At 50.6% G+C, this 57,671-nt stretch carries 47 protein-coding genes and 1 riboswitch (2 of these 48 running past the window's edge); of the genes, 19 read left to right on the top strand and 28 right to left on the bottom strand.

The annotated features are described in order from the left end of the window. The 8 genes from alaS to QUF18_RS12280 all read right to left on the bottom strand — a co-directional run. Window positions 1–187 carry the start of an alanine--tRNA ligase gene (gene alaS, locus QUF18_RS12315; RefSeq protein ID WP_289387408.1) on the bottom strand. It extends 2,474 nt beyond the left edge of the window, so 187 of the gene's 2,661 nt are visible here — the first part of the coding sequence; the start codon lies at window positions 185–187; the stop codon falls past the left edge of the window. 387 nt (window positions 188–574) lie between these two features. Then, a complete protein-coding gene (recA, locus tag QUF18_RS12310; protein ID WP_289387406.1) occupies window positions 575–1,660 on the bottom strand; it encodes a recombinase RecA in 1,086 nt (361 codons plus the stop codon). A gap of 321 nt (window positions 1,661–1,981) precedes the next feature. Next, the gene (locus QUF18_RS12305; RefSeq protein ID WP_289387404.1) at window positions 1,982–2,644 is read right to left on the bottom strand and encodes a YiaD family glycine zipper/OmpA-like lipoprotein; all 663 of its coding nucleotides are present in this window, start codon (window positions 2,642–2,644) and stop codon (window positions 1,982–1,984) included. 241 nt (window positions 2,645–2,885) lie between these two features. Continuing rightward, entirely contained in the window at window positions 2,886–3,887 is a 1,002-nt protein-coding gene (locus tag QUF18_RS12300; protein WP_289387402.1) for an ABC transporter ATP-binding protein, read from the bottom strand. Between the two features lie 56 nt (window positions 3,888–3,943). Next, window positions 3,944–5,011: a Gfo/Idh/MocA family protein gene (locus QUF18_RS12295; protein WP_289387400.1), complete on the bottom strand. Its 1,068-nt coding sequence runs from the start codon at window positions 5,009–5,011 to the stop codon at window positions 3,944–3,946. Next, complete coding sequence (locus QUF18_RS12290) at window positions 5,008–5,847, bottom strand: carbohydrate ABC transporter permease (RefSeq protein ID WP_289387399.1); 840 nt, start codon at window positions 5,845–5,847, stop codon at window positions 5,008–5,010. Before QUF18_RS12290 ends, QUF18_RS12295 begins: the two co-directional genes overlap by 4 nt. Before the next feature lie 10 nt (window positions 5,848–5,857). Beyond that, the gene (locus QUF18_RS12285) at window positions 5,858–6,787 is read right to left on the bottom strand and encodes a carbohydrate ABC transporter permease (RefSeq protein ID WP_289387398.1); all 930 of its coding nucleotides are present in this window, start codon (window positions 6,785–6,787) and stop codon (window positions 5,858–5,860) included. A gap of 160 nt (window positions 6,788–6,947) precedes the next feature. Then, window positions 6,948–8,222, bottom strand: a complete 1,275-nt coding sequence (locus tag QUF18_RS12280; protein WP_289387397.1) for an ABC transporter substrate-binding protein — start codon at window positions 8,220–8,222, stop codon at window positions 6,948–6,950. A gap of 629 nt (window positions 8,223–8,851) precedes the next feature. On the opposite strand from QUF18_RS12280, the gene QUF18_RS12275 reads away from it, so the two are divergent. Both QUF18_RS12275 and QUF18_RS12270 read left to right on the top strand, forming a co-directional pair. Then, on the top strand, window positions 8,852–9,730 hold the full coding sequence (locus QUF18_RS12275; RefSeq protein ID WP_289387396.1) for a glucosamine kinase nucleotide-binding domain-containing protein: 879 nt from the start codon (window positions 8,852–8,854) through the stop codon (window positions 9,728–9,730). Then, a complete protein-coding gene (locus QUF18_RS12270) occupies window positions 9,730–10,122 on the top strand; it encodes a pyrimidine dimer DNA glycosylase/endonuclease V (protein WP_289387395.1) in 393 nt (130 codons plus the stop codon). The genes QUF18_RS12275 and QUF18_RS12270 overlap by 1 nt, the downstream gene beginning before the upstream one ends. 81 nt (window positions 10,123–10,203) lie before the next feature. On the opposite strand, the gene QUF18_RS12265 is transcribed toward QUF18_RS12270, so the two are convergent. Next, window positions 10,204–11,607 carry an L-serine ammonia-lyase gene (locus tag QUF18_RS12265; RefSeq protein WP_289387394.1) on the bottom strand — a complete coding sequence of 468 codons (1,404 nt, stop codon included), beginning with the start codon at window positions 11,605–11,607 and terminating at the stop codon, window positions 10,204–10,206. 965 nt (window positions 11,608–12,572) lie between these two features. On the opposite strand from QUF18_RS12265, the gene QUF18_RS12260 reads away from it, so the two are divergent. Beyond that, complete coding sequence (locus tag QUF18_RS12260) at window positions 12,573–13,580, top strand: heparan-alpha-glucosaminide N-acetyltransferase (protein WP_374806676.1); 1,008 nt, start codon at window positions 12,573–12,575, stop codon at window positions 13,578–13,580. Between the two features lie 80 nt (window positions 13,581–13,660). On the opposite strand, the gene QUF18_RS12255 is transcribed toward QUF18_RS12260, so the two are convergent. Both QUF18_RS12255 and mgtE read right to left on the bottom strand, forming a co-directional pair. Next, the gene (locus tag QUF18_RS12255; RefSeq protein WP_289387393.1) at window positions 13,661–14,047 is read right to left on the bottom strand and encodes a MerR family transcriptional regulator; all 387 of its coding nucleotides are present in this window, start codon (window positions 14,045–14,047) and stop codon (window positions 13,661–13,663) included. A 261-nt stretch (window positions 14,048–14,308) separates the two neighbouring features. Then, complete coding sequence (gene mgtE / locus QUF18_RS12250) at window positions 14,309–15,640, bottom strand: magnesium transporter (RefSeq protein ID WP_434547421.1); 1,332 nt, start codon at window positions 15,638–15,640, stop codon at window positions 14,309–14,311. A 441-nt stretch (window positions 15,641–16,081) separates the two neighbouring features. Between mgtE and QUF18_RS12245 the strand changes: the two genes are divergently transcribed. Continuing rightward, window positions 16,082–16,432: a hypothetical protein gene (locus QUF18_RS12245; RefSeq protein WP_289387391.1), complete on the top strand. Its 351-nt coding sequence runs from the start codon at window positions 16,082–16,084 to the stop codon at window positions 16,430–16,432. Beyond that, on the top strand, window positions 16,433–16,780 hold the full coding sequence (locus QUF18_RS12240) for a VanZ family protein (protein ID WP_289387390.1): 348 nt from the start codon (window positions 16,433–16,435) through the stop codon (window positions 16,778–16,780). 143 nt (window positions 16,781–16,923) lie between these two features. Here QUF18_RS12240 and QUF18_RS12235 read toward each other — a convergent pair whose 3' ends face one another. Continuing rightward, window positions 16,924–18,189, bottom strand: coding sequence for a Glu/Leu/Phe/Val family dehydrogenase (locus QUF18_RS12235; protein WP_289387389.1), 1,266 nt, complete (start codon window positions 18,187–18,189; stop codon window positions 16,924–16,926). A gap of 380 nt (window positions 18,190–18,569) precedes the next feature. Next, window positions 18,570–18,885, top strand: a riboswitch (cobalamin riboswitch). Window positions 18,886–18,940: 55 nt separating this feature from the next. Between QUF18_RS12235 and metE the strand changes: the two genes are divergently transcribed. The 3 genes from metE to QUF18_RS12220 all read left to right on the top strand — a co-directional run bounded on the left by metE (window position 18,941) and on the right by QUF18_RS12220 (window position 23,294). Next, window positions 18,941–21,289 carry a 5-methyltetrahydropteroyltriglutamate--homocysteine S-methyltransferase gene (gene metE, locus QUF18_RS12230; RefSeq protein ID WP_289387388.1) on the top strand — a complete coding sequence of 783 codons (2,349 nt, stop codon included), beginning with the start codon at window positions 18,941–18,943 and terminating at the stop codon, window positions 21,287–21,289. Window positions 21,290–21,619: 330 nt separating this feature from the next. Beyond that, a complete protein-coding gene (locus QUF18_RS12225) occupies window positions 21,620–22,477 on the top strand; it encodes an acyl-CoA thioesterase (protein ID WP_289387387.1) in 858 nt (285 codons plus the stop codon). Between the two features lie 397 nt (window positions 22,478–22,874). Next, on the top strand, window positions 22,875–23,294 hold the full coding sequence (locus QUF18_RS12220; RefSeq protein WP_289387386.1) for a Dabb family protein: 420 nt from the start codon (window positions 22,875–22,877) through the stop codon (window positions 23,292–23,294). Window positions 23,295–23,340: 46 nt separating this feature from the next. Here QUF18_RS12220 and QUF18_RS12215 read toward each other — a convergent pair whose 3' ends face one another. From QUF18_RS12215 to QUF18_RS12185, 7 genes are all read right to left on the bottom strand, one after another. After that, the gene (locus QUF18_RS12215) at window positions 23,341–24,513 is read right to left on the bottom strand and encodes an iron-containing alcohol dehydrogenase (protein ID WP_289387385.1); all 1,173 of its coding nucleotides are present in this window, start codon (window positions 24,511–24,513) and stop codon (window positions 23,341–23,343) included. 33 nt (window positions 24,514–24,546) lie between these two features. Then, the gene (locus QUF18_RS12210) at window positions 24,547–25,932 is read right to left on the bottom strand and encodes an aldehyde dehydrogenase family protein (RefSeq protein ID WP_289387383.1); all 1,386 of its coding nucleotides are present in this window, start codon (window positions 25,930–25,932) and stop codon (window positions 24,547–24,549) included. Between the two features lie 27 nt (window positions 25,933–25,959). After that, window positions 25,960–27,330 (bottom strand): glutamine synthetase family protein, encoded by a 1,371-nt coding sequence (locus QUF18_RS12205; RefSeq protein WP_289387382.1) that lies wholly within the window; start codon window positions 27,328–27,330, stop codon window positions 25,960–25,962. A gap of 165 nt (window positions 27,331–27,495) precedes the next feature. After that, the gene (locus QUF18_RS12200) at window positions 27,496–28,563 is read right to left on the bottom strand and encodes a TRAP transporter substrate-binding protein (RefSeq protein WP_289387381.1); all 1,068 of its coding nucleotides are present in this window, start codon (window positions 28,561–28,563) and stop codon (window positions 27,496–27,498) included. A 182-nt stretch (window positions 28,564–28,745) separates the two neighbouring features. Then, window positions 28,746–30,071, bottom strand: a complete 1,326-nt coding sequence (locus tag QUF18_RS12195; RefSeq protein WP_289387380.1) for a TRAP transporter large permease — start codon at window positions 30,069–30,071, stop codon at window positions 28,746–28,748. Then, entirely contained in the window at window positions 30,068–30,628 is a 561-nt protein-coding gene (locus QUF18_RS12190; RefSeq protein WP_289387378.1) for a TRAP transporter small permease subunit, read from the bottom strand. Before QUF18_RS12190 ends, QUF18_RS12195 begins: the two co-directional genes overlap by 4 nt. Before the next feature lie 218 nt (window positions 30,629–30,846). Beyond that, a complete protein-coding gene (locus tag QUF18_RS12185) occupies window positions 30,847–31,674 on the bottom strand; it encodes an N-formylglutamate amidohydrolase (RefSeq protein WP_289387377.1) in 828 nt (275 codons plus the stop codon). Window positions 31,675–31,860: 186 nt separating this feature from the next. Here QUF18_RS12185 and QUF18_RS12180 point away from each other — a divergent pair, with 186 nt between their 5' ends. After that, window positions 31,861–32,700: a MurR/RpiR family transcriptional regulator gene (locus QUF18_RS12180; protein WP_289387376.1), complete on the top strand. Its 840-nt coding sequence runs from the start codon at window positions 31,861–31,863 to the stop codon at window positions 32,698–32,700. Between the two features lie 393 nt (window positions 32,701–33,093). Continuing rightward, the gene (locus tag QUF18_RS12175; protein ID WP_289387375.1) at window positions 33,094–34,320 is read left to right on the top strand and encodes an MFS transporter; all 1,227 of its coding nucleotides are present in this window, start codon (window positions 33,094–33,096) and stop codon (window positions 34,318–34,320) included. A 75-nt stretch (window positions 34,321–34,395) separates the two neighbouring features. Here the strand turns inward: QUF18_RS12175 and QUF18_RS12170 are convergent, their stop codons facing one another. Then, window positions 34,396–35,499: a branched-chain amino acid ABC transporter substrate-binding protein gene (locus QUF18_RS12170; protein WP_289387374.1), complete on the bottom strand. Its 1,104-nt coding sequence runs from the start codon at window positions 35,497–35,499 to the stop codon at window positions 34,396–34,398. 117 nt (window positions 35,500–35,616) lie between these two features. Further along, on the bottom strand, window positions 35,617–38,226 hold the full coding sequence (gene cckA, locus QUF18_RS12165) for a cell cycle histidine kinase CckA (RefSeq protein WP_289387373.1): 2,610 nt from the start codon (window positions 38,224–38,226) through the stop codon (window positions 35,617–35,619). A gap of 620 nt (window positions 38,227–38,846) precedes the next feature. On the opposite strand from cckA, the gene QUF18_RS12160 reads away from it, so the two are divergent. Continuing rightward, window positions 38,847–39,980, top strand: a complete 1,134-nt coding sequence (locus QUF18_RS12160; RefSeq protein ID WP_289387372.1) for a flagellar biosynthetic protein FliO — start codon at window positions 38,847–38,849, stop codon at window positions 39,978–39,980. 227 nt (window positions 39,981–40,207) lie between these two features. Here the strand turns inward: QUF18_RS12160 and dksA are convergent, their stop codons facing one another. Further along, window positions 40,208–40,624, bottom strand: a complete 417-nt coding sequence (gene dksA, locus QUF18_RS12155) for an RNA polymerase-binding protein DksA (RefSeq protein WP_289387371.1) — start codon at window positions 40,622–40,624, stop codon at window positions 40,208–40,210. Window positions 40,625–41,096: 472 nt separating this feature from the next. Between dksA and QUF18_RS12150 the strand changes: the two genes are divergently transcribed. The 4 genes from QUF18_RS12150 (at window position 41,097) to QUF18_RS12135 (ending at window position 45,006) form a co-directional block, all read left to right on the top strand. Continuing rightward, window positions 41,097–41,621: a SixA phosphatase family protein gene (locus tag QUF18_RS12150; protein WP_289387370.1), complete on the top strand. Its 525-nt coding sequence runs from the start codon at window positions 41,097–41,099 to the stop codon at window positions 41,619–41,621. 118 nt (window positions 41,622–41,739) lie between these two features. Beyond that, window positions 41,740–43,215: a YcjX family GTP-binding protein gene (locus QUF18_RS12145; protein ID WP_289387369.1), complete on the top strand. Its 1,476-nt coding sequence runs from the start codon at window positions 41,740–41,742 to the stop codon at window positions 43,213–43,215. A 20-nt stretch (window positions 43,216–43,235) separates the two neighbouring features. Next, on the top strand, window positions 43,236–44,294 hold the full coding sequence (locus QUF18_RS12140; RefSeq protein ID WP_374806744.1) for a YcjF family protein: 1,059 nt from the start codon (window positions 43,236–43,238) through the stop codon (window positions 44,292–44,294). A gap of 175 nt (window positions 44,295–44,469) precedes the next feature. After that, window positions 44,470–45,006, top strand: coding sequence for a hypothetical protein (locus QUF18_RS12135; protein WP_289387367.1), 537 nt, complete (start codon window positions 44,470–44,472; stop codon window positions 45,004–45,006). Window positions 45,007–45,072: 66 nt separating this feature from the next. Here QUF18_RS12135 and QUF18_RS12130 read toward each other — a convergent pair whose 3' ends face one another. The 4 genes from QUF18_RS12130 to folP form a co-directional block, all read right to left on the bottom strand. Then, complete coding sequence (locus QUF18_RS12130; protein WP_289387366.1) at window positions 45,073–45,738, bottom strand: O-methyltransferase; 666 nt, start codon at window positions 45,736–45,738, stop codon at window positions 45,073–45,075. A gap of 64 nt (window positions 45,739–45,802) precedes the next feature. Next, window positions 45,803–46,330, bottom strand: coding sequence for a 2-amino-4-hydroxy-6-hydroxymethyldihydropteridine diphosphokinase (folK, locus tag QUF18_RS12125; RefSeq protein WP_289387365.1), 528 nt, complete (start codon window positions 46,328–46,330; stop codon window positions 45,803–45,805). After that, on the bottom strand, window positions 46,327–46,689 hold the full coding sequence (folB, locus tag QUF18_RS12120) for a dihydroneopterin aldolase (protein ID WP_289387542.1): 363 nt from the start codon (window positions 46,687–46,689) through the stop codon (window positions 46,327–46,329). Before folB ends, folK begins: the two co-directional genes overlap by 4 nt. Window positions 46,690–46,790: 101 nt before the next feature. Further along, window positions 46,791–47,576 (bottom strand): dihydropteroate synthase, encoded by a 786-nt coding sequence (gene folP / locus QUF18_RS12115; protein WP_452612653.1) that lies wholly within the window; start codon window positions 47,574–47,576, stop codon window positions 46,791–46,793. A 332-nt stretch (window positions 47,577–47,908) separates the two neighbouring features. Here folP and QUF18_RS12110 point away from each other — a divergent pair, with 332 nt between their 5' ends. Further along, window positions 47,909–48,550, top strand: coding sequence for a DUF922 domain-containing Zn-dependent protease (locus QUF18_RS12110; protein WP_289387363.1), 642 nt, complete (start codon window positions 47,909–47,911; stop codon window positions 48,548–48,550). Window positions 48,551–48,681: 131 nt separating this feature from the next. Here QUF18_RS12110 and QUF18_RS12105 read toward each other — a convergent pair whose 3' ends face one another. Beyond that, complete coding sequence (locus QUF18_RS12105) at window positions 48,682–49,707, bottom strand: NAD(P)/FAD-dependent oxidoreductase (protein WP_289387362.1); 1,026 nt, start codon at window positions 49,705–49,707, stop codon at window positions 48,682–48,684. Between the two features lie 482 nt (window positions 49,708–50,189). After that, window positions 50,190–50,513 carry a 2Fe-2S iron-sulfur cluster-binding protein gene (locus tag QUF18_RS12100; protein WP_289387361.1) on the bottom strand — a complete coding sequence of 108 codons (324 nt, stop codon included), beginning with the start codon at window positions 50,511–50,513 and terminating at the stop codon, window positions 50,190–50,192. Window positions 50,514–51,099: 586 nt separating this feature from the next. On the opposite strand from QUF18_RS12100, the gene QUF18_RS12095 reads away from it, so the two are divergent. The 3 genes from QUF18_RS12095 to QUF18_RS12085 all read left to right on the top strand — a co-directional run. Beyond that, window positions 51,100–55,842 (top strand): apolipoprotein A-IV repeat region-like domain-containing protein, encoded by a 4,743-nt coding sequence (locus tag QUF18_RS12095; protein WP_289387360.1) that lies wholly within the window; start codon window positions 51,100–51,102, stop codon window positions 55,840–55,842. 196 nt (window positions 55,843–56,038) lie between these two features. Next, window positions 56,039–57,490 carry an NAD-dependent succinate-semialdehyde dehydrogenase gene (locus tag QUF18_RS12090; protein WP_289387359.1) on the top strand — a complete coding sequence of 484 codons (1,452 nt, stop codon included), beginning with the start codon at window positions 56,039–56,041 and terminating at the stop codon, window positions 57,488–57,490. Between the two features lie 178 nt (window positions 57,491–57,668). Further along, window positions 57,669–57,671: the 5' portion of an ABC transporter substrate-binding protein gene (locus tag QUF18_RS12085; protein WP_289387358.1), read on the top strand. Its footprint extends 1,650 nt past the window's final position; 3 of the gene's 1,653 nt are visible here — the first part of the coding sequence; its start codon is at window positions 57,669–57,671; its stop codon lies beyond the right edge, outside the window.

Raw genomic sequence — 57,671 nt, 5'->3', positions numbered from 1 at the left:
ACGCAGCACGGCTGTAAGGTCGTGTTTCAAGACCCGTAAAAACGTTTTTGAACTGCACCATACCGGCATTGGTGAACATCAAAGTCGGGTCATTACGTGGAACAAGCGGACTCGACGCCACCGCCTCATGGCCATTCTTACGAAAATAATCGAGGAATGTTGACCTGATCTCGTTAACGCCGCTCATTGTTCACCTTTGGGTTCTGCCCGATTTTAAGTCGTAATCATACGACCTTTAACATCTTAAATAAGCAGTGGCTTCAATCTGCACAACCACCCGTCAGGTCTCACCAAAGCGCAACCTCACAGACAGAGAATAGCAGTCACCATTGCAACTGCCCTGCTTTTAAACAGATGATGATGGACTGTCCAGATATCAGCACAAATTGAAGTGCCGTAGCAACAAAATGCCCCGCATCACGGTATGCAATGCGGGGCATGAAATTTAATCAATATGCTACAGCATAATTCCTTAAACTTGAATCAGTTCAAGGTAAAATTATGCTGTAAATATAAAGTGCTAGAGCGACCTTGTGTAGCACCCAAAAGGGCGCACGGCGCTCTATCCGTCAGCTTACGCTTCAGCAGCATCCTGCGCATCATCTTCGTCGCCGCCATTATCGAGCATCTGCTCAGCGATCAGACCGGCATTCTGGCGCAAGGTCAGTTCAATCTCATTTGCAACTTCCGGATTTTCTTTCAGGAAGTTTTTCGCATTATCGCGACCCTGACCGAGGCGCTGTGAGTTATACGAGAACCATGAACCCGATTTCTCAACAATACCTGCCTTAACGCCAAGATCAACCAGTTCACCGGTCTTGGATACGCCCTGACCATACATAATGTCGAACTCAACCTGCTTGAACGGAGGAGCAAGTTTGTTTTTAACAACCTTGATGCGGGTCTGATTGCCCACGACTTCATCACGCTCCTTGATCGCACCGATACGACGGATATCCAAACGCACAGAAGCATAGAATTTCAGCGCATTACCGCCGGTCGTGGTTTCAGGCGAACCAAACATCACACCGATTTTCATACGAATTTGGTTGATGAAAATAACCATCGTATTCGATTTGGAAATCGAAGCCGTCAGCTTACGCAGTGCCTGACTCATCAGACGTGCCTGAAGACCCGGGAGAGAGTCGCCCATCTCGCCTTCAATTTCCGCACGTGGTGTCAAAGCTGCAACGGAGTCAACAACCAGAACATCAATCGCACCGGAACGCACCAGTGTATCAGTAATTTCCAGCGCCTGCTCACCGGTATCCGGCTGCGAGATCAGCAGATTTTCCAGATCAACGCCGAGCTTGCGGGCATAGACAGGATCAAGCGCATGTTCCGCATCAACGAATGCGCAAATACCGCCTTTTTTCTGTGCTTCTGCAATTGTATGCAGCGCCATTGTTGTTTTACCCGAGCTTTCAGGCCCGTAGATTTCAACAATACGTCCTTTTGGCAAACCGCCGACACCAAGCGCAATATCCAGAGACAGTGAACCGGTCGAAACAGTTTCAATTTCCACTACCTTGTCATTCTGGCCAAGGCGCATGATTGAGCCCTTACCGAATGAGCGCTCAATCTGTGACAGTGCCGCGTCCAGAGCCTTTGATTTGTCCACTGATTTATCCTCAACAAGTCGTAATGAATTCTGAGACATTTTAACTATCCCTTTGCGTCACTTGAAGTCCGCAGATTGAAACTTTATGAATAATATGTATCCTATTTGTTCTCACTTCGCAAGTAGGTTAATGGATTGATATCGCTATGAAATTATATTTTGTTCTTCTGTTGTTCTAAATTATAAATAATGCAGCACTAAAAAAGATATTTCAAATTAAAACAAGACGGGAACGAATTTTATGAAAAGTCGATTCGACCAGAGTCACGAACAGCACCTGCCATACGGATCATCGCCACGTAATAAAAAACCGCTCCGGCAAAGCCGAAGCGGTCATTATACAAAGCGTTTTTAAAGCGCTTATACGCCTTTAAGCGGGGAGATTTCGATTTCCACGCGACGGTTCTGTGCGCGGCCATCCGGCGTTGCATTGGATGCAACCGGCTGGGTAGCACCAAAGCCCATGATCGCAAAACGACGACCATCAATGCCCTGACCGCTCAGGTAGTTACCGACAGAAGCGGCACGACGCTGCGACAGCTGCTGGTTATGCGAAGCTGAACCGGTCGAATCTGTGTGACCTTTAATATCAACCAGAGTCTTGTCGAACTTACGCAGAACGATCGCCACTGAGGTCAGAGTCGAGTAGAATTGCGGCATTACAACATCCTGATCGGTGTTGAATGTAATGCTGGAAGGCATATTCAGGATAATACGGTCGCCATTACGGGTAACCGATACGCCGGTGCCCTGCAGCTGCGAGCGCAGTTCACTTTCCTGACGATCCATATAGTTACCGATTGCACCGCCGCCCAGCGCGCCAAGACCGGCACCAATCAGCACGGCATTACGCTGTGCATTTTTTGAACCGCCAACCATCATACCGCCAAGCGCACCAACCGCAGCACCAATACCTGCGCCGCCGGCAGTATTGGAGATTTTCTGCTCGCCTGTGTAAGGGTCTGTTGTACAACCGGCCAGAAATGTAGTGACGGTTGCAGCAATGGCAATCTTTTTCAACATGGTTCAAATTTCCTGATTCAAGATGTGCCGCAGGATAACGGCAAATACGGCGGCATGTTGGTTAATTTTTGGCATAAGGTCAAATTCATATCTTTAAAATCGCGTTTTTATGCTGATCACAATATAAAACATCCTTCAAACCCCATGAGGATACTTATAATTGCCCGCAATCCCATTTGATACGGATTAACCTACGCCAATATTATGCGACTTCCGCTCTTCGTTTTAAGAATCGCAATCCTTAGCGGATCGCCCGTCCCTCACCGTCAAAGCGATGAATTTTTCCGCTGTCTGGTGTGGCATAAATCTGAGCGCCGGCTTCAATGCGATACTGGCCGAAGATACGCACGGTCAGCAAGCCTGCAGCCTCTGTATCGAGATACACATTGGTATCAGCGCCAAGCTGTTCAACATGAATGACAGAGCCTTTCCACTGGCCTGAATTTGTATCGAGCGTAATATGTTCAGGCCGGATACCGATGCGCTTAGCCTGACCATCATTCAGTGCGGAAGCATCGAAAAAATTCATTTTCGGAGAGCCTATAAAACCTGCAACAAACTCATTATCCGGCGCATTATACAAATCCATCGGTGCGCCGACCTGCTCGATTTTGCCAGCATTCAGCACAACAATCCGGTCAGCCAGCGTCATCGCTTCCACCTGATCGTGGGTTACATAAATCATGGTAGCGGAAAGCTGGCGATGCAGTTTGGCGATCTCAAGACGTGTATTCACACGTAACGCCGCATCAAGGTTGGACAAAGGCTCATCAAACAGAAACAGCTTCGGCTCGCGCACCAGCGCACGACCGATAGCCACGCGCTGACGCTGACCACCCGAAAGCTCCGCAGGACGGCGCTGCAAATAGCTTTCCAGCGACAACATACCGGAAGCCTGCTTCACCCGCTCATTAATTTCAGCGGTTGGTTTACCGGCCTGTTTGAGGCCAAGCCCCATATTGGCCTCAACAGTCAAATGCGGATAGAGCGCATAGCTCTGAAACACCATGGCAATGCCGCGCTTGGCAGGCGGCGTCTGATTGACAATCTCATCATCAATACGCACCTCACCGGAATTGGCATCTTCCAGCCCTGCAATGATGCGCAGCAATGTAGATTTTCCGCAACCGGACGGCCCGACGAAAACGACCAGTTCACCGTCTCGTACATCCAGATCGATACCCTTGATAATATCGACCTGACCATATGATTTACGGATATTATTGAGTTTCAGAGTTCCCAAAATCGTCTTCCCGTCAGAGTAATTTCAAAGCCATGCATTTATTGAGGCAGGCAATATTATAGTTTCACAGCCAGACCACTGCGCACGCTCTCATCCGCTGCAAGGCAGATACGCAGAGACTGTATCGCATCATCCATGTGGCGGGTCAGATCAATATTCTCTGTAATCGCCTTCAGCATGAAAGCCTGCTCGCGATCACACAAATCCTGATGATCCGGTTCACCCTGCATGGAGAGCAACTCATCTTGTCTTTTGAATTTGCCCTCTGCATCGGTTTCAGCCTGATGCACACGGATCACAGATGTTTTGGTATGGGTGTTAATGTCAGCAGAGCTTGCGCCCTCTTCCATAACGATGGAAACGCAGCCCTTCGGCGAGATCACATCTTTCACGAAGAAAGCAGTTTCCGACATCATCGGCCCCCAGCCTGCTTCATACCAGCCAACCGAACCATCCGCGAACAGCACTTGCAGATGCCCGTAATTATACATGCCTTCCGCAACTTCATCGGAGAGCCGCACGCCCATGCCACGCACTTCCACGGCTTTTGCATCGGTGATCTGGCACATCACATCCAGATAATGCACACCGCAATCGACAATCGGTGACGTGGTTTTCATCAACTGCTTATGCGTTTGCCAATGAGCGCCGCTGGACTGCTGGTTCAAATTCATACGGAAAACATAAGGCCCGCCGAGATTGCGCGCTTCTTCAATCAAACGCACCCAGGATGGATGATGGCGCAGAATATAGCCGATCACCAGCTGTCGGCCTGTCTCTTTGGCTTTTGCCACCACACGTTCGGCATCAGCCACCGTTGTCGCCAATGGCTTCTCAACGAAAACGTCGCTGCCAGCTTCCATTGCCATAATCGCATAGTCAGCATGGCTGTCCGAATAGGTCGCCACACAGACCAGATCAGGCTTAAGCTGCTGCAATGCCTCTTCATAAGATGTCATCAGCGGATAAGAGCGCAGTTCCTCCGGCAGGTTAACGATTGAGCGATTGACCAGACCGACAATCTCAAAGCCCGGATTTTTATGATAGGCCAGCGCATGGCTCAGCCCCATATTCCCCAGACCAGCGACCATCACACGCAGCTTTTTTGCCCCATTATTACTCATTTGACTGCTCCTGCGGTAATGCCGCGAATTAACTGACGGGAGAATATGAAATAGAGGATCAGCACCGGCAGAATTGCCAGCGACAGCGCGGCCAGCACCGCATTCCAGTTGGTTACATATTGCCCGATAAACATCTGTGCGCCGAGTGTTACGGTTTTGGTTTCCTCAGACGGCGCAAGGATCAGCGGGAACCAGAGATCATTCCAGATCGGGATCATCGTAAACACCGCAACCGTTGCCATTGCCGGACGTATCAGCGGTAGCACAAGGCGGAAGAAAATACGATATTCGCTCAGACCATCCATACGGCCGGCATCTTTGAGGTCTTTCGACACCTGCCCCATAAATTCAGACAGGATGAAAATGGCGAGTGGCAATCCCTGTGCGGTATAGACAAGGATTAGCGAGGTCAGCGTATTCACCAGACCGCTGGCCACCATCAGTTCGAGAATGGAAACTGTGCCAAGACGGATCGGGATCATAATCCCCAGCGCCAGATAAAGCCCCATCAGCGTATTGCCGCGAAAGCGATATTCCGACAGCGCGAAAGCGGCCATGGCTCCGAAAATCAGCACCAGCGCAATCGCTACAACGGTAACGATCATGCTGTTCTGGAAATAGAGAAAGAAATTACCCTGTGTCATCACAGTCTGATAGCCGACCAGACTGAATGTTTCTGAATTTGGCAGGGACAAAGGCGAACGAAAGATTGCCGCCTTGGTCTTGAAGGAATTGATGATGATGATCACAACCGGAAACAGGGCGATCAGCGTATAGAGAATAAGGATCGCATGGGCGGCGATACTGCGGACCGGAGATTGGGATGCGCGGCTCATATCATTATCCTCAGAACTGGTAGCGGCGCAGACGCCGCTGAATGCCGAACAAATAGACACAGACGCCGATCAGAATGATGAAAAACATCAGTGAGGCAATCGTTGCGCCCATATTCTTATCTCCAACCTGCAGCTGGAAGCCAAAGAAGGTGCGGAACATGAACGTGCCGAGAATATCGGTGGAGTAATTCGGCCCTGCCAGCGCGCCCTGCGCCGAATAGATCAGATCGAACGCGTTGAAATTGCCGACAAAGGTCAGAATGGAGATAATCCCGATGGAAGGCAGGATCAGCGGCAGCTTGATCTTCCAGAACTGCGATGCGCCGGTAATCCCGTCGCATTCGGCAGCCTCAATAATTTCATCAGGAATAGACAGTAATGCAGCATAAATCAGCATCATCGGAATACCGATAAACTGCCAGACAGAGATCAGACCAAGCGTCGTCAGAGCATATTCTTTTTGGCCGAGCCATGGTGCAAACAGGCTTTTCAGCCCCACCAGATCAAGCATATTGGGTGCAACACCCCAAAGCGGCGACAAGATCAGCTTCCAGACGAAACCGACAATCACAAAAGACAGAATGGTCGGAATAAAAATCGCCGAGCGGTAGAAAGCGGCAAAACGCAATTTCGGATGGCTAAGCAGTGCAGCAAGCAAAATACCGATCGGGTTCTGCACCACCATATGGATGACAAAGAACCACATATTATTGCCCAGCGCATTCCAGAAACTGGTAGACCAGCGCTCATCGCCGAGCAGAGTGCGGAAATTATCCAGTCCGACAAAAAAACTCTGCTGATTTTCCACGCGGAACAGCGACAATTGCATCGTTCCGAAAAGCGGCAGGATCATAATTGCCGTATAGACCAGCACTGCTGGTGCCAGAAATACCGCAATATGCCAGCGGAAAGGCGGTTTGCTTGTCGAATTTCGCGCCATACCGGTCTAACGCTTTCAAAACGGGCACTTCCGGCAAAGCAGCAATAATTGCACCGGAATATGCATCAAAAACAATTGGATAAAAAAGCCACCCGCCTGCTCCCGTGTCACGTCTTCATCAGACAGCGGCACAGGAGGCGGCGAATGGCTTCAATTCATGTTACTTCGCAGGCTTGTACCAGCTGTCGAGGCCTTTTTGCAGCTTTTCGCCAGCCTGTTCAGGTGTCACTGTGCCATTGATAACATTGGCGGATTCAATCCAGGTTTCATTTTCCAGATTTGGTGTACCGCGTGACAGGATCTGGTAGGTCGAACGAATTGTCGACTTACAATCCTTACGCCAGCCAACCATTTCCGCTGCCAGCGGGTCTTCCAGTTTGATTTCATTGGAAGACAGGCTGAAGAAGCCCGGCAGAGCATTCGCATAAATGGTTGCGAACTCATCCGATGCCACCCAATTCAGGAACTTGGCAGCAGCTTCCGGATTTTTGGTCTTGGCATTCATGCCGATACCCAGATCGTTGTGATCGGAGATATAGCAAGTGTCGCCGTCTTTACGAACCGGAGGCGGGAAAGCGCCCATTTTGAAATCAACCTGCGGGTTGAAAACGCTGATTTCCCATGAGCCGGTTGGATAAACGGCTGCACGACCAAGTGTGAACAGGTTCTGGCTGTCCGGATAGGTCTGCGCTTCGAAACCGTCGCCGAGATAATCTTTCCATTTTGCAAGGGTTTTGAACGGGCCAACCCAATCTGCATCGGTCAGCTTCTGTGTACCGGCGATCAGAGCTTTACGGCCTTCTTCACCCTTCCAATAGGTCGGGCCGATATTCTGGTAGCCCATCGTTGCAGCTTCCCAGAGATCCTTGGTGCCCATAGCCATCGGAATGTAATTGCCATCAGCTTTGATTTTTTCCATAACGGCGAAGAATTCTTCTTCGGTCTTAGGAACGCTCACGCCAACTTTTTCAAAGGCGTCTTTGTTATAGATGAAGCCGTGAATAACTGAGGCAACCGGCACGCAGAATGCAGTTTTGCCATCATCGGTCTGCCATGCGGATTTCGCCACATCGCTGAAATTTTTCATGCCTTCGAGATCATTCAGCGAAGACAGCTGGCCTTTTTCATACAGTGCCAGCGATTTATCGAACGGACGGCAGGTGATGATGTCACCGGCAGTGCCGGCATCAAGCTTCGCACCCAGCGCCGCATCATATTCAGTCGGCGTTGAAGGGTTGAAGGTGATCTTAATGCCCGGATTGGCTGCTTCAAAAGCCGGAATGAGCTTTTCCTGCCAGATTGGCAGATCGTCATTACGCCAGCTTTCAATAGTCAGCGCAACATCTGCAGCCGAAGCGGCAGATACAGCACCCAGTACCGAGGCACCAAGAACGCTTGATGCCAGCAATGCGGAACTGAAATTCTTAAAATTCATTTTTCTCTCCCCGCGGCGCGCTCAATTTGGCGCGTCATGAAACGTGTTTGTTTCTGTTCTTAAAGCTCCGGTTTTCCGGATCGTCATTCTTAGACCTGCACCGTTGCAATATCTGCCTCGGATTTCATATTCAGGCATAAGGACAGAAAATTATGTCCGGCAGCCTGTGAACAGAACCACTTATTGCGGTAAGAATAATTCTCTGAAGTTCCCTCACAACCGGACTGGTTCTATATTTGAAAATAAACCAACCGGTCTCAGTTCCCCTTTAAGACCTCTTCTCCCGTCTGTCCTCCGATAGAGTAATGCGTAAATATCGTTTGCTGTCCAGTAAAAGCAAAGATTTTATCACCATTAGTTGCATTCGCTGGTAGTCGTCTTATTCAAACAGCAATATTGGTTCTATTTTTTTCGACCATATGGATCATCATAAAAGACCATTCTTGAATACCAATTCCCCGATTGCAATTTAACCGGCACACTGCGACTCGAAAAAACATCTTGCTGGCAATTCATTGACCGTAAGGACAAATTAAAACGATTTAAAAGATGATATTCTTTGAATTGGCAATTTGCGTTTCCTGCAATAAAACCTGCATCACAAACGTATAAAGAATCGGGAGCATAATGTGGCGGATTATATTCTTGGCGTAGACGGTGGCGGCACCGGCTGCCGCGCAACAATCGCAGATACCTCCGGCAAAGTTCTGGGTACAGGTCAGGCCGGCCCTGCAAACATCATGACCGATATGGACACCTCTGTTGTCAATATTTTGTCCGCAACAGATGCCGCGCTACTGGCTGCCAATTTGCCGGTTCATAGCTATAGCCGTATCACCGCCTGTCTTGGTCTGGCTGGCGCCAATGTCTCCGGTGTTGCCGCCCAATTGCAACAAGCCCTACCCTTTGCCAACAGCAGCGTTGTGTCTGACGGCATTATCGCTTTGCAAGGAGCAATCGGCGATGCAGATGGCGTGGTGGTTATTCTCGGTACCGGGTCTGTCTATATCTCTCGCCGCAACAACAGCGTTACGATGAAGGGCGGCTGGGGCTTTAAAGTCAGCGATCTTGGCGGGGGCGCCCGCCTCGGCCAGAAACTGATTGAAGAATCCCTGCTCGTTCATGATGGTATTTATAAACGCACCCCGCTCAGCTCAGCCCTGCTAAAACATTTTGATAATGAGCCTCATGCCATTGTGCGCTTTGCCCATGATGCCCGTCCGAATGATTTTGGTCAGTTTGCTCCGCTGGTATTTGAATATGCAGCACAGAATGATCCGCTGGCTGATAAAATCCTCAAACAATCGGTCGAGACCATTGAAGCAGCACTCGATGCCTCAATGCATGACGACCAGCCGGTTCTGTCGCTGATCGGTGGTCTCGGCGCACTCTATGGCCCGCGTCTGTCTGTCCGCTATCAGCCACGTCTGCGCACGCCGCAAGCCGATGCATTGACCGGCGCGGTGGCACTCGCTGCAAAACTCTACACCCAAACGGCACAATCCTGATGACCCGTATCAATTGCATACCGCCACAAGAATTAACCGGCCCGCATCTGGTGGCAGAATATCGCGAACTGCCACGCATCTTTACGCTCGCCCGTGCCGCTATCGAGCGCGGCGAGAAACCGGATGATCCGCGCAATCCGCGCAGCTATACACTTGGCAAAGGTCATGTGCGGTTTTTCTATCCGCGTCTGGGTTTTCTGGTTAAGCGTCAGCAGGCACTGATTGATGAAATGCTGCGACGTGAATATCAGCCGTCCTACCGCACCACCGAGCATCTGATTGAAAATATTCCGGCGCTTTGGTGTGCCGACTGGCAGCCGGATGAAGCAGCAATTGCACTCAACAAAGCACGTATTGCCGAGCGCCTGAACAAAGCTCCCTCAAAAGATTAAAAAGTTTACGTAAAATATTGTTTAAAAACAAAAAACTCCACATTCATCATGCGGAGTTTTCTGTATTTTATAAAGATGAAATCAGCACTCAACCACATTCACAGCAAGCCCGCCGAGACTGGTTTCTTTATAGCGCTCATTCATATCCACGCCGGTTTGACGCATGGTTTCGATACAGGCATCAAGCGGCACAAAATGCGTACCATCGCCCTTCACGGCCAGTGACGCACCAGTTACGGCCTTCACCGCACCAAGCGCATTACGCTCAATACACGGCACCTGAACCAATCCGGCGATCGGATCACAGGTCATGCCCAAATGATGTTCCAGCGCGATCTCGGCCGCATTCTCGATCTGCTCGGATGTTCCGCCCAGAACAGCAGCAAGCCCTGCTGCCGCCATAGCCGAAGCCGAACCGACCTCACCCTGACAGCCGACTTCAGCACCGGAGATCGACGCATTATGCTTGATAATGCCACCAACTGCAGAAGACGTTAGCAGAAAGTCACGAATGCCCTTCTGGTCCGCATCCTCATGGAAATGCAGATAATAGCGCATCACCGCAGGCACAACGCCTGCTGCACCATTGGTCGGCGCGGTCACAACACGGCCACCGGCAGCATTCTCCTCATTCACCGCCATCGCATAAACCGACAGCCAGTCATTGGCGAGCAGCGGATTATGACGGTTCTGGCGCCATTCTTCATTCAAACGGTCATGCAACTGCTTGGCACGGCGACGTACATTCAGCCCGCCCGGCATAATGCCTTCCTGTGTCAGCCCGCGCTCGATACAGCTGCGCATGGCATCCCAGATTTTATCCAGCCCCGCATCCAGCTCTACACGGCTCATACGGGTTTCTTCATTGGCACGCTTCATTTCCGCGATGGAAAGACCGCTCTTTGCCGACATTTCCAGCATCGCTTTGGCTGTCGCAAACGGATAAGGCACATTATCATCGGCAGGCGCTTTACCACCGCTCACACGCGTGGCGTTCAGCTCTTCTTCCGTAACGATAAAACCACCGCCGATGGAATAATAAACGCGGCGCAGCAAAACGCGATCATCACGATCCAGCGCTTCAAAGGCCAAACCATTGGCATGACCAGGCAAGGCGACCTTGCGATCCATTACCAGATCCGCTTTCGGATCAAAGTCATAGGCCGGATGACCGCTTGGGCGAATTTTATGCTCTTCATTCACCTTAGCCAGCAGAGTGTCCATATTATTAGGATCAATATTGGCTGGCAAAAACCCGCAAAGACCGAGAATAACCGCACGGTCAGTCGCATGACCAATACCGGTAAAAGCCAATGAGCCATGCAGATAGGCTTTAATCCGCGTGACTTTCGCATTATGCGGACGCGGCCACTGGCCGTCTTTTAATTCTTTAAGAAACTGATGCCCTGCCGTCATCGGTCCCATCGTATGAGAACTCGACGGCCCGATGCCAATTTTAAACAGGTCAAAAACTGACAGGAACATAGAAGATACCGTTCTTTCATTTCCAGAGCATATCGCAGTTAAATGGACTCATTTAGCGTCCGCGAGTATGCGATAAAGTAAAGAATCCAGAGTGAGCATTGTAGCTATAATTATGCGCCACACGCTCTATAGCGCCGTGTGCCAGACTTGGCACACAAAACTCGCTCTAACACTTTAAAGTTAGAGCATAATTTCACCTTAAACTGATCCAAGTTTAAGGAATTATGCTCTAGAAAGTGCAGGCAAATCACTGCCCGCAAACTCCCTCATCTCAAGCCTTATATAACCCGTTATGCAGTTCTGTAAAACCGGATCACATAAGTGTCTCACTTAATATGGCTGCAGCATGTGCAAAATACACCACAAACCAGCAAGAAAGCGACAAACAGGCGATAAATAATTCGTCATGTCACAATAAAAAATCACCGGGCTAAAAGCACCGGTGATTTAAACGCTCTGAAATTTCTTTGAATATCCGTGATTACACGGAGAACAAATAGGTCAACAAAATTACAGCGGCCAATCCAATAACTGCCCAAAGGGTTACACCCCAGCAGGACTTCTGAACTGTTTCATCCATGGAATATTTTACTCGTTTCCGGTATTTCATTCATGAGAACATGCACCGCACTATTGCTATGCCTGTCTGATATTTATACTCCAAAGCCCTGTCACAAGCAATCTGCAATTGCGTCAAAACCATGACATAGCAGCTATGCAAATTTACCATGATAGAAAAATGCAATAAATATCAATAACTTAAACATTAATTCTAAAGTTGCCATATTTACCATTCCGGCAAAACTCTGTCAAAACCCCGCATAATAACCATGCATGAATGCCTTTTACGATCCGTTATCCGGCCAGAAGCGCTTCCGAAACCGACAAAAGCATCACAGCTTGTCATCCGGCACAAACTCATTGTAGCTATAGCGATAGCCACAACAATCTGCTGAAAGTCTGCAATGAATCCGGCCAGCACTGCCCTTCACGCTGAAACACCGATGAAATCCGGCTTGCGCCTCGGGCGTCTGGATATTGCCCGCGGTATGGCACTCATTGCCATGGCAATTTATCACTTCGGCTGGGATCTGGAGTTTTTCGGCTATCTGGCACAAGGCAGCGCCAGTCAGGGCTGGTGGCGGATATTCGCCCGCTGCATCGCCTCAAGCTTTCTGTTTCTGGTTGGGTTCAGCTTAGTACTTGCCCATAGCCGTGCTATTCGCTGGCGACCATTCTTAAAGCGTCTGGCACAAGTGGTGCTTGCTGCCGCTGCAATCAGTCTGCTGACATGGTTCTTCATGCCACAAGGCTTTATCTTCTTTGGCATTCTGCATCAGATTGCTCTGGCAAGCCTGCTCGGGCTGTTATTTATCCGTAGCCCTGTGTGGCTGACCATTCTGCTGGCTGCTGCAATCATCGCCACACCGGTTTATTATCGCGCTGAATTCTTCAACCATCCCGCCTTATGGTGGGTCGGACTTTCCAGCATCAATCCTGTTTCCAATGATTATGTACCACTGTTTCCATGGTTCGGTGCCGTTCTGCTCGGTATTGCGGCTGCGCGCATCATGCAGGCCACAGGCCTCCTGCGCCTGCTGCAAGGCGGCATCAAGCCACCATGGCTTGAGCACCTACTCACCTTTATCGGTCGCCACAGCCTGATTTTCTATCTGGTGCATCAGCCGGTTCTGATCGGGCTGCTCTACGGCTTTTCCGCAATCATTCCGCCATCACCGGCTGTGCAAGCCGCGAATTTTGTCAATCAATGTACAACTCAGTGCAGCATCGGCAGCGACCCGCAGTTCTGCCGGACTTATTGCGGCTGTATGCTGGAGGTCATTGAAACCAATCAACTGACAAAATTACTGACAAGCAAGACCACGACAGAAGAAGAGCGGCAAAAACTCAATACATTCTCCGCACAATGCGTTGCCAAAACGCAAGAAGGGCAGCTTATTCCATCGAATTAACGCATATCTTATCCGAAAACCGCTTCACACTTTTCGGGATATGCTCGTAAGCCGCCCTTCCGCTCTATAAAAATTCATTATCAGGTGCGAACGCCAAGTTCTGCCATGCGACCGATGCAGGCTTCTTCCACCTGATCCAGCTCACCTAAAGTCTCATCAATATCACGACGTTTCTGACGCAAATCTTCGCGCTTTTCTTCAACCCGCTTGATGAGCAGACGCAGTTGACCGGCTTCGCCCGGTGGTTCGCGATACATCTGAATGATTTCGTGAATTTCTGCGATTGAAAAACCGAGCCGCTTGCCGCGCATAATCTGCTTGAGCAAATGCCTGTCAGACGGACGAAATAAACGTGTCCGACCACGGCGCAGAGGATGAATTAACCCCTCATCCTCATAAAAGCGCAGAGTTCGCGTGGAAATCCCAAACTCCCTCGTCAGCTCCGTAATCGAATAATATTCACGCATTTAGTCCACCAATTCGTTGTATGCTCTTTTGTGACACCGCATTTACGTAAAAGTCAATATTTCATTCGTAATTGCGATATTTCACAAGCCGTTATTTTCAGCAGAATTCTGCTCTGCGGTTGAAAACAACGGCACTCTTGCACCCTATTTACAGTAATTATCTGCACATTGAGCAAAAATAATATTCATATGTAATAATAATAATTACGCAACAAAAAATCGCATAAGACGCAAATAGCGTAATTTTAAATCACGAATAGTTTAGCTGAACGAAAATCCGAACCACCATGTTGCAAGGCCGAGAAAGGCGAAAAAGCCGATAACATCCGTCACAGTGGTCACAAATACGGCTGAAGCAATTGCCGGATCAGCCCCCAGGCGATGCAGCAAGAGCGGAATAAGAATACCGCCCAGCGCCGCCGCCAGCATATTAATAATCATCGCACTGCCAATAATGCCGCCAAGCTGTGCATTATCAAACCAATAGCCCGCTACTGCTCCGATCATAACCGCAAACATCAAGCCATTGAGCAGACCGATCAGCGCCTCACGACGGATAACGCGCGCAGCATTATGAATATCAATATTACGGGTTGCGATCGCACGCACAGTGACTGTCATGGTCTGGGTCGCCGCATTGCCACCCATAGAGGCAACAATCGGCATCAGCACAGCCAGCGCCACCATCTGCTGAATTGTGCCGTCAAACAGACCAATCACGGAAGCCGAGAGAAAAGCCGTAAACAGGTTGACGAACAGCCATGGCGAGCGTGAACGGGCAATTGTCATAAAGCTGTCAGACAATTCTTCATCGCCCACACCACCGAGGCGCATAATATCCTCTTCGGCTTCTTCCTGAATAACATCCACTACGTCGTCAATCGTCAGCACACCGACAAGACGATCATTCTCGTCGAGAACAGCGGTGGAAAGCAGGTTATACTGCTCGAAAATCTGCGCGGCTTCTTCCTGATCCATCGTCGCAGGAATAGCATGACGCGCTTCAACCATCAGATCTTCCACCCGCACAACGCGCTGCACGCGCAACAGACGGTCAAGATCAATCGTGCCGAGGAGATGAAATGCCGGATCAATCACAAAGACCTGCGAGAACCGATCCGGCAGGTCGTTATCCTCACGCATATAGTCAATCGTCTGACCAATCGTCCAGAACGGTGGCACAGCCACAAATTCTGTCTGCATGCGGCGCCCTGCACTGTCTTCCGGATATTCCAACGCACGGCGTAAGCGAATACGCTCGGTAAATGGCAGCTTGGCAAGAATTTCATCCTGATCCTGCTGATCCATATCCTCAAGAATATAAACCGCATCATCGGAATCAAGATCCTGCACACCCTCAGCGATCAGCGAGTTGGGCATGGCATCGACGATCTCAAGACGGATCGCCTCATCAACTTCGGTCAGCGCCTCAAAGTCGAATTCATCGCCCAGCAATTCAACCAGTGATTGCCGCTCGCTGCCATCCAGCGCTTCAAGCAGGTGCCCAAGCTCGGAGGAGTGCAGATCGCGCACTTCATCACGCACACTACTGGCATCGCGGGCGTCAAGCGCCTCCTCAATACGCGTAACCAGTGCTTCACTGACAGAACCGTCCTCATCATACACATCCTCCCGGATATGCTTTTCAGAATCGATATTTTGGGACGGGTCAATGTGCTGCATGAGAACCGTTTCATTAAGAGAGTAAAAAATTAGCAGACAATAAAGCTACGCGAAAAACAGCATGTAGCAAAACTGTATATCGGTAATGTGTCTTTCAAAAATGCTGCCGAAGCATTGCGTCCTCTATAAAAAAACACACCTCTTACGGCAAGCAATTTCCTCAGCTCCCTCCACCGTAAAAATGTCACGCTTTCACCTTACTGAACCGCATGAGCCCGATCAGCTTGGCAGAAGATCATATGTTCACGAATGCTAAATAGCCTCATTTCACTCGACAATGTCTAGCAGTCGACGCATCCTTCATGCTAAGGCGCAGATAAAGGCACTTTTAACCGCTGAGACAGAGTTCCGATGAGAAAAACGGTCATTGCATTGATTGCTATTGGTGGCGTCCTCGCATTGACGGCCGCAGGCACCTATTTTTATACAATGTCAGCCGGCCAGAACTCTCTGAAACAACTGGCTCAGGACGGCGGTTTTTGCAAACAGGCAGATTGTGCAGATGGCATCGACTACGCCAAATCCTATCTCTCTAATGAATTCGGCATTTCCCAGCGCGGCGTGCAATGGTGCATGGGCGTTGATGATATTGCCAACCGCGATTTTATTCTCGGTGAGAGTGCCAAAACGCTGTTTACTGAAATGCTGTATTTGCCATGCAATCAGGATGACACTCAGCAGCTACCGATTGACGAGGAATAAATGCGTCGCTTTCCTGTTTTACCCGTTCTGGCCTGGTTGATGCTGGCAGCATTGCTTGCAGTCACAATCAGCCCGATTAATTTCCGTCCGCATATTCCGGGTCATGTCACGGCTGAGCGCTTTATGATGCTGCTCGTCATTGGTCTTCTGTTCTGTCTGGCTTATCCGAAACGCTGGGCGCTGGTTCTGATTATGCTGATTTCTGCCGCCGGATTGTTCGAATTGATGCAGCGCCTGACACCAGACAGACATGGCGAATTATCGGATTTTCTCGTTAAATCTGCTGGCGCTACAGCCGGTGTCGCTCTCGGAAAAATCATTATTTTTTGGAAAAATTCTTTAAAATAATCAGATAGATATTTCACTTACTTCACAAAACGATAAAGGCCGGTTTTCACCGGCCTTTATCGTTTTTCAAATTACGTCACTTGTCGATCAGGCAACAAAGTCACCCGTTGCCCTCTTAGGCAACAAAATCACCAGTTGCCCTCTCAGGCAACAAAATCACTCTGCGTGCCATGTGCTTCAATCGCTTGTGCAAGGCGCAGCAGCGCATGAACATAAGCGGCGGTACGCACGGTAACGCCTTTTTCCTTTGCCACATTCCAGATAGCGCGGCCTTCCCGCTCCATAATAGCGCGCAGGCGTGTATGGATTTCCTCCAGCTCCCAGTAGAAACACTGGCGGTTCTGCACCCATTCAAAATAGGACACGGTTACACCACCGGCATTTGCCAGAATGTCCGGCAGAATAGTCACACCCATCTTTTGCAAGATAGCATCGGCTTCCGGTGTTACCGGACCATTTGCCAGCTCAAGGATCAGCTTGGCTTTCACAGTTCCTGCATTGCGTGCATGGATCATATCTTCCATCGCGGCAGGCACCAGCACATCGCATTGAACGCCAACCAAATCGGCCGCAGCCAATGCCTCATGGCCGCCATGACCAACAGTCGCCAAGACTGAGCGACCATTTTGCTTAGCGGTAATCAGCGCAGCAATATCCAGACCGGAAGCACAATAGACAGCACCTTCAGAATCCGAAACCGCTACAATTTTATGGCCATCACTGGCCATGAGCTTGGCCATATGCTGTCCGGCATTGCCGAAGCCCTGAATGGCCACATGCAGTTCTTCACTCAGACCAAGATCGCTCGCCAGATGGCGCACGAGATAAAAACCACCACGCGCAGTTGCATCATCACGTCCGAGCGAACCGCCCAAAGCAATCGGCTTACCGGTAATCACCGCTGGTGAGGACTGACCAACAATCTGCGAATATTCATCGGCCATCCAGCCCATAATCATCGAATTAGTATAAACATCCGGTGCCGGGATATCGCGATCTGGCCCCAGAATACGGGCAAAAGCCTGAATATAAGCGCGTGAAAGCCGCTCCAGTTCGGCCTTCGACAATTTACGCGGATCAACCTGAATGGCACCTTTACCGCCGCCATAAGGCAGGTTCATCACGGCACATTTGAATGTCATCCAGAAAGCCAGTGTTTCTACTTCTTCTGCTGTCGAATCCGGATGGAAGCGGATACCGCCTTTTGTCGGCCCGCGTGTATCATCATAACGGCAGCGCCATGCAATGAAGGATTTGCGTGAGCCGTCATCCATACGGATCATCAATCGCACCTTGGTAGTCTCTCGGGCAAATTTCAGTTTTTCGATAACATCCGCGTCTATGTCCAGATGGCTTGCAGCCTCATCCAGACGTACGAGTGCATTTTCGAGAGGATTATCCTGCGACATCGAAATTTCCCTTTCTTGCGATTGCAGCATGAAAAATTACATTTTGAATAACTTTTGATGACGCTTCACGCAATAAAAATATGACAGTCATGCTGACATTATGACTATTCAGCATAAGGTTAGACCATTTATCTATGAATTATACGACATACCTTGGCGCGTGATTGCATATTAGGACAATATTTCTGCCCCAAATGCTGTTTGCACCCAGCAATCCGCTTGATTCGCAAAAAATCACTCATAAACACCATTCCCGCAGATATGATTTTTGCACACCACCAAGCATTTAGTATAAATTTATAGCCATATATCCATATAAACAAATCTTTATATCATTATTGACATCCGATAAATCCTGAGGCACATTCTGCACATCGTGGTTCTTTTGATTGTTGCCCTGCCATTCCAACCGGTGGGCGCAAGAGTTTTAAAGCTAAGAGGGAATGCGGTGCGGCCAATGCTCAGTAATTTCAGGCAACTGATAGCGGGCATAGTCAAATCCGCAGCTGCCCCCGCAACTGTAAGCGGCGAGTTTTCTTCCGCATGTCCTGTGAAAACCTTCACCGGATATTTGCCCGACAGCACATGCGCACAGCATCAGCTCGAAGGCGGTCACTGAAATGGCAACATTTCGGGAAGACCGGAAGCAAATGATGACCCGCAAGCCAGGAGACCTGCCCGGTATCACATTAGAAAGACAGAACAGGACAGCGCACAGTTCCTTAATGTCAACATTCGTCGGGGTATTGAAATGACCGTTACTACAGCCAATCTCGGTTTTCCGCGTATCGGAAAACAGCGTGAACTCAAATTCGCTCTTGAATCCTATTGGGCAGGCAAAACCACACAAAACGAGTTGCTTGCAACTGCCAAATCCTTGCGCGCTGCCAATTGGAAGCTGCAGCAGGAAAAGGGCATCAAAAGCATTCCTTCCAATGACTTCTCCCTCTATGACCATGTGCTCGACCTGAGTGTTACTCTCGGCGTCATTCCGGCTCTTTATGGCTGGAAAGGTGGCAAAGTTGATCTGGACACTTATTTCGCTCTGGCTCGCGGCGGTAAAACCGGTGCGCAGACTGAAGCATCAAGCTGCGGTTGCGGCCGCGATCACGGCGACGAAACTACCAGTAATGGCGTGCCTGCTCTGGAAATGACCAAATGGTTCGACACCAATTACCACTATATGGTGCCGGAATTCAGCGCGGGTCAGAAATTCACCCTGACAACAAACAAAGCGCTTAACGAATTTAATGAAGCCAAAGAACTCGGCATTCATACCCGCCCTGTTCTGCTCGGCCCTGTTTCGTTCCTGAAACTCGGCAAATCCAATGACAGCGCATTTGATCTGAACAAGACACTTGAAGCCCTGTTGCTCGTCTACACGGAAATTCTCGCGCAGCTCCATGCAGCCGGTGCCGACTGGGTGCAGATTGACGAGCCGGTTCTGAGCCTTGATCTCAATGCCGATGACCATGCTGCTATCCGCACAGCCTTCGAGTTCTTTGCTGAGAAACTGCCGGAACTGAAAATCCTGCTGGCCAATTATTTCGGTTCTTATGGCGACAATCTTCTGACCGCCATTACCTTGCCAGTTGCAGGTCTGCATCTTGATCTGGTACGCGCACCGCAGGATCTTGACGCTGCGGTTAAGATCGCCCGTCCTAATCTGGTGCTTTCACTCGGCGTGATTGATGGCCGCAATATCTGGCGTGCTGACCTGCGTGCGATTACTGAGCGTGTAAAATCGGTTATTGCCAAGCGTGGGGCCGATGCTGTGCAGATCGCACCATCTTGCTCGCTGCTTCATGTGCCGATTGATCTGGAATCGGAAAAGAAACTTGATGCGGAAATCCGCCAGTCACTGGCTTTTGCTGTGCAGAAACTGGAAGAGCTGGCAGTACTCGGCACCGATCTTGGCGATAAGCCTGAAACAACTGAGGCAGCCTTGACAGCCTCGGATGAAGCCATTGCCGCCCGCAAAGCATCAACCAAGGTCAATAATAAGGCCGTTCAGGCACGTGTTGCTGCGATTACCGATGCACAATCCCATCGTAACAGCGCATTTGATGCACGCGTCAAATTGCAGGCAGATCATCTGAAACTGCCGCTTTATCCGACAACAACAATCGGTTCCTTCCCACAGACTGCCGAGGTTCGTCAGGCTCGTTCGCGCTTCACCAAAGGTGAGTTAGCTGCAGCCGATTATCAGACCTTCCTTGAGCAGGAAACTGAAACAGCTATCCGCTGGCAGGAAGAAATCGGTATTGACGTTCTGGTTCACGGCGAATTTGAACGCAATGACATGGTGCAATATTTTGGTGAGCAGCTTGACGGGTATGCCTTCACCCAATCCGGCTGGGTACAGAGTTACGGCTCGCGTTATGTACGCCCTCCGGTGATTTACGGGGATGTTTCCCGCCCTGTTGCCATGACTGTCGAATGGGCAAAATTCGCTCAGAGCAAGACTGACAAGCCAATGAAAGGCATGCTCACCGGTCCCGTAACCATGCTGCAATGGTCATTTGTACGTGATGATCTGCCACGCTCGGAAGTCTGCCGACAGATTGCACTGGCATTGCGTGATGAAGTGACTGATTTGGAAGCCGCAGGCATCAGCGTTATCCAGATTGATGAACCAGCACTTCGTGAAGGTCTGCCGCTACGCAAGAGCGATTGGGCACCGTATCTGGATTGGGCTGTGACAGCCTTCCGCCTCAGCGCCGCCGGCGTGAAGGACGAAACCCAGATTCATACGCATATGTGCTATTCGGAATTCAACGACATTATGCCTGCAATTGCAGCACTGGATGCCGATGTGATTTCGATTGAAACCTCCCGCTCTAAGATGGAACTGCTGAGTGCCTTCTCTGAACAGGGCTATCCGAATGAGATCGGTCCCGGTGTCTATGACATTCACTCGCCGCGGATTCCTGATGTGGAAGAAATGGTCGACCTGATCGAGAAAGCAGCACAAAAGCTCAAAGCACAGCAGATTTGGGTCAATCCGGATTGCGGCCTCAAAACCCGCGGCTGGGCAGAAACCAAACCGGCACTTGTTAATCTGGTAGAGGCCGCCCGCCAACTGCGCGCAGCCGCCTGATAAGCATACAAAATGATGCTCTCATTTTAAAGTGTCAGAGCGAGTTTTGTGTGCCAAGTCTGGCACATGGTACTCTGATGTATCGATGAAAAAGGCCGTGACAGTTTCTCTGTCACGGTTTTTTCATTTTAATCCAATGAGAAATTGCTGTTTGAAAAACAAAAGGATGGGGGTTTTCTCTCATAGTACGGGTCAAAAACCGGCGCCCCTATGCCTCCACCAAACCTTGTGTAATCATGATAAGCACCGTAAAAGCGCGACACATAATGTTTAAGTAGCGGATAAGGACATGCCTTTTACAACCCGACAAAGGCATGCAAGGACAAATCCATGACAGCGCCCCTGAATGATGACCAGACTATTCCAGCATCTGATGATGTAATTTATGGTCAGGATGTACCTCTGATTTCGCGTCTCGTAACGGTTGTTTTTCCCGGAGATACCAATCATCACGGCACATTATTCGGCGGTGCAGGCTTTGCCTTGATGGATCGCATTGCCTTTATTTCTGCAACCCGTCATGGCCGCGTTCCTTTTGTCACCGCATCCTGCGAGCGTATTGATTACACAGCACCGGTTAAACTCGGCCAGATTGTTGAACTCACCGCCAAAGTCATTCGCGTTGGCCGTACATCACTGTCCGTTGAAGTGGAACTGGTGGCAGAAAATATGATCGGCGGCGAGCGCGTCCTGTGCACCCGCGGTCTGTTCCATATGGTTGCCAAAACCGAGCTGACTAAAGACAAATCATGGAGCCTGCCGCCTCTACCACAAGCAGAGACCACCGAAACAATCGACGATCAGCCAACCTTGCTGCGTATGTCCGATGTTGTCTTCGCTGATCAGGCCAATTCCTATGGCACCATGTTCGGTGGTGAGGCGATGGCCGCGATGAGCAAAAGCGCTTTCATTGCTGCTACGCGCTACTGCCGCCTGCCAACCGTTCTGGCCTCATCCCGCAAAATGGATTTCAAATATCCGGTACGCGTTGGTTCTATTCTCGAACTGGTATCAAAAGTCATCAAATCCGGCCGCAGTTCTGTGGTTGTTTCCACCGAACTTTGGTCTGAAGATATGATGAGCGGTGAGCGCCTGATGACTGCCAAGGGTGAGTTTACTATGGTTGCCGTCGACGAAAACGGGCACCCTGTTCCTGTACTGGCAGAAAGTGGTGCACGGGAAGCATAATCCAGAACGGTTTACGTTCGTATTGGCCGCAAAGTTCACTCTGGTTTCTTTATTGGTCGCATTATCGCAGTCAGGTTGCTTCAACTCGACTGTGAAATAATCTAGCTCAAAATCAGAAAAATTATGCGACCATAATATTGACAGAATACCATTATTACGATGCAAACTGGAGTATAAAAACTCTGGCAAAGCAATACGCTTTGCAGAATTATTATTCATTATAATTATTTTATATAGTTAACTAAATTTATCATCATAACTAAAAAATAAATTCTAATATTTCAATGTGTGTATTATGCGAATATTTATAACTATATCTACCCTTTTCATACTTATCACCAGTATGACGGTAATCAGCAGCCAAGCTCACCATTTAGCTCAAAACCTGACAGAGACAATGCCCCCTGCAACGCCTGAAAACCATGTTAATCCAGCAAAATTTACCGCATCGGATTTTAAAACCGGCACCATTCAGCATATTGTGCTTTTTCGCTATAAGCCAATGGTCAGCGCTGAACAGCGCAGAGAGGTTTTCGACCGGTTTTTGCAACTCAAAGATAAGGCCAAACGGAACGGCCAGCCTTATATTGTTTCCATAAAGGCCGGAGGTCAGAACACTAGCCTTGAAGGTGCAGGACAAAATTTCGATCAGGCATTCATCGTGGAGTTCCGATCAGAAGGCGACCGCAATTACTATGTAGGCACTCCGGCAGTCACGGATCCGGCCTTTTACGATCCGGAACATCAGAAATTTAAAGAATTTGTCGGCCCGTTTCTTACAAAACACGGTGCCCTCGTCTACGACTTCCCGTCATGATTATATAAGGGCAAAACACCATGTTTTGCCCTTTCTCATAATATAATCAGGCTGTGCCTTTAAGTGCCTGATTAAGCAGCTTTAATGCGCCTTCTTTTGTCAGTTCAACCGGATTACCGCCAGCTGTCGGATCGACAATCGCCATTTCCGCGATCATATCCTTTTGGGCGTCATCCATTTCCAGACCTTTAATAAATTCCGGCAGACTGTCCGGCACATTCAGCTCTTTGCGCAGTTTCATTACTGCCGCAACAAAGCCGTCAAATCCGCCTGCAATACCAAGATAGTCAGCCACCCGCCCGATACGGCTTTCAATCGCCGCACGGTTATGGTGCAACACATAAGGCATAAACACCGCATTGGTCATACCATGATGCGTATCATAAAGCGCACCGATCGGATGCGACAGCGAATGGATGGCACCAAGCCCCTTCTGGAAGGCTGTTGCGCCCATCGCCGCTGCCGCCATCATATTGGCACGCGCAGTAATGTCCTGCCCGTTTGCATAGGCCTTCGGCAGGTTTTCAAACACCAAACGCATACCTTCCAATGCGATGCCATCCGCCATCGGGTGATAACCGGGTGCACAATAGGCCTCTAAACAATGTGCCAACGCATCGAGGCCGGTGCCCGCTGTAATAAATGGCGGCATACCGACTGATAATTCCGGATCAGCAATCACGGTCACCGGCAGCATTTTCGGATGGAAAATCACCTTCTTCGTGTGGGTGGCTTCATTGGTCAGCACACCGGCACGTCCGACTTCCGAGCCCGTACCCGCTGTTGTCGGCACGGCAATCACCGGTGCAATCACTGCGCTATCTGCACGTGTCCACCAGTCACCAATATCTTCAAAATCCCACACCGGACGTGTCTGTTTGGCCTGAAATGCAATCAGCTTGCCAAGATCAAGTGCCGAGCCGCCGCCAAAGGCAATTACACCATCATGATGACCGTCATTATAGACCTTAACACCGGCAGTCAGATTGCTCTCCACCGGATTGGGCTTCACTTCCGTAAAAGTCCCGTATTTCACACCCGCCTGATCTAGCACTGCCAGAGTGGATGCCACAACCGGCAGCTTCGCCAAACCCGGATCGGTGACAAACAGCGGATTGCTGATACCTGCAGCTTTCAGCACTGCAGGCAGTTCTTTAATACGACCAGCGCCAAACAGCACAGTGGTCGGGAAATTCCATTTTGAGGTCAATGTTGTCATTACACTTACTTTCACATCAAAATTCAGAAGCGATCAGATTTTTTCACGCAGGTGATAGGATTTCGGACGGGTGAGATTGCCGTAACCAATGGAAGAGAGCGAAGCGCCCTTGCCCGTATCTTTAACACCGGTCCAGACCAGTCCCGGATCAAGATAATCACAGCGGTTCATAAACACTGTGCCGGTTTCAATCTGATCGGCAATATTGGCTGCGCGATCTGTATCCGGTGTCCAAAGCGAGGCAGTGAGGCCGAAATTGCTGTCATTCATCAGCGCCACAGCTTCTTCATCGCTGCGCACCTTCATAATGCCGACAATCGGACCAAAGCTTTCTTCGCGCATCACACTCATCTGATGATCGACATTGGTCAGCACTTCCGGCGCCAGATAAGGTGAACCGGCACGGTCATTCTCAACGCTCATATTGATATGAGCTTTCGCGCCTTTACGCAGCGCTTCCGCCTTCTGCTCGCGGATCAAATCAGCGAAACGCGCATGTGCCATCGGCCCCAGCGTTGAGGAGGCATCCAACGGATTACCAACGACATATTGGCTGGTCAGCTCAACAAAACCATCGACAAATTTGTCATAAACCGCCTCATGAACATAGATGCGCTCAATACCACAGCAGCACTGACCGGAATTGAAAAAGGCACCATCCACGAGATTGGCAACGGCATGCTCAACATTAACATCGGGCAACACATAGGCCGGATCTTTACCGCCAAGTTCCAGTCCCACAGTCATGAAAGTACCGGCAGCAGCTTTTTCAATCGCACGGCCACCACCAACAGAGCCGGTGAAATTCACATGATCAACGGTACCGGAAGCCAGCAGCGCTTCCGTTGTGGCATGACCAAGCATAACATTACTGAAGACGCCTTTCGGCAAACCGGCAATCTCAAATGCTTTGGCAAAGCGCTCACCGGCAAGCAGTGTCTGTGTGGCGTGTTTAAGGATCACCACATTACCGGCCATCAGCGCCGGAATAATCGTGTTTACTGCGGTGAGATACGGATAATTCCACGGCGCAATCACCATCACCACACCAAGCGGTACATGCTTCACATAGCGGCGGAACCCGTCTTTCTCTTCAGGCACCAGCGGCTTGAGCGCCTCTTCCGCAATATTGATCATATATTGGCCGCGCTCCTGCACGCCGCCATTTTCTCCGCCATAGCGTACCGGCCGCCCCATCTGCCAGGCAATCTCCGGCACCAGTTCGTCGTTCATTGCGGCCAGAGCAGCAAGTGCCGCAGAGCAATAACTTGCACGCTCAGCAATTGTTAAAGCTGCCCAGCCGCCCTGCGCCTGCCGCGCATTTGAGACAACAGCCTGTGCTTGAGCCAGATCAAGACAAGCACGTTCCGCATAAACGGAACCGTCAATCGGAGAAATCAGTCTCGCCACATCGCTCATGGCTTCATTCCTTTTATAACTCTAAGATTAGTAGCGCTCGAAACCACGATGTAGCTCCCAGTCGGTGACACGGCGGTCATATTCAACCTGCTCCCAATCAGCTGTATGAACATAATGATTGAGAACTTTTTCGCCCAAAGCCTCTTTCAGAAATTCGGAATTCTTGAGGGTCACGATGGCATCGCGCAGGGTGTAAGGAATTTCCTTCAGCTTCACCGCTGCATAGGCATCACCGACAAACGGTTCTTCCAGTTCCAGCTTTTCATCAATACCGCGCAAGCCCGCAGCAATGAGCGCGGCAAAAGCCAGATAAGGGTTGAGATCAGCCCCGCCGATACGACATTCAATACGAATACCCTTGGTACCCTCACCGCAAAGACGGAACCCTGCTGTGCGATTATCCTGACTCCAGCTGATCTTGGTCGGCGCGAAAGTACCCGCCTGAAACCGCTTGTAAGAATTGACGTAAGGCGCGAGGAAATAGGTGTAATCAGCGGCATATTTCAACTGTCCGGCCACCCATGAGCGCATCAAAGGTGACATAGTGTATGGCGCATCCGGATCGTAAAACAGCGACTTACTGCCATCCAGACTCCACAGCGAATTATGCACATGGCTGGAACTGCCGGCTTTGCAATAGTCATATTTCGCCATGAAGGTGATGCACTTGCCTTGTGCCTCGGCAATTTCCTTCATTGCATTTTTCATAATGACATGGCGGTCGGCCATATCCAGCCCTTCCGCATAGCGCACATTGAGTTCCTGCTGACCGGAACCGGCCTCGCCTTTGGAATTCTCAATCGGAATACCGGCTTTGGCCAGATGATTACGCATCGCGCGCAACACGGATTCTTCCTTGCTGGTCAGATGGATCATATAGTCCTGAATATACGGAGACGATGTGTCTATATGTTTCCAGTACTTAGAGCGTGCGGATTTATAGGTCTCGTCAAAGAGATAAAACTCAAGCTCCGAGGCGAAATAAGCGCGATAGCCTCGCTCTTTCAACCGCGCCAGCTGCTTCTTCAACATCGCACGCGGCGAGTGGGCCAGATCTGTATGATCTTGGTGATCCAGCACATCGCAGAGAACCAGCGCGGTTTTCTCAAGCCATGGCGCAAGCCGCAGCGTGGACAAATCCGGCTTGATGACAAAATCACCATAGCCCTTATCCCAGCTTGCAGCCTCATATCCGGCAACCGGCTCCATATCGATATCATCGGCCAGCAAATAGCTGCAGCCATGCGTTTCATCAAAAGCGGTTTCAACAAAAAACGGCGCATAGAAACGCTTGCCGACCAACCGCCCCTGCATATCTGTCAGGCAGACGAGCACGGTATCAATTTCATCATGAGCGACCGCTTGTTTCAGCGCATCAAAAGTCAGGTTTCCGGTCATTTACAACTCCGTGCTTCATCGGCATTTTATTAGATTGGAGTGTCGCCGCCCCTCCGGCGGCGACAGTTTTTGTAAATTGAGAGCATTTCCGGCAAAAGCGCGTGAGCCTTTTGGCGAAGGATAATGCATAAAAAAGAACTTCAGAACGTGAACTGCTATGATATCTTAAGAGTAGCGATACGGCGCTCCGGCCTTACGCATGGTATCCTGATAGTTTTTCAGAATTGCCACCACTTTGGCACTGCGTTCGCTTTTCGCGGCCACTTCGTCCCAGAACTTCATCGCCTCATCTTCAACTTTGCTCCATTCCGTTTCCGGAATGGTTGTCAGTTCAAGTTTACCGCCGGTGGTACGGTAATGGGCTTCACCCCACCAATACCAATGCTGGCGGTAATAATGAGAGCTATCCATGCTGAGTTTGAACAATTGCTGCAGATGAGGCGGCACTGCATCCCATTTTTCCGTATTGGCAAAATAGGAACCCGCCCATGCACCACTGATATTGTTAGTGAGATAGTATTTATTAATATCAGCCCAACCAACGGTATAAACCTCGGTCGCACCCGACCAGCACACCCCGTCCAGCTCACCGGTCTGAATAGCCACCTCAATATCTTCCCAAGGCAGCGTCACCGGCACCACCCCAAATCGGGTGAGGAACTGACCTCCGGTCGGGAAAGTAAAGACGCGCAGACCTTTAAGATCTTCCAGCGAGCGGATTGGTTTTGTGGTGGCAAAATTACACGGATCCCATGAACCTGCACTGAGCCATGTCACGCCCGGAATTTCCTTATAGGCCTCTTCCCAGATCTCATTGAGCCCGTAATGATTGAACAATACCGGCACATCAAGGCTGTAGCGGGAAGCAAACGGGAAATACGCCCCGAACACCGACACATCCACCGGCGATGCCATGGAGTCATCATCAGATTGTGCCGCATCAATCGTGCCCGATTGCACCGCACGGAAAAGCTCACCCTGCGGCACCAGCTGATCGGCTGTGAAAAGCTCGATCACCATTTCGCCATTGGCGGCTTTGTTGAAAGCATCAATTGAAGGCTTGATAACATGCTCAGCCAGAGCTGGCCCTGCATAGGTCTGCAAACGCCATTTAATCGGGCTCTGTGCTTTCACATAAGGTGTGGCAAGTGCTGTCGCACCCACTGCCCCGACTGTGGTCAAAGCAGATTTTTTAAGAAATTCACGTTTATTCAGAAATTTGCTGTCACTCATTTGCGTGTCTCCCGTCGCAATGGAGCAGTTTCAGGAAAACTGGTAACGGTTGTCCGCCAATATTCTCAATTCGAAACTGCAATAACAAACACCTTCACATTCAGTTTTGGTTCCCTTGAGCGCAGTTTTGACTTTTGTCTTTTTATGAACTGCGTATGCACTGCGTATTTATTCTGCGTTTATCATCGCCCCGAATACCAGTTGGGCAGCCACAGAGCGATCTGCGGGAAGATCATCAAAATGATAACCGTCAGCACCATCAGGAAAAAGAACGGAACAATGGATTTATAAATATCAAGCAGGGTCACTTCCGGCGGTGCCATAGCTCGCATCATAAACAGGTTATAGCCGAAAGGCGGGGTGATATAGGCGATCTGACAGGTAATGGTGTAGAGAATGCCAAACCAGATCGCATTGAATCCGAGGCTTTTGACCAGCGGAATATAAAGCGGTGCCACAATCACCAGCATCGCTGTGTCGTCCAGAAACATGCCAAGTACGACAAAGGACAACAACATCAGGATAAGAATGGTCCATGGTGATAAATCAAACGTGCCAAGCAAAAGTTTCTCAATGGCCTTCACCGCCCCCAATCCGTCATAAACAGACGAGAAGCACAGCGCCGCCAGAATGATCCAGAGGAACATGCAGGAAATCATCAGCGAATTACGGGTGGTGGTTTCCCAAACTTGCTTGCTCAGACGTCCTGTAAACAAGGCCGCCAGCGTTGCCAGTAACGCGCCAACAACAGAGCTTTCAACCAGACTGGTTACACCGGTCAGAAACAGCCCCATCATGGTGCCAAAAATCAGCAATGGCAGTACACCGGCACCCAGTGTTGAGATTTTTTCAGACCATGTGATCTGATCCAGCTCCTCTTTTGGCAGCGCCGGTCCGAGCTCTGGATTGATGCGGCAACGTACATAAATATAAATGGCAAATAATGCTGCCATCAACATGCCCGGCCCGATACCAGCCAGCCATAATTGCAATACCGGTTGGCGGGCAATCATCGCATAAAGCACCAGCACCACGCTTGGCGGAATGAGAATACCCAGTGAGCTGCCAGCCTGAATAACACCGGTGACCATTACCTTGTTATAGCCACGTTTAAGCAATTCCGGCAGCGCCACCGTCGCACCAATTGCCATACCGGCTACACTCAGCCCGTTCATACAGGAGATGATAACCATCAGACCGACGGTACCAAGAGCAAGCCCGCCACGAATGCCGCCAAACCAGACATGGAACATACGGTAAAGATTACTGGCAATTCCGGATTCAGACAGCATATAGCCCATGAATACAAAGAACGGCACGGTAATCAGCGGATACCAGTTCAGCACCGCAAAAGTGGCATTGAACGGCATTTCGAAAGCGCCGTTACCCCAGAGCAGAAGTGCTGCCAATGAGCCGACAAAACCGATCACACCAAAAACGCGCTGCCCTGTCATCAGCAGCACCATCATTGTGGCAAACATAAAGAGGGTAATAAATTCCGAACTCATATGGCTTGCCCTTCCTGCGGTGCTGTATCAGGAACATAGGATGCAGGTTTGATCGGTGTGCCGCGCCAGATCGCATAATCCTTGATCAGATTAGACAGGCATTGCAGCAACAACAGAAAAACACCGAGCGTCATCAGCGTCTTGATCGGCCAGAGTACCGGCGCCCATGCGGTATAATTTTTCTGATTATAAACATAGGCATAATTCGTGCTGGACAGGCCACCGGCAAACATCACACCGAGATAGAAAATCACGCAGAGAATAGTGATAATATCGGTCAGCGCCCTCTTTTTCGGTGTAAAGCGATCATAGAACAAATCCATCCGCACATGGGCACCCTGCTGCATCGCATAGGCACCTCCCAGCAGATAATAAGCAGACAGAATAAACTGCGACATCTCCAGAACCCAGTTCACCGGCACACCAAGAACAACCCGTGAAAAGGTGGAATAGAGCAGACAACCTGCCATAAGAAAGATGAGATACATCGCGCAGCGACCGACCCGATAATTCAGCGCATCGACATATTTCACGAAGAGTCTGAGTATTTTCGGCACTTTTTTGTTCCCGTTGTTTCAGGCTTGTTATGGCCGCTTTTCCGGCTCTTATGCCTGTATTCACCAGTTACCGCTTTCCCTTGAAACCCCGCCTGCTCCTCAACTGGCCGGGATCAAGGTTATCTTCTCCTTAGAGCGCCGTGCGCCCTCTTTGGCGCACAAATTCCGCTCTAACGCTTTATATTTACAGCATAATTTTATCTTAAATTGATTCAAGTTTAAGGAGTTATGCTGTAGTCAGTCTCAATTTCCTGCAAAATTGCCGCCAGACGAGCAGCCCAAAGAGCCTGCCCTTCTTCATCAGCAATTTCATTATTCCGAATTTCTACCATGGCGCAGAGATCGCCACGTTTACGTGCATGACACTCCACCGTGTAGTAAACACGGTCATCGGGTGAATAAGGCTGGTTCACACCGACACTGACGCCTGATTCTTCACTATCCTTGCGCAATCCGGCAATCATTTTTGCACCCAGACGATCATCAGAATCATAAATGATCCCGATTTCCCATGGCCGCCCCACGCCTTTATAAACCGGCGTATAGGAATGGATTGTTATCAACCGGCTTTCCTGCCCGCGCTGTTTTCGCGCTTCGATAACCGCTTCAATTTTCTCATGAAAAGGCTTGTGCGACAGCGCAATGCGCTCCTGCCGCGCGGCCTCAGACAAATTGTGATTACCCGGAACAACAGTGAATTCACTGATTTCCGGAATAAGATCCGGCGCAGAAAGCGGCCTGTTGCAATCAATCAGCAAACGCGAAAGTCCGGCCTCAACCAATGTGGCATCCAACGCCTTACTCATACGCCGTGCAACTTCTGCAGCCCCCGGATCCCATGCAATATGAGCCTCAATATCGGCCTCAGACAAACCCAGACGAGCGAATTTCTCCGGCATAAAATTGGTTGCATGCTCGCAGATCAGCAAATACGGGCTGGCGCCCTGCTCATTGAGAACCGATGCGGCCGGTATATCAATGTCAGCGTCCGTGTCAGAAAATCGGGTATGCACATCATTGCCGTGAGAATCGCGATGCTCCGCCATTCTGCCTCCCCTCATGCGTGTAAATATTTCCATTTACAGATGTAACTTATGTTACGTTATTTTTAATTTCGCACTATTGTGTATCATCTCATACGCATTACTATCTTTTGTCAAACAGTATTTTTAAATTGATTGAAACGACGCTTCGCAATCACAAACAGCACTCAAAAACTGACGGGAACAGAAATGAATAACAGTATCGCGGAGCTGATTACCGAGCGGATTGACACGATGCCACCGGGCGAGCGCAATGCAGCACAGACACTGATTGCCAACTATCCATTGCTTGGCCTTAAAACTGTTGCAGAATTTTCCACGCAAGCCGGTGTCAGCTCACCGACAATCTTGCGCTTTATCAACCGGCTTGGTTTTCAGAATTATCCTGATTTCCAAGCACGGCTTCAGGAAGAGCTTGCAGCACAATTACAATCACCGCACAACCGCAATGAAAGCCAGCAAGTTCAGCAGGATACAACCTATCCGGCCTTGGAATATACGCTTGAAAATATCCGTGAAACCTTCCGCCATATCAGCGAGAAACAGTTGAGCGATATTGTCCGCGCTTTAGCAACTGCACGCGGTAATATTTATCTTATCGGTGGCCGTTTTACCGATCCGGTGGCGCAATATATGGCCGCGCATATGACAGTCATCCGCCCGCATGTCTTCCATATCTCCGGTCAGGAAAGTGCGTGGCGTGACAGATTGCTGGATATGGGCAAGAAAGACATGCTGATTGTGTTTGATATCCGTCGCTATCAGGAAAGCCTGTTGCATCTGGCTGAAACGGCAAAAAGCCGTGGCGTGGAAATTCTGCTGATTACCGATCAGTGGCTGTCACCGATTGCGCGCTTTGCACGTCATGTGCTGGCCGCACGTACCGGCGTGCCTTCTGCATGGGACTCATCGGCTGCCCTGTTTGTGCTGTCAGAGAGCATTATCCGCGAAATGACCAGACAACCGGAGCAAAACACCGCCGCGCGCATTAAGGAGCTGGAAGAACTGAGACTAAAAAACCGGGTGTAAAAACAGTCATATTTCCCACACAGATTTTTTATAAAAACTCTTTTCTTTCAACCTCTCATTTTTCGATGTAATGGGGTGAAAATAAATTATTTATAGCATTTGAGAGCCAAAGTGCGAAGCGCCTCCGCAGGTAAATCAGTTCGCCGGACTGATTTCTTTTCCTGCTGCGATGCGTCGGATAATGCGTAAAACAAATAGTTACAGCGGTTCCAACGATTCAATCTTAACTGAAACCGCTGTAATGAGAGTAATCGTAGCGTGCGGGAGGCGCGTTACGGGCACTCCTGAAATGCCGCGTCTAAAATATTCAATGAACAATTGTCCTGAAAATCAGATTTTGGGGACAAAAATATAAGGAAAACGCTGTTTGACAGCGAATTCAGGAAAAAGAAAATGACAGATTCCTCCCCTGCATTGGTGTTGGACAGCCCCGCCGTCACCAATGCCGAACCGGCAGAACGCACCGTAAATTTCAAACTGGTTTTGCTGGCCCTTGCAATGGGCGGTTTTGCAATCGGCACCACAGAATTTGCAGCCATGAGCCTGCTGCCTTATTTCTCTGTCGGGCTTGGCATTGATGAGCCCACCGCCGGTCATGTTATCAGCGCCTATGCGCTGGGTGTTGTTGTCGGCGCACCAATCCTCGCCGTGTTTTTTGCCCGCATGTCGCGGCGCACACTGGCAATGGGGCTGATGGCCGTGTTTGCCATTGCCAATGTGCTCAGTGCTTTATCTCCGTCCTATCATTGGATGTTGCTGTTCCGTTTTATGAGCGGCCTGCCGCACGGAGCCTATTTTGGCGTCGCAGCGCTGATGGCAGCCTCGCTGGTACCAATGAACCGCCGCGCATGGGCTGTTGGCCGCGTAATGCTCGGCCTGTCGATTGCAACGGTGATCGGCGTGCCTTTCGCCACATGGCTTGGGCAGGCACTCGGCTGGCGCTGGGGCTTTGGCGTTACCGGCGTGCTGGCAACAATCACCTTTCTGATGATTATGGCTTTCGCACCGAAAGATCCGCCGCGCCCAGGTGCAACACCACTGCGTGAATTGAGCGCTCTTAAAAACCGTCAGGTCTGGCTCACCCTCGCCATTGGCGCCATCGGCTTCGGTGGCCTGTTTGCTGTCTATGCCTATATTGCCTCAACTCTGCTGGAAGTAACCGGCGTTGCCCCTTACTGGGTGCCTGTCGTGCTGACGATTTTCGGTATCGGCATGACCTGTGGCACCCTGATCGGTTCATGGGGCGCTGACCGCGCTCTGATGCCAACAGCCGGTATTCTGCTGCTGTCCAATGCGATCTTTCTGATTATCTTCCCGTTCGTTGTTATGAATGTCTGGCTTTTGTCGGCGCTGGTATTCCTGATCGGCTGCACCGGTGGTCTTGGAACAGTTTTGCAAACCCGCCTGATGGATGTGGCGCAGGATGCACAGACTTTGGCCGCAGCGCTTAATCACAGTGCTTTCAATGTTGCCAATGCGCTCGGTCCGTGGCTGGCAGGCATGTCCATTGCCGCCGGATATGGCTTTGCCTCTTCCGGCTTTGTCGGCAGTGCGCTGGCACTGGGTGGTCTGATTATCTGGGCAATTGCCGTATGGGATTCCCGCCGCACCGGCATCTGAAACGACCAAAATACACGTAATAAAAAACCGGCAGAGTGAACACTCTGCCGGTTTTTCTATTTAAAAATTGCGAAATCAATTACCGACGATTTTGCCGTCTTCCCATTTGTAAATCACAAAAGTCGGGGAAGTCAGATCACCGTTTTTATCGTAGCTCAGATTGCCGATAATGGTTTTAGCTTCCAGACCGTCATGAAGCAGCTTGGCAACCGCAGCAGGATCATCAGCCTTACCGGCTTTTTCAATACCGTCTTTGAGTACCTGCACAGCAGCATAGCCATTCAGTGTGAAGACTTCCGGCGCAATGTCTTTGGCTTTCAGTGCTTCAACAGCTTCCGCAGCGGCCGGATTCTGTGTCACATCAACCGCATTGGTGAAGAGTGTGCCTGCACCGGTATCACCGGCAATCGCCCAATATTCAGTGTTGGACAGGCCTTCACCACCGATCAGGAGCAGTTTCACGCCCTGATCTGCCAGCTGACGGGACAGAAGACCGGCTTCCGGATGATAACCACCGAAATACAGCACTTCCACACCGCTGTTTTTGATCTTGCTGACAAGCGCGCTGAGATCTTTTTCACCCGGTGTCAGGGATTCATAAAGAACTTCTTTAACGCCGTCTTTGTTCAGGCTGTCTTTGAAGCTGTCTGCCAGACCCTGACCATAAGGGGCTTTATCATGCAGAACGCCAACCTTTTTACCGGCCAGATTCTTTGCAACATAATTCGCGGCAACAACAGCCTGCTGATCATCACGTCCGCAGGTACGGAAAACATTTTCCAGACCGCGATTTGTCAGGCTTGGCGCAGTTGCAGTTGGTGTCACCATAACAACACCGGCTTCAGCCAGCGCATCAGACACAGCCATAGCGGAACCGGAAGTTACCGGACCAACAACAAATTTAACGCCATCACCAATCAGCTGGTTGGCAGCAGAAACACCCTGCTTTGGGTCAGCTGCGTCATCAACCAGTTTCAGAACAACTTTCTCACCGAGAATGCCGCCGTTTTTATTGATGTTTTCAACGGCAGTTTCGGCACCGTTTTTCACCTGAATACCATAAGCAGCAACACTGCCTGTAACCGGTGCAATCAGGCCGATTGTAATATCGGCATATGCCTGGGAAGCAAACGCAAGCGTTGCAGCAAAGGCTACTCCGGATAATAGTGAACGACGCATTTTTCCCTCCAATACAGTCCCGTCACGGGACATTATTAAACACAAGCCCCCCGTTCGCGTATGTGATGTCGCGTGACGGTTCGTACTCTTCTGTCTGACCATTTTGTGGTCAGACGATCAGTCTTCCTTTTCCAGCATCTCCTTAACAGCGGTCGCCAGCTGCTTCAGAGAGAATGGTTTCGGCAGGAACCCGAATTGAGCATCTTCAGGCAGATTCTTTGCAAAAGCATCTTCTGCATAGCCTGAAACGAAAATAAACTTAATGTTTGGATAGGATTTGCGCAACTCCCTTAACAGTGTGGGACCATCCATTTCCGGCATAACCACATCGGAAACGATAATATCGACCTTTCCTTCCAGCTCTTCGAGCACTTCCAGCGCCTCAACGCCGGAAGAAGCCTCGTGAACTGTATACCCTCTTGTCTGCAACGCACGGACACCGCCCATGCGCACTGCATCTTCATCTTCCACCAGCAAGACGGTTGCGGAACCGGAGAGATCGGCTTGCTTTTCTGCTTTCTTTTCAACAGGTGCAGGCTTTTTAACAACCACAACCTGCCCGTCGGCATCCAGCACAACCGGTGCTTTTTCCTCCACAAAACGCGGCAGATAAATGCGGAAAATTGTACCCGTACCAAGTGTTGAATCACAGAAAATGAAACCACCGGTCTGCTTGATGATACCATAGACCATCGACAGGCCGAGGCCGGTGCCTTTGCCTACTTCTTTAGTCGTAAAGAACGGCTCAAATATCTTCGCGAGAATATCGGCAGGAATACCGGTGCCCGAATCTTCAACCTCGTACAACACGTAATCGGCTTCCGGCAATTCACGGTAACCAAGTGCTGCCGCCTCAGATGTTTCCACATTGCGGGTGCGCACTGTAATTGTACCGCCGTCCGGCATCGCATCGCGCGCATTGACCACGAGGTTCACAGCAACCTGTTCAAATTGTCCGAGATCGGCTTTCACCGGCCACAAATCACGGCCATGCTCGATTTTCAGCGTAATATCCGTACCGACAAGACGCGCCAGCAACATCCGCAGATCGGCCAGTACATCGGTCAGATCAAGCACTTCCGGACGCAGGGTCTGGCGGCGTGAGAATGCCAGCAACTGGCGCACCAGTGAGGCAGCGCGATTGGCATTCTGCTTAATATTCATAATATCAGGGAAAGACGGATCAGACGCACGATGATTGCTCAGCAACAGATCCGAAGACATGATGATGGCAGTCAGCACGTTATTGAAGTCGTGGGCAATACCGCCAGCAAGCTGGCCAACCGCCTGCATTTTCTGGCTTTGCGCCATCTGCCCTTCCAGCGCCTTTTGCTCTGTGGTTTCCACAGCAGAAACAATCGCTGCTTCCTCTATCGATTCACCACCGATATCAGACACCGGACTGACATAGAAACGGATATGGCGCTCATCATTGCCAGGCAAAACCGTATCAATCGGTGTAATCGTCGCCTGCCCTGCAAAGGCCGATGCCAGCGCACGGGAAATCGTTTCACGGTCACGCGGATGCACCACGCTTTCCAGCGAAATCTGCTTTTCCAGCGTATCGCGATCGACATCTGAACCGAAAATATCCAAAAAACGCGCATTGGTCGAAAGAATACGCCCATTCACATCAACAGAGGCAATCGCCATCGGTGCAGAATTGAAGAACCGCGTGAAACGTACTTCGGCGGAACGCTGTGCAGCGGAGGAATCATTGCCCTCGGCGCGATTCAGCACAATAGTGCGGCTGGTGCCACGCGAACCATCCCGCGGCTGCTGCACACGATGATAAAAGCGCACGGCAAGGCTCTGACCATTGCTTTTTGTCAGATCAAGATCGATCACCGTATTGCGGCTGGAACCCGGATCAGCACGCACGGCATTAATCAGCGACATGCCATTACCGGCAACAATATCGTGCAGGGTTAATGAGCCGGCAGTGAATTTGGTGAGATCAATACCCAGCCATTCCGCCAGCGTAGCATTGATATAAATGATGCGCCCCTGCGCATCCGCAGAGAAGAAACCGGCAGGCGCATGATCGAGATGATCAATCGCTTCCTGCAAATCCTGAAAGAACCGCTCCTGTTCGGCACGTTCTTCAGAAATATCGGTAATCTGCCACGCGAACAAAGGCCCTGCGGTTTCACTCAGCGGATTGGTCTGCGGCGCGATCACCGGCCGCGCTTTCACGCGATACCATGCCGCCGCTTGCATCCCCTTTGCCGACGAGCCGGTCAGACGAATCTCTTCCTGTGCCGCCAACCCGTCCCGCACGGCATTATTCAACCGGTAGACGGCTTCGAGCGCAGAAGGCTCTCCGGCCAGCACTGCATCAAGCGTTGGCAGATCGGCGACATTCTCCGCGCCCATCATCTGTGCGTAAGCGTGGTTCGCATAGACAATATGCCCTTTGGCATCCGTGATAACCGTACCCTCGGGCATGGAATCCAGCAGTGTATCAACCACGTCTTCATGATCTTCACGCGGGCTGAACTGAATAAGACCGGTTGCCCAGCCAATCAGGCAAAACACGCCCATGATCGACAATAAGCCTAACAAAATCAGCAAGAAGGCATCGCCAAGCTGTTCACGGAACACAAAATATAATCCTGCAACCGCAATCAATAAAACGCCCAGTGTCAGCAATCTGAGCGCAGCGGGGTTTTTCTTTGCAGGAGCAGTGTTTTTTGGAAAAGAATTTGTCCGTGATGGCTGAGACATAAGCCCCAATATCCCTTTTCTTGCGCCGACATATCCGGCGGTTCAGCAGATCCGTCGCTTATGCGCAGTCCGCAATATCGGGCAGCAGTCTATCAAATCAGGTACAAAAGCCTTGCACCACCTAGATAAACCCTCGCCTTATGAGGTTTTTCAGAATTATGCTTTAGAGTATTTTACAGTCAAATGGAATTCTCAGTGCTTCGCCGGAACACACCCGATTGTCGTAGAAACATGAAACACGCTGACTGTAGATATTTCCTTGTAACCTCACGGTTCCCGCTTTTTTTCTGAAACTGCGTATTTATTGCCTGCACAGTCTTCACAAGCCATTAATTTCGGCCTGTTTTTCTGCAAAAAATGTAATTTCGGTGCGTAACGCTCACAGCCATTTTCAAGCGGATAAATATGTTTTAAACTTTCATTCAGTTTAAAGATTTACTTTCTGTGTAATATGCGTTTTTACAAACGCAAAAATACCTCTGATTACACACTATAATGGTCTCAAGCGCCCTTTAGCGGCCTGAAAACCGTGTTTAAAAACAAGCAGATTATGCAATTTTGCTGATTAAGCGTTTATGAACGCCACAGCAATTGCATGATTCTTATAAGGACGATTGAATATGATGGATTGGCTGAGCGGGCTGGTGGGCGAGAATACAGCCCATATTATCAGCTTTATCGGGCTTTTTGCTCTGTTTCTTGCAGGCGTTTTTGTTGTCTTTGCTGCAATCAAGCGCATGACAGCCGGAACTTACGTCACAAGAAATCCGGATGCAGCACCACGCCTGACAGTAACCGATGCGGCTGCAATCGACAGTCAGCGTCGTCTGGTTCTGGTGCGTCGCGATGATGTGGAGCATCTGATCCTGATCGGCGGACCATCTGATATTGTGATTGAACAGAATATCACCCGCAATAAATCCAGCCAGCCGGTACAGGCAGCACAGCCAACTCAGCGCATGCGTCAGCCGGAAGAACGCGCAACAATTGCGCCCGCTGTTGCAGCACCCGTTATTGCACGTGCGCCAGCCGTTTCAACAGAACAGGCTCTCAGTGCTGCACCTGCAGATATTATTGCTGCAACACCTGCCTATAAGCCGGAAGCGGAAGCACCTGTACCGCAGCCACGCCCAACTGCCAGCGCTCCGGCAGTCACACAGGTTGCAGCTCCGTCTCAGCCATTACAGACCCATGCCCAGCAGGTTGCGGCTGCCCGTCAGCAACAAAGCCAGAAGCCGCAGCCTGTAGCACGTCCAACGGCGGAATCCGCAGCAGCCAAACTGCATCCGGTTTACCCACTCGGTCAGGTATCTCGTGGCGTTATCGCCGCAACATCAGGCCTTGCTGCTGCTAATAATGCAGCACAGCAGGAATTGATTGCTGCGGCCAAACGCGACAGCCGCAGTGCAACACCATCTCTTGATGATGTTCGCCCAGGTTCAGGTGCAATTGAGGGTAATCCGCTGGTATCGCAACGTGCCACGCCACAGGCTACACCGCGTATGGCTCCACAGGAACCATCCTTCGGTGTATCCCCTGTTGCGGCTCCGGCTGCAAGACCTGCCCCTCAACCAAGTTTTGAGCTTGATCTTGAAAATGCGGTAGCAGAAGCGCTGTCCTCTAAAGAACTGGCGACAGACAACGAAATCTCGTTTGAAGACCTGCTGTCCTCTGAAATGGATCAGCACTTTGCAGCAAGTGAAAAGACCGAACAGCCTGCAACCAGCACATTAGACATTTCTCCGCGCAAATAAGCGTGCGGGCGGCCTCTCCCGACAGGCTTACCCGATAATACAGATCAAAAAAAACGCAGTGCCCTCCAGCACTGCGTTTTTTAATTTCTATTTATGCGTGCGCTCTACAGCATAATTCCTTAAAGTTGAATCAGTTTAAGGTAAAATTATGCTGTAAATATAAAAGTGTTAGAGCGATCTTTGTGCGCCCAAGAGGGCGCACGGCGCTCTAGCACATCACCTATCATTTATTCGTCGCGATAAACTTTTTCGCGGCGTTCGTGACGTTCCTGTGCTTCGATCGACAAAGTGGCAATCGGACGGGCGTCCAACCGCTTGATGTTGATCGGGTCACCGGTTTCTTCACAAAAACCATAGGTTCCTTCATCAATACGAAGCAAAGCCGCATCAATTTTGGAGATTAGCTTACGCTGGCGGTCACGGGCACGAAGCTCAATAGACCGATCCGTTTCCGAAGAGGCCCTGTCAGCCAAATCAGGATGATTAGCATTTTCACGCTGCAATGCTTCCAGCGTTTCGCGTGCTTCACGCAAAATGTCATTCTTCCAAGTAACGAGCTTGGCACGGAAATATGACTTCTGCCGTTCATTCATGAACGGTTCGTCATCCGTGGGTTTGTAATTAAGGTCGATTAATTCACTCATTTTGAATAACCCCACACCTAGGAGACGAAGCGCCTTATAGGTCTATAAGTTGCGTTATACAACCTGAAAAATCACTTCTCCAAGTATTTTCAACCTGAGCCTGAAAAACACATGACCACTTTCTAAGTTACATAAAAATGAGACACAGATATTTTAAAGTGCTGAAAAACTTATCCGGAGCTATATTTCCGAATTCAAAATAAAAATATTTAAATTTAATAATATATAAGGATAATATTTTTCAGATTAACGTTAGATTCACCCTAATAATTTCTCGCAAAAATCCTGTCATATTCACGCTTAACGTAAAGCAATAAACAGAATCGATATATTTCAACTGTAAAATATAAGAAAAACATGCCGTTTTGACTCTTATATCGATCAGAGACAGCACGCATAAAACCTGTTTTTGCAACAGGATTCGCCCGCTTATCGGACTATCTTTTCAGTGCAAAACCTGCAAAATGTGCTCATGCGCACCATTTTACTCCTTCGTCATGCACAAGCCGTTCTCCCTGACAGCAGCGGCAAAGACTTTGACCGGCAGCTCAGTTCCGCCGGAAAAACAGATGCTCTGCAACAGGCACAACGACTGATAAAGTCCGGTATAATCCCTGATTTCATTCTCTGTTCTCCGGCATTGCGCACCTTACAGACGGCTGAGATTTTCAGCACTGCAATCACCCGCGCTTTCCCTCAAATCAGCATCACGCCGCAATGCGCCCCATCACTCTACCGTGCCAATGCATCTGGCTATATTGCTGAACTCCGTGAACAGAGTCCGCAAAATGCACAATGCATACTGTTAGTCGGTCACAATCCGAGCATTGAAGATTGCGCACTGCTTTTTGCTCAGCCAGATAGTCCGCTCGCGCAGCGCATTGGCTACGGCTTCCCGACTGCGGGGGTGGCGCAGATTGAAACCTGTGCCGATTTTGCAGATCTCGCACCGGAAAATGCCAGTCTGACCGCGCTTTTCCTGCCTCAGGAGGACTGAACCTGAACACTGCAACAGGTGTATTTTACAAGCACCTGCTTTTACTCTCTGTAATTTATTGATTTCTCACCCTATATTCACAAACAGAATAGTGAGTAACGTCTTTACGGGGGCATCTTTGGCCAAACTGACCACCTTCACAGATGAAGCCAAAATCGCTTTTGACACATTGATGGAGCGCACCGGCAGCTTGGTCACACCGTCTTTGCGCCTTGGTGTTACCGGCCTGTCCCGCGCCGGTAAAACTGTTTTTATTACCTCTCTGGTGCATAATCTGACCCAAGGCGGGCGCATGCCGCTGTTTGAAGCGCATGCTACCGGACGCATCGCCCGCGCTTATCTTCAACCGCAACCGGACGATGCTGTGCCTCGTTTTCAGTATGAAGACCATCTGGCAGCCCTTGTAAAAGATCGCATCTGGCCGGATTCCACCCGCGCAATCTCCGAGCTTCGCCTGACGATTGAATATCAGTCGGCCTCTTCATGGGGGCGTATGCTCTCTGCCGGTAAGCTCTCGATTGATATTGTCGATTATCCGGGGGAGTGGCTGCTGGATTTGCCTTTGCTCGGCAAAACCTACGCGGAGTTCTCCCGTGATTCTTTTGCCATCGCCAATGAAACAGCGCATCTCGGCTTTGCAGAAAACTGGCTGCGCGAAGCCGCAGACATTGACGCTTTGGCACCTGCCGATGAGATGACAGCGCAGCGTCTGGCGCGCAGCTTCACCGACTATCTGCGCGCAGGAAAATCCGACGAACAAGCATTATCCACCCTGCCCCCGGGACGTTTTCTGATGCCCGGTGATCTGGAAGGCTCACCTGCGCTTACTTTTGCACCTTTGCCGGATTTACCAGAGGGCAGTTTCAAAAACGGCTCATTGGCGGCGATGATGGAGCGGCGCTATGAGTCTTATAAAACCCATGTGGTGAAACCGTTTTTCCGCGAGCATATTGCGCGTCTCGACCGGCAGATTGTGCTGGTGGATGCGATGCAGGCGATTAATGCAGGCGGCGCTGCTGTACGCGATCTGGAACGGGCACTCACAGAAATTCTGGCTTGTTTCCGTGCAGGTCGCTCCAACCTTCTCACCGGCCTGATCCAGAAACGCATTGGCCGTATTCTGATTGCTGCCACCAAAGCCGATCATCTGCATCATGAAAGCCATAACCGGCTTGAGGCTATTGTGCGCAGACTGGTTGATCGTGCTGCCAAGAACGCCGACATCTCCGGCGCTGAAATTGATGTACTGGCGATGGCCGCAGTGCGTGCCACACGTGAGGCAACAGTGAACCAGAATGGCGACACATTGCCGGTGATTGTCGGCACGCCGCTGAAAGGTGAAGTCATCGACGGTGATGTCTTTGATGGTGAAACAGAAACTGCGATCTTTCCGGGTGATCTGCCTCAGGATACGCAGGCGATTTTTGAACAGCCGGAGTTTTCCCCGCAGGATCGCGCCCGTGAGGCACCAATCCGTTTTGTCCGTTTCAGACCGCCGCTTATCAAAGCCGACCTTGATGGTATTCATCTGTCGCTTCCGCATATCCGCCTTGACCGTGCCATGCAGTTTCTGCTCGGTGACCGATTAGCATAGGGTGACTAGCATAAGGATAAATCATGTCTTCAGGCCCGCGCAAACCGACGAGCTTCAGCGTAGAACCGCAAGCGGATGACAGCCAGCCACAGGCTCCGCGCAAACCGGTGGCAATCCGTGACTTGTCGACAGTCACGACGGAAGCGGTTGACGTTTTTGAACAGGAAGCCATTGATGCAGGCGCACAACTGACGCCGCCTCCGGCCAGCCTGATTAAACGTCGCTTTACTCTGCGCAGTGTATTTTTCTCCGCACTCGGCCTGCTGGTGAGCTTCGCCATTGCAATCTGGACGGAAGACCTGATCCGCGCCATGTATAGCCGCGCTGACTGGCTTGGCTGGCTGACACTCGGTGTCGCCTTGATCGCACTCTTCTCCCTGCTGGCACTGGTCGTGCGCGAAGGACTGGCTCTGCGCCGCCTCTCAGCGGTGCAGGAACTGCGCTTTGCCGCAGCAGAAGCAACTGAACGGAATGATGCAGACAAAGCCCGTAAAATTACCGACCGGTTACTGGAAGTCACTGCTAATCTGCCACAAACAGCTCGTGGCCGCGCAACTCTGGAAGCCTTACGTGGTGATATTATCGACGGGCGCGATCTGATCCGCATTACCGAGCGCGAAATTCTGCATCCTTTAGATCGTGAAGCGCGGATGCTGATCCTCAATGCCGCCAAGCGTGTTTCCATTGTCACGGCGGTTAGTCCGCGCGCTCTGGTGGACATTGCCTATGTGGTTTTCGAATCATCCCGATTGATCCGCCGCCTGTCCGAGCTTTATGGCTGTCGCCCCGGCTCCTTAGGCTTTTTCCGTCTTGCCCGCAGCGTTATTGCGCATCTGGCTGTGACCGGCACCATTGCTATGGGCGATAGTGTGGTGCAGCAATTGCTGGGTCAGGGTCTGGCCTCCCGCCTCTCCGCCAAACTTGGCGAAGGCGTCATCAACGGCATGATGACAGCACGAATTGGCATTTCTGCTATGGATATTGTGCGTCCTCTGCCGTTTGATGCGGAAAAACGCCCTAATATTGGTGATTTTGTTGGCGATATTGTAAAAGCCACAACACAGAAAAAACCGGTTTGATAACGGTTTATCACCAATTGCTTTCATGTTAGAAACCACCTATTAACCATTCCAGCCGATTATACAGACTGGTTTTGGTATTTTGTTTGATGGCATTTTTCGCGGATTGTGTTGAATGTAAATCGTACAGAAAACTGATAAACCGCCCTCTAATTATCCGGAACAGAGTTCTGTTATGATCTTACGTGCCACTGCCGCCTGCCTCTTCGTCTTGACCTCTGCAGCCAGCACTGTATCTGCGCACGCATCGGATAAGGACGAAGTGTTTTTCCGCAATGTCGAAGGCCAGTGGACTGGTCCCGGCGAAGTTGTTGCAGGGAAATATAAAGGCACAAAATTTGTCTGCAATCTTGCCGGCACCACGCCTGAAGGCGGCGTTGGCATGACATTGGACGGCAGCTGCCGCGTTGGTGTTTTCTCCCAGCCGATGAAAGCAACCGTTGTCCGTACAGGTAAAAACTATAGCGGTACATTTAATGATGGCGCTGAAGGCAAAGGTCTCAACGTGACATCCGGTTCCGTCAACGGCAACCGCGTTGTGCTGGCTCTGAGCCGCAAGCAGCTCAATGGCGCTATGCTGGCACGTGTAACCGATCAGAACACCATGAATGTTACAGTCTCGGTTAAAGTCGACGATACAATGGTGCCGGTTGTTGGTATGAGCCTGAAACGCGTCGATGGCGGCGCAGTCAGCAACATCGCCCGTAATTAAAGTATACGGCAATTCAAAAACCAGCCCCGACAGTTCATCTTTCGGGGCTTTATTATTTGCATAACTTTATCTGACAATTGCCAGCGTAAATCCGTCCCAGCCCTTAGAGCCCACGGTTTGCAAAGCTGTCGCATCCAGCCTCGGCTCCGCTTCTATCATATCAATAAAGCGCCGAACGCCGATGACATTGGCATCCTCTGACTGCGGATCAGTCACAGCACCATTGCGCACAACATTGTCGCCGATAATGACCGTGCCCTTGCGCGCGAGCTTCAGCGCCCATTCCAGATAGACCGGATTATTCGGCTTATCGGCATCAATGAAAATCAGATCAAACGGTGCGCGATCCTGCAACTTCGGCAGGCTGTCAGCAGCAGCCCCGACGATGATTTCTACCTTATCGCCAACACCGGCTGCCTCAATATTCCGCCGGGCAATTTCAGCATGCTTCTCGGAATATTCGAGCGTAATCACCTTGCCGCCCTCAGGCAGCGCACGTGCCAGCCAGATTGTGCTGTAGCCACCCAATGTTCCGATTTCCAGAACCATTCGCGCACCGCACATTTGTGCAAACAGATTGAGTAACTTGCCCTGATTGATCGCCACATCATGCGCAGGCAGCCCCGCCTCGCTATTGCGCTGCAATGCAGCATCCAGAAGCGGATCAGCACCGATCAGCTTCTGCGCCATATAGGCGTCAACTTCTCTCCACTGTTCTTCCGACTGGTACATAATCGTTCCTAAAATTAAAAAGAAGACATGCCACACGGAAACAACAGCAGAATGACAAACAGCTTTACAGCGCTGTGTCCTGCCACCAGCGATGGCCATAGCTCATGCGCTGAATTTCACTGTTATCAACTTTTTGCACCAGATCGGAAACAAGCTCACCACGAATTTTAATATTCGGCGCAATGGTTTCCAGTGGCACCAGCACAAAAGCGCGTTGCTCAATACGCGGATGCGGCAAGATCAGATCCGGCATTTCCAGAGCATAAACATGCTCATAAGCAAGCATATCAATATCAATAGTGCGCGGCCCCCAGCGTTCGCTGCGTACCCGCTTCAAACGCCGCTCGATTGTCTGCGTAACTTCCAGCAGTTCCGGCGGCGTTAATATGGTCGAGATTTCAGCACAGGCATTATAAAACCAATCCTGATCGGTTTTACCCCAGGGCGGCGTACGGAACACCGGAGACACAGCGATAACTCTGACATCCTGCCGTTCATCCAGCAGTTGTAAAGCCTGCGCCATTGTCTGCACAACATTGCCGATATTACCGCCCAGACACAGCCAGGCCTTATGAACCTCGCGTGCTTTCATATATTCGGCCACCCGACCGTCACTTCAACATAATCCAACACACCGGCGACCGGCGCATTGGGTTTGCGCACAGTGATCTCGGCTTTCTGAATTTGCGGAAATGCAGCACAAAGCGCCTTGGCAACGTCCAGCGCCAAGGCTTCAATGAGATAACGGCGCTTTCCGGTGATAATCTTCTCAATCATGGAGAAGACAATACCGTAATGCACTGTTTTATCAATATCGTCGTTTTCGAGTGAGTCGCCCGGATCAACAGTCAATACGGCATCAACATAGAAACGCTGGCCGAGCTTTTCCTCTTCCTCAAAAACGCCGTGATGCGCAAAAAACGCGCAATTCATCATACGGATCGTGTACAAAAAAGCCCTCATTTCTTCACTGCTGCGTTATAAATAGACGCTTACAACGCTAAACTAAGTAGTCCAATATCAGATTATACTGCAAATTCTGAAAAACCGGTTCACGCTTTTTCATGAACTGCTGCGGCATTTAAAACCGCATCAGCCATCATCAGCGCATCGCGGTTAAAAGCCACATCATGCACCCTGAATATATCTGCACCACTAAGGCGCAGCATAACACTGGTTGCAGCCGTTGCGGCGTCCCTTTCTGCAGCAATATCCCGACCGCTCACGGCACCGGTAAAGCGCTTGCGGGATGTGCCCACCAGCCACGGTAAACCAAAACTGTGCAGTTCCGCAAAGCGTGCCATCAGTTCCACATTCTGCTGCGTATCTTTGGCAAAACCAAAGCCCGGATCAAGCATAATCTGCTGCAGCTTCACCCCCGCAGTTGCAGCAATTTCCAATGATCGTTGCAAGAATATATGCTGATCGTCAATCACATCGGCAGCAATGTCTCTGTCGCGCCCAGTATGCATAATCACCAGCCCGGCACCGGTTTCTGCAGCAAGCCCTGCAATATCCGGTTCTTTTTGCAAACCCCAGACATCATTGACAATATGTGCACCTGCCGCGACTGCCAGTCTCGCTGTCTGCGCACGATAGGTATCAACCGAGATCAGGCAACCGAGTTCCCGCGTTAAAGCCTCGATCACCGGCAGTACGCGATCCTGCTCCTGCTGCGCAGAAACGGGCTCTGCATCAGGACGGGTCGACTCGCCGCCCACATCAATAATCACTGCACCGGCATCCAGCATGGCATGCGCTGATTGTAGCGCGGCATCAATGGTCTGGTTGCTACCACCATCTGAAAAGGAATCCGGCGTAATATTAAGAATCGCCATAATCAGCGCCTGAGATCCGGTCTCAAGAACACGGCCATGCGCCAGTTGCCATTCTCGCTTTATAGGGAAACTCTTAATCATATTCGGAATTAACCTTTTAAAATTGCTTTGCTTTCCAAACCAGCCATAAGTTCTTTACACATTTCATGGAACCATAAAAGCTGAAGGGAAGCGCATTTCCGGCAAAACTGTCAATTGCTTTGACCAGCTACGAATGCGCAGACCAATAAGACCAGCATCATGCAACAGAAGACAATTCTGCCGTATTTTGTGTTAGAACCTGTAAAACAAGGGCGTTTATCAAAAGAGCCCTCGCAGCAAAGGAACAGATAATGTCCGGCAAATATCTTGCACTCTCCCTCACCGGTCTGGTTCTGTTATCCGGCACTCTAATGGCCACGCAAGCAGACGCTGCTTCTGTGACACGCAAATACCGCTATTTTCCGGTTTACGGCACAACCGCTGAACAGCTGGATAAATCATTGGCCAAGAACGGCCCCAAGCTTGATGATGGTGGCGAAAGCCATCCGGGCGCGACCAAAATCGCATTTAATGCCAGTGTGAAATACCGTTTTGACGGCAAATATTGCCGCGTCTCAGATGTGAATGCAAACGTACAGGCTACAATTTCCCTGCCAAGCTGGAAGAGCCGTCGTCGTGCCAGCGCTGATACGAGAATGGTCTGGGATGTGCTGGTAAAAGATATTCGCCGCCATGAAGAAAGCCATATCGTTATCGCCCGCTCCCATGCTTCCGAATTGGAACGCCGTGTTCGCGGCATGCGCAATGAGCGTGACTGCGCAACATTACGAGCCAATGTGGACAAGATCACCGACAGCATTTTTACCAGCCACGATAAGGCTCAGCAATATTTCGACCGCGTGGAGACAGTGAATTTTGAAACCCGCTTTGAACGCTTGCTCACCAACAGCTTAGAAAAGCGCTACGCTCAGCAGCAGAAGAAAAAATCCTGACGCCTGAATTTTGAACAAAGAAAAAGCCCTGCATCATAAAATGCAGGGCTTTTTTTGTTCATTTCACTCATATTCAAGCGCTGACGCAAAAAAGCGTCAGGCCACATACAGACCGGCATGACACTTTTTTATTAATTAACGCCGAGTTTCTTCTGTAGGCTAGTCGACGATGTAGTGTACTGGAACACAACGCGTTCACCCGGGCTGATAATGCGCTTGGCAGCCTGCGTCATCAATGCCGCTTCATGAAAGCCGGAGAGAATGAGTTTCAGCTTGCCCGGATACCAGTTGATATCGCCGATAGCGAAAATACCAGGCTCGGAAGTTTCAAACTTCTCGGTATCAACCGTGATCAGGTTTTCATGCAGGTTGAGACCCCAGTCAGCAATCGGACCAAGTTTCATGGTCAGACCGAAGAATGGCAGCATCCGTGTTGCAGGCAAGACAGTTTCGCCGTCCGCGCCTTTGAGCTTAACGGCTGTGAGGTCGCCGTTTTCGCCTTCAAGTCCGGAAACCTGACCAACTTCAAAACGGATCTTACCGGCATCAACCAGTTCGAACATTTTCTTCACGCTGTCCGGTGCCGCACGGAATTCCGGGCGACGATGTACAACAGTCATGCTTTTGACAATAGGCTGCAGGTTCAGTGCCCAGTCCAGCGCACTGTCACCGCCACCAACAATCACCACATCCTGATCGCGGAAAGCTTCAACGCGGCGAACAGCGTAATAAACGCTTTTGCCTTCATATTCTTCAATACCCGGAACCGGCGGACGCTTCGGCTGGAAAGAACCGCCGCCAGCAGCAATTACCACAACCTTGGCTTCAAAAACTTCGTTTTCGTCGGTTTCCACATGGAACGAACCGTCTTCCAGACGTTCCAGCTTGGTCACCATACGGTTGAAATGGAACTGCGGTGAAAATGGCTTGATCTGTTCCATCAGCTTATCGGTCAGCATCTGACCGGAAATTTCCGGCCATGCCGGAATGTCATAAATCGGCTTTTCCGGATAAAGTTCGGCACACTGGCCACCCGGACGGTCAAGAATATCAATCAGATGACATTTCAGGTCATAAAGACCCAGTTCAAACACAGCAAACAGCCCGACAGGACCGGCACCGATAATGACAACATCTGTGCGGATAACTTCGCTCATATTTTCAATCTCGCTGAATCATAACAACTGCGCCAGCCATTACGATCTGTCACATTAATCTTATGTTCTGCCAGTTGTCACACAGAACATGCTCTGTAATCGCTGCCTTCAGGGAAATGGGGCAGCATTTAAATGCCGAAAACCGGCACATCCGAATGTGCCAGACCTGATCTTTTCAGGCAAAGTCACACCGGACAAAATTCAATACGAGTTCTATAGTCAAGTTTAACTCAAATGCCTATAGTTTTTGCGGATATTCAGCTGAATAATAGCTACCCTTTTTACGAAAGCGCCCGCACGCCATTCTAATGCCTGACAAAATTCAGCAGATACAGACACAAAACTGTGTTTAAAACGGTCACCTGTAGAATGTTATTGCGCCAAGAGCAGATGGCAAACTACCGCGTTCATAATGCGACAAACAAAAAAGCGGCCTGCTCTGAAGCAAACCGCTTTCTCATACACATTATACTATAGGCAGATCAGCTCTGGCGTTCAGGAACCTGCACAACCAGACCTTCCAGCTCATCACGCACAATGATCTGGCAGGACAGGCGGGAGTTTCCGCGCACATCATAGGCGAAATCCAGCATATCTTCTTCCATCGGCTCAGGACCACCAACCACATCTGTCCAGCCTTCATCTACGTAGACATGGCAGGTTGCGCAGGCACAGGCGCCGCCGCATTCCGCATCAATACCCGGAATACCGTTGCGAATAGCATTTTCCATAACGGTAGAACCGTTTTCCGCTTCAACTTCATTGCGCATTGCGCCGTCAGCGGAAACAAATGTAATCTTGGTCATAAATTCATCCCGTGAGATACCCGCATAAATCATTCTGACCGGCACAGCACCGGGATGTTCATGCGGACACGATTATAAAGAGTGTTGCACGGCAGATACGTGCTGTGCGCATAGAGTTCAAGCTGTAAACACGCGATCCCTGCTCGTCTGCGTCAATTTCGAGCATCGAATGATCTAAAATTGACTATCCGGCGCATATAGTAATGTGTCCGGCATTAATCATTAACAGCGAAAACAGCCGGACCGTGATTGCCTGCGTGAATACATTAATTTCTTGCCCAACTATGGCAAAATGTGCCACAATCCGGCACATATTATAGAGACTTCTGATGTTTGCTTAAAGATTTCCACAATTAGATAGCGCTTGAAAAAGCCCGCATTTGCTTTGTTTTCGCTATTTCATATCGTTTCGCGTTAACCTTATCTTTAAACAATTCATCAACCGCTATTTCCGCAGTTCCCATATGGCTCCGGAAGTTTTAACCTATAGACTGCGCAACGTGTCTTTATAACTGCCGTTCAGATTTATCGGCGGCAATTCTGACACGGTTTTTGCGTAAATGTATGAGTACGGGGTAAAACGGCTATGGCACAAAATACAAAAGCACAAAAGCTTGAGCTTGATATGGAACAAGCCCTCACAGACGGGCTGGATCTGGATTTCAGCGACGACTTTGAGCTGGATTTGAATTTTGACGCTCCTGAAGCAGAATTTTCGCTTGATGATCTGGAAAGCCAGATTTCGCGTGCTGCTGAAGAACTGGCATTGGAACAGAACAGCGCTGCACCGATTGCCGCCGCGGCAACTGTTGCAGCCACAGTTGCTGCTGCCAGCACCAAAGCTGAAGCCAAGCCAATCGATACCCCGCAAAAACCAGCTAAAAGCACAAAGGCCGAAAAAACCGACCTTCCTGCCGCTCCGGTTACGCCTGCCGCACCACCTGTTGTTACAGCATCTGCCGCCACCCCGGGCAGCGTGACCGTGTTGCAGGCAGCCAATCAGCCTGAGGCTGTACCCCTCAAATCAGACAGCACATTCTCTTTTGATGAAGCTGACCTGAATGCGGAACCTGCGCCTGCTGAAGTAACAGTTTCCCGTCCTGCCGCTCAGCAAAGCGTTCCGGCACAAGCCGCCACACCTTTCACGCCTGCGAATGACGACCTGCGCAACAATAACCTGCTGCTGCGTCGCACCAATGGCCGAAATTCGAATGTATTCTGGACAACCACAGCGATCAGCGCGCTCTGGACTGCGGGTGGTCTCACCCTCGCCCATGCACTGAGTCCGCAGGGTCTCACCTCTTTCTCAGCGATTAAAGACTTTTTCGCAACTCCGTCCGGTATTGGTGTTGCAGCCGGTATTGCTGTGCCGGTTGTTATGTTCTGGGGCTTTGCCCAGATGGTGCGCCGTGCGCAGGAACTGCAATCCGCTGCCCGTCAGATGACAGCCGCTGCACTGCGTCTCGCTTCGCCTGAAGCTGCTGCCGGTGACCGCGTTTCCACGCTTGGTCAGGCTGTACGCCGTGAAGTTGCGGCGATGAATGAAGGCATCGAGCGCACGCTCGCACGCGCCGTTGAGCTTGAAACTCTGGTACAAACCGAAGTTCACCAGCTCGAACGCGCCTACAGCGACAACGAAGTCCGCATCCGCGCACTGATTGCCGAACTTGGCAATGAGCGTGAAGCTGTGATCAGCCATGCAGAACGCGTACGCTCTTCCATCTCCGGTGCGCATGAGCATCTCAAAACCGAACTGTCTTCGGCCAGCGATATCATTCGTGACAATGTTCTCACCGTTTCCAGCGAGTTGACCTCTTCCCTGTCCCATGCAGGTGAAACCATGATCAGCCGCCTGAATGAAAGCGGCGCGGCCATTTCCGAAGCGATTGATACCCGCAGCACCGATATTTCAACCCGTATCAGCTCTTCCGGCGGTGATTTTGTTGATATTCTCGACACCCGTATCGCGACGCTGGAAGAACGCTCACGCGGCCTCACCGAGACCCTGACCGAAGCACTGGATGCCCGTACATCCAATATTGCTTCGCTGCTCGGCGATGCGACCATGAACATGGTCACTGAATTCGATCAGCGTCTGGCAGATCTCAACTCAACACTGGCCGCACGCGGTCATTCGCTGCTGACAGAATTTGAAGGCCGCGCACAGGCAATTGACAGCAGCACTGAGAAACTTAATGCAGCGCTGGAAGTCCGCTCGCGTCAGATCAATGAAAATCTGATTGCCCGTACCCGTGAGATTGCTGAAACCTTCTCCGGCGTGCGTTCTTCGATCAGCACAGTGGTTGATGAGACCAAAGACAAGCTGAATGGCGAACTCTCCGGCATCACAGATTCCGTTGCCGGTCTGTTGAACGACCGCGCAGGTCAGTTCATCTCGCAGATTGCAGACAGCCGTGAAACACTGTCCACCACCCTTTCCGGTGAAGCCGAGCGCATTGCCGCTGCAATGCAGCAGCATAGCCAGACAATCTCCGAGCGTGGTGCGGATATTGAACGCGCGATTGCAGGCAACGCCTCCACACTCGATCAGACAGCCAGCCAGCATGCAGCTATTCTGGAACAGCGCACCAATGACATGCGTGAAGCCATGGCAGCGCATAACACCAAGCTCAATGATATCTTCACCGATCAGGAAACCCGTTTCGATGGCCGCGCTTCTGCGCTTAAATCGACGCTTGATCAGCAGCATGCAGACTATGCCCGCACACTGGATGAGCGTAATCAGCAGTTCTCTGAAAACCTGCAGCATAACAGCGCCGCCGTCAGCTCCCTGCTGAACGAACACATCAACACTGTTGGTGACCGCGCTTCGCAGTTGCAGGCTGCCATGCAGAACGGCACAGAAGCTCTGGATGCCAATCTGCGCCAGCATGGTGAAACACTGGTACAGCGCACAGTTGCCCTTCAAGATGCCGTTGCCAATGCAACCGGCACATTGCAGAGCACTTTCGACAACCAGACCGGCATTATCGAAGAACGTACTTCTACGATGGAACGCGCTCTGAGCATGGGCGTGGACAATGTCCGCAAATCGCTTGAGCACAGCGCGACAGTCGTTGCCGGTACGCTCCGCGAAAAAATTACGGAAGCTGCAGGCTCGCTCAGTGCAGAAGCGGCAAAAGCCGGCAATGCCCTGCATGGCTTTGGTGAAAACTTCAACGACCGCCTGATCGAAAATCTGGCCGGTACAGAAGCCCGCCTTGGTGAACGTGCAAGCCAGATTGCTTCCGGTCTTGAAGCTATTGAAACCCGTCTCACCGGCGAACTCAGCGGCATTGAAAGCCGTATTGCAGAAACAGCAACACGCACCAGCGATGTGCTTGGCGCACATTCTGAAGCGTTCAGCGCCCGCGTTCTGGAGAATCTGTCCGGTACAGAAAACCGTCTGACTGAGCGTGCAGAAGCCATTGCTTCCGGCATCAGTGATGTAAGCAACCGCCTGACCGGAGACCTTAGCGGCATTGAAACCCGTATCGCACAGACTGCATCCCATGCCAGCGATGTGCTGGGTGCACATAGTGAAGCCTTCAGCGCCCGCGTTCTGGAAAACCTTTCCGGTACAGAGGCACGCTTGACTGAGCGCGCTGATGCGATTGCGATGGGTCTTGGTGAAATCGGTTCCCGTATCACTGGTGAACTCGGTGTTATTGAGTCGCGCATTTCCGATGCTACGCAGAATACTTCTGCAACGCTGGAAGAGCGCACCCGTGAGCTGAACTCGGTTCTCGCAGCCCGTTCGCAGGAAATCACCCGCATTCTGGCCGACACTGCCGAGCCTCTTGTACAGCGCCTTGCCGATAGCGGTCAGGGTCTTGCAAGCCAGCTTGAACAGGCAACACATGCAGCAACGGATCGTCTGCGTACTGAAAACGCAGCACTGGTCAATGCACTGGCAAGTCGTACAGCTGAAACCATTTCTGCGGTTCAGGAAGCCAAGTCAAACCTGTCTCAGGGTGTTGGTGGTCTGATTGATCGCTTAGCAAGCTCGAATGCAGAACTCGGCCAGCTGATCGACAAAGCGACACACAACCTCAACGATATTGATACTCGTCTGGTTGAATCGACAACGAACTTTGCTGACAGCACCAACCGTGCGGCTCAGATCTTCTCCAGCTCCAGCGTTGTTATCGACAATAATATTGGTGCCCTGCGCTCCCTGTCCGGCAATACGCTGACGCAGATCGCAGATATCGCCAAACGCTTTGAAGACCACAGTGCCGTTCTGTCCCGTGCTTCGGATCTTATCAATGTGGCTCAGAATGGTCTCAATGATACCCTGTCTGATCGTCATGATGCGCTGGAACGTCTGTCAGCCGGTCTGATCGACAAATCGGAAAATATTGAGAAAGTGATGCAGGGCTTTGAAACCCTCGTCACCTCTGCTCTGGAACGCACTGAAGGCCGCACACGCAACTCTACTGAGCAGCTACGTGCAGCTATTTCCGAAGTTGTGGATCAGGCAACACAGAAATTCGCATCGGCAACAGATGACATCCGTCGCTCCGCTGCGGAAATCCGTGGCGAGCTGGATGCAACCCGTGGCGAGCTGAAGCGCGGCGTACTCGATATGCCTGCGGAAGCAAAAGAATCCACCACTGCAATGCGTAAAGCTGTTTCCGAACAGATCAACGCACTGAAAGAACTGGCTTCGATCGTCAACAAATCCGGTCGTCTGGTGGATGTGGGCGACAGCCGTGCAGACCGCACGATTGCCAAGCAGACTGTTGCAGCCGCAGCGCCTGCTCAGGCTTATGTGGCACCGGCTGTCACGCAGACTGTTGCACCAACACCGGCACCACAGCAGAGCTATACAGTGTCTGCCCCAGTTCAAGCGCCTGCTCCGCAGGAAAGCACACGCGGTGGCTGGGTATCCAATCTGCTGGCACGCGCCTCCGCAGATGAAGACACCAAAGCTCAGGCTCCACGCAGTCAGAACAATGTGACACCACAGCGTTCCGCTGCTCATGTTGTTGACAGTCTGAACTCGCTGTCGGTTGATATTGCTCGTGCAATTGATCATGAAGCGTCTGTTGAGCTTTGGGATCGCTACCGTCGTGGTGAGCGCAATGTGTTCACCCGTCGTCTCTATACGCTGAAGGGTCAGCAGACTTTTGAAGAAATCAAAAGCAAGTACCAGATGGATGGTGACTTCCGTCGTGCGGTAGACCGCTACATGGATGATTTCCAGCGACTGCTGGAAGATGTTGCCCGTAATGATCGTGATAATATGGTCACTCAGACCTACCTCACATCCGATACCGGCAAGGTCTACACCATGCTGGCACACGCATCGGGTCGTCTGCGTTAATCAGATCGAAGAGTTTAAAAGGCGGGATTTTTCCCGCCTTTTTTATTTTTAGATACCCTCTGACAAAGCGTCTCAGCCTTATAATTTTACCAACCCGCTCTTGCCAAACCATAGGCCAGATCTTCTATAGTGAGTTCTACAGAATTACATTGCGGCATATTATTTGCTGCTCTCAAGCATATATACCGGAGGAAATATGTCTCAGACTGCACCGCGTTATCCAGATACCCAGCTCCTGATCAACGGTGAATGGCGCAACGCGCAGAACGGACGCACCATTGATGTGCTCAATCCCGCGACCGGTGAAGTGATTGGTAAAGTCGCACACGCAGAAATAGTTGATCTTGATGCAGCACTGGATGCCGCAGCCAAAGGTTTCAAAATCTGGAGCGCAACGTCACCATTCGATCGTTCCAAGCTGATGCGCCGTGCGGCAGACCTGCTACGCGAACGCGCAGACGCTATTGCGCCGATTCTGACACTTGAGCAGGGCAAGCCGGTGGCTGAAGCCAAAGGCGAAATCCTTGCCGGTGCCGACATTATCGAATGGTTTGCGGAAGAATCCCGCCGTACCTACGGCCAGATCATTCCGGCACGTGCTGCCGGTGTATCGCAGATGGCATTTAAACTGCCGGTCGGCCCTGTGGCCGCTTTCACACCGTGGAACTTCCCGATCAATCAGGTGGTGCGCAAACTGTCTGCAGCAATTGCAGCCGGTTGTTCGATTATCGTCAAGGCACCGGAAGAAACACCGGCCTCGCCTGCCGAACTGCTGCGCGTGTTTGTCGATGCCGGTATTCCTGCCGGTGTGGTCAATCTGGTCTATGGCGTGCCATCCGAAATCTCCGAATATCTGATCCCGCATCCAATTATCCGCAAAATCTCGTTTACCGGTTCCACGCCAATCGGCAAAATGCTGGCCGGTCTTGCCAGCCAGCATATGAAACTGTCGACCATGGAACTCGGCGGTCACGCACCGGCGATCATCTTTGATGATGCCGATGTTGAAGGTGCCGTTAAAACGCTGGCTATGTCCAAATTCCGCAATGCCGGTCAGGTCTGCGTTTCACCGACCCGCTTCCTCGTGCAAGAAAATGTCTATGAGCAGGTTGTGCAGTCCTTTACTGAAAAAGCCAAAGCCATCAAAGTCGGCAATGGTTTTGACGAAGGCGTGCAGATGGGACCACTGGCCAATGAACGCCGTATCCCTGCCCTCGAAACCCTGATTCAGGATGCCGTGGACAATGGCGCGCGTCTGATGACTGGTGGTCGCCGTATTGGCAATGTCGGTAACTTCTTTGAGCCGACAGTACTCGCCGATGCACCAAAAACGTCCCGTATCATGAATGAAGAGCCATTCGGTCCTGTGGCCGTATTCTCATCCTTCAAGACGCTGGATGAAGTGATTGATGAGGCCAACCGCCTGCCATTCGGCTTGGCATCCTATGCCTTTACCCGTTCGGCAGAAAATGCCCGCGAGCTGGGTCTGCGCATTGAAGCCGGTATGACAACCATCAATCATTTGGGTCTGGCTCTGCCGGAAGTTCCTTTCGGCGGTATCAAAGATTCCGGTTATGGCACCGAGGGCGGTTCAGAGGCAATCAACGCCTATCTGTCTACCAAATTCGTGACACATCTGGTTATCTGAGCACTATAATCTGAAAAAAATTAAGCCCCGTCGATAGAAATATCGGCGGGATTTATCTTATAAACAAAAGCAATAAAATTATTCAGATATCGTTTGATCTTTCAAATTGTTGCTTTAGGCTCTCATGCAAGCCGGCCAAAAACAAAAAATACGGCCGTATATATGAGGGGAACTAAGCATG

The organism is Pseudochrobactrum kiredjianiae (assembly GCF_030362795.1).
Classification (GTDB): domain Bacteria; phylum Pseudomonadota; class Alphaproteobacteria; order Rhizobiales; family Rhizobiaceae; genus Pseudochrobactrum; species Pseudochrobactrum kiredjianiae.
Note: the sequence above shows the minus strand (reverse complement) of the source record. Positions and strands in the feature narration are given on the sequence as shown.

What these genes read in the sequence shown, in the direction of transcription:
- QUF18_RS12160 (WP_289387372.1), top strand. Translation starts at nt 38,847, where the DNA reads ATGATGGATTGGCTGAGCGGGCTGGTGGGCGAGAATACAGCCCATATT.
- QUF18_RS12240 (WP_289387390.1), top strand. Translation starts at nt 16,433, where the DNA reads ATGCGTCGCTTTCCTGTTTTACCCGTTCTGGCCTGGTTGATGCTGGCA.
- recA (WP_289387406.1), bottom strand. Translation starts at nt 1,660, where the DNA reads ATGTCTCAGAATTCATTACGACTTGTTGAGGATAAATCAGTGGACAAA.
- folP (WP_452612653.1), bottom strand. Translation starts at nt 47,576, where the DNA reads ATGGCGATTCTTAATATTACGCCGGATTCCTTTTCAGATGGTGGTAGC.
- QUF18_RS12220 (WP_289387386.1), top strand. Translation starts at nt 22,875, where the DNA reads ATGCCCCCTGCAACGCCTGAAAACCATGTTAATCCAGCAAAATTTACC.
- QUF18_RS12175 (WP_289387375.1), top strand. Translation starts at nt 33,094, where the DNA reads ATGACAGATTCCTCCCCTGCATTGGTGTTGGACAGCCCCGCCGTCACC.
- cckA (WP_289387373.1), bottom strand. Translation starts at nt 38,226, where the DNA reads ATGTCTCAGCCATCACGGACAAATTCTTTTCCAAAAAACACTGCTCCT.
- QUF18_RS12285 (WP_289387398.1), bottom strand. Translation starts at nt 6,787, where the DNA reads ATGGCGCGAAATTCGACAAGCAAACCGCCTTTCCGCTGGCATATTGCG.
- QUF18_RS12105 (WP_289387362.1), bottom strand. Translation starts at nt 49,707, where the DNA reads ATGAGCGAAGTTATCCGCACAGATGTTGTCATTATCGGTGCCGGTCCT.
- QUF18_RS12195 (WP_289387380.1), bottom strand. Translation starts at nt 30,071, where the DNA reads ATGAGTTCGGAATTTATTACCCTCTTTATGTTTGCCACAATGATGGTG.
- QUF18_RS12225 (WP_289387387.1), top strand. Translation starts at nt 21,620, where the DNA reads ATGACAGCGCCCCTGAATGATGACCAGACTATTCCAGCATCTGATGAT.
- QUF18_RS12295 (WP_289387400.1), bottom strand. Translation starts at nt 5,011, where the DNA reads ATGAGTAATAATGGGGCAAAAAAGCTGCGTGTGATGGTCGCTGGTCTG.
- QUF18_RS12280 (WP_289387397.1), bottom strand. Translation starts at nt 8,222, where the DNA reads ATGAATTTTAAGAATTTCAGTTCCGCATTGCTGGCATCAAGCGTTCTT.
- QUF18_RS12255 (WP_289387393.1), bottom strand. Translation starts at nt 14,047, where the DNA reads ATGCGTGAATATTATTCGATTACGGAGCTGACGAGGGAGTTTGGGATT.
- QUF18_RS12265 (WP_289387394.1), bottom strand. Translation starts at nt 11,607, where the DNA reads ATGTTCCTGTCAGTTTTTGACCTGTTTAAAATTGGCATCGGGCCGTCG.
- QUF18_RS12090 (WP_289387359.1), top strand. Translation starts at nt 56,039, where the DNA reads ATGTCTCAGACTGCACCGCGTTATCCAGATACCCAGCTCCTGATCAAC.
- QUF18_RS12305 (WP_289387404.1), bottom strand. Translation starts at nt 2,644, where the DNA reads ATGTTGAAAAAGATTGCCATTGCTGCAACCGTCACTACATTTCTGGCC.
- QUF18_RS12110 (WP_289387363.1), top strand. Translation starts at nt 47,909, where the DNA reads ATGTCCGGCAAATATCTTGCACTCTCCCTCACCGGTCTGGTTCTGTTA.
- QUF18_RS12210 (WP_289387383.1), bottom strand. Translation starts at nt 25,932, where the DNA reads ATGAGCGATGTGGCGAGACTGATTTCTCCGATTGACGGTTCCGTTTAT.
- folK (WP_289387365.1), bottom strand. Translation starts at nt 46,330, where the DNA reads ATGAAAGCACGCGAGGTTCATAAGGCCTGGCTGTGTCTGGGCGGTAAT.
- QUF18_RS12130 (WP_289387366.1), bottom strand. Translation starts at nt 45,738, where the DNA reads ATGTACCAGTCGGAAGAACAGTGGAGAGAAGTTGACGCCTATATGGCG.
- QUF18_RS12290 (WP_289387399.1), bottom strand. Translation starts at nt 5,847, where the DNA reads ATGAGCCGCGCATCCCAATCTCCGGTCCGCAGTATCGCCGCCCATGCG.
- QUF18_RS12180 (WP_289387376.1), top strand. Translation starts at nt 31,861, where the DNA reads ATGAATAACAGTATCGCGGAGCTGATTACCGAGCGGATTGACACGATG.
- QUF18_RS12170 (WP_289387374.1), bottom strand. Translation starts at nt 35,499, where the DNA reads ATGCGTCGTTCACTATTATCCGGAGTAGCCTTTGCTGCAACGCTTGCG.
- QUF18_RS12215 (WP_289387385.1), bottom strand. Translation starts at nt 24,513, where the DNA reads ATGACAACATTGACCTCAAAATGGAATTTCCCGACCACTGTGCTGTTT.
- QUF18_RS12185 (WP_289387377.1), bottom strand. Translation starts at nt 31,674, where the DNA reads ATGGCGGAGCATCGCGATTCTCACGGCAATGATGTGCATACCCGATTT.
- QUF18_RS12205 (WP_289387382.1), bottom strand. Translation starts at nt 27,330, where the DNA reads ATGACCGGAAACCTGACTTTTGATGCGCTGAAACAAGCGGTCGCTCAT.
- dksA (WP_289387371.1), bottom strand. Translation starts at nt 40,624, where the DNA reads ATGAGTGAATTAATCGACCTTAATTACAAACCCACGGATGACGAACCG.
- QUF18_RS12260 (WP_374806676.1), top strand. Translation starts at nt 12,573, where the DNA reads ATGAATCCGGCCAGCACTGCCCTTCACGCTGAAACACCGATGAAATCC.
- QUF18_RS12200 (WP_289387381.1), bottom strand. Translation starts at nt 28,563, where the DNA reads ATGAGTGACAGCAAATTTCTGAATAAACGTGAATTTCTTAAAAAATCT.
- QUF18_RS12135 (WP_289387367.1), top strand. Translation starts at nt 44,470, where the DNA reads ATGATCTTACGTGCCACTGCCGCCTGCCTCTTCGTCTTGACCTCTGCA.
- QUF18_RS12245 (WP_289387391.1), top strand. Translation starts at nt 16,082, where the DNA reads ATGAGAAAAACGGTCATTGCATTGATTGCTATTGGTGGCGTCCTCGCA.
- QUF18_RS12100 (WP_289387361.1), bottom strand. Translation starts at nt 50,513, where the DNA reads ATGACCAAGATTACATTTGTTTCCGCTGACGGCGCAATGCGCAATGAA.
- QUF18_RS12270 (WP_289387395.1), top strand. Translation starts at nt 9,730, where the DNA reads ATGACCCGTATCAATTGCATACCGCCACAAGAATTAACCGGCCCGCAT.
- QUF18_RS12095 (WP_289387360.1), top strand. Translation starts at nt 51,100, where the DNA reads ATGGCACAAAATACAAAAGCACAAAAGCTTGAGCTTGATATGGAACAA.
- QUF18_RS12150 (WP_289387370.1), top strand. Translation starts at nt 41,097, where the DNA reads ATGCGCACCATTTTACTCCTTCGTCATGCACAAGCCGTTCTCCCTGAC.
- metE (WP_289387388.1), top strand. Translation starts at nt 18,941, where the DNA reads ATGACCGTTACTACAGCCAATCTCGGTTTTCCGCGTATCGGAAAACAG.
- QUF18_RS12235 (WP_289387389.1), bottom strand. Translation starts at nt 18,189, where the DNA reads ATGTCGCAGGATAATCCTCTCGAAAATGCACTCGTACGTCTGGATGAG.